Origin of the sequence: Streptomyces sp. NPDC090083 (genome assembly GCF_044747445.1) — a bacterium.
Taxonomy (GTDB): Bacteria; Actinomycetota; Actinomycetes; order Streptomycetales; family Streptomycetaceae; genus Streptomyces.
In genome coordinates this window covers 1,147,873-1,205,543 of the sequence record NZ_JBIVED010000001.1, presented here as the reverse complement: position 1 = coordinate 1,205,543, position 57,671 = coordinate 1,147,873, and the positions used below count along the sequence as shown (strand labels likewise).

Sequence of the window (57,671 nt, the reverse complement as noted above, 5' to 3'; positions counted from 1 at the left end):
TCCGCCGACTCCTGCGGGGTCTGCACCTGCGTCGGCAGGGTGAGCGCCGGGTCCGTGGGCGGCTCGTACGGATCGTCGACGCCGGTCAGGCCGGTGAGGTGACCCGCGGCCTGGCGGGCGTAGAGGCCCTTCACATCGCGTTCGCTGCACACCTCGACCGGCGTCGCGACATGCACCTCGATGTACGGCGTCCCGCTCGCCTCGTGGCGCTTGCGGACCGCCTCGCGGCTGTCGGCGTACGGCGCGATGACCGGGACCACGGAGAGGACGCCGTTGCGGGCGAGGACCTCGGAGACGAGGCCGATGCGCTGGACGTTGGTGTTGCGGTCCTCCCGGGAGAAACCGAGGCCCGCCGAGAGGAACCGGCGTATCTCGTCGCCGTCGAGGACCTCCACCCGATGTCCCTCGGCCTTCAGGCGCTCACCCAGATGCTGGGCGATCGTCGTCTTGCCCGCACTCGGCAGTCCGGTGAGCCAGACGGTGGCTCCCTGAGCCCTTGCCGTGGTGGTCATGCGCAACAGTCCTCTTCCTTACCCGACGAGCGACGTCGTCGAAGGCTAGGTAAGAACTCTGAGAGGAACTGCTAAGGAACCTGAGGTTTGGCTGAGTGACCGCCCTCACACGCCCGCGAAGACCGCTCCCGCGTCCCGCAGCCGCTCGTGCAGCGCCCGGAACACCTCGGCCGAGCGGACGCCCGGCCAGTCCCGGGGGAGCAGGCCGGCGGGCAGCCCGGGGTCGACGTAGGGGAGATGGCGCCAGGAGTCCAGGGCGAGGAGGTAGTCGCGGTACGCGTCCTCGGGCGGGGTGTCCGGGCGCCGCTCCCAGGAGCGCAGCACGTCCGCGTGGCGGTCGAGGAACGCCTGGTGCTGCGCGGCGAGCGCGGGCAGGTCCCACCAGCGGGCCACGGCCTCGGCGGTCGGCGCGAAGCCGAGGTGCTCACCGCGGAAGAAGTCCACGTACGGGTCGAGCCGCAGCCGGTGGAGGAGGTGCCGGGTCTCCTCGTGGAGCCGGGCGGGCGCGATCCACACGCCGGGGGCGGCGGTGCCGAAGCCCAGAGCGGACAGCCGCGAGCGCAGGACGTGCCGCTTCTGGCGCTCCGACTCCGGTACGGAGAACACCGCGAGCACCCAGCCCTCGTCCTCCGGCGGAGCGCTCGCGTAGACGCGCCGGTCGCCGTCGTCGAGCAACTGCCGTGCCTCGGGCGAGAGTTCGTAGCCGGCGGCGCCCTGCGCGGTGCGGGCGGGCAGGAGCAGCCCGCGGCGTTTCAGGCGGGACACGGAGGAGCGCACGGAGGGTGCGTCGACGCCGGCGGCGGCCAGGAGCCGGATCAGTTCCGCGACCGGGACCGGGCCGGGCACGAAGCGTCCGTACGCGCCGTAGAGCGTGACGATGAGAGACCGTGGAGCATGCTGGTCGGACACGTTGATCATCTTAGGCCGACGGCATCGCTGCTGGTCACCTCGGGTGCGCAAGCCGAACCCGGGCGGTGCGCGAGGTGTCGCGGGCTCCGTCCGGCGGTCCCGCCGTGTCGCGTGCGGGCGGACGGGTGGGCGGAACGGTCAGGCGGCGACGGCGAGTTGGTCCGCCGGAACCCGGTGCGGGGCGACGATCCGGCCGTCGGGGAGGAGGGCGCCGGTGTCGTCGAAGACGATCGCGCCGTCGCACAGCAGCGTCCAGCCCTGCTCGGGGTGGGCGGAGACGATGTGCGCGGTCTCGGCGGTGGTGTCGGTCACGGGGCACGAGGACTGGTGGGAACACATGGCGTACCTCCACGTCGGATGCGATCCGTTCCGGCGGCTCCGTCGCCGCCCGCATCGCATGAACAGACCATCCTCCCGGCGCGAACTCATCGGAACAGCCCGCCGTGAAGCGTGACAACACGCGGACAACACTCGGACGGTTCCACGACGGTCGATGCGGAGCCGCCACCTCATCGTCCCCGTCGAGTCCTCGCGCGCCCTGCGGAGTGACGATCGCATCGCCGGTACGGACTCGCCACCGAAGGAGTGAGGGTCACGGGAGTCGGGGTGCCCGCCCGGTACCAGTGGAGGCCCGACTCCCAGGAGGTATCCCCATGTCCCTGCGTTCCGTCCTCGGTACGGCGGCCGGTGCCGCGCTGCTCCTGCTGGCCGGCGCCCCCGCGGCGACCGCGTCCGCCGACTCCTACGAGACGGTGACGGTCGACCCGACGGGCCGTATCGCCCCGGACGGCACCGTCACCCTCTCCGGCACCTACCGCTGTCTGGGCAACTCGGGCCCGGCGTACGTCAGTTCCTCCGTCTCCCAGGGCGACCCCTCGATCCGGCACGGCATCGGCGGCACCCAGGCCGTCTGCGACGGCATGGAGCACGCCTGGGCGAACTCCGGCAAGCCGTCCCACCCGGTCACCCCCGGCGCCGCCCGGGTCGAGGCCACGGTGATGGAACTCTCCGCCGGTTCCGGTCTCCCGCTGCCCCGCTTCCACGCCGTGCGGCAGCAGGACGTCACCCTCACCGACTGACCGATGCCGCCGTACGTCTCCGGCCCGTCCCCGAGCGGGGGCGGGCCGGACGGATTCGAGGGCGGTCAGTGGACGGTGTTGGTGGCCCAGATCGCGGTCGAGCCGGCGTAGATCACCATGTTGCCGTCGCCCTGGAGCCGCAGGGTCGCACCGCCGTGGCCGTCGGTCCTGCTGGCCCAGACGGGACGGTTGTCGGCGGTGTAGACGACGAGGTTGCCGTCCCCCTGGAACACGGCGTGATAGTTCGAGCCGAAGGTCATCGTGGCCCAACGGGCCTTGTTGTTCTCGTCGTAGAGCACGAAGTTGCCGTCGGTCTGCATGCGCAGCCGGGCCTTGTTCGCGTTGAGGGACTGGCCCGCGTGCAGCACCCGGGTGGCCGTGACAAGGATGTCCGACGGGTACGAGGACGTGGATTTGGAAGTCGAGCCCGTCCCGGACTTCGCCGCCGACGTGGACTTCTTCGGCTTCGGCGTCGCGGCCGGCTTCTTGGTCTTCTTGACCGCCGTCGGCTCGCTCACCGGCTGCGCGAGAGAGGTCTTCGGCGGCGCCGCCTTGTGCGGGAGCGCCTTCGGCGAGGCCTTCAGGACGGACGCGGACGGGCTCGACGAGGCGTACGCCCCCGCCCCCTGCGTCGCGTCGCCGCCGCCGAGCACGGTGCCCGCCTGGTCCGCGACCACCCGGTCGTGGCTCTCCGGCGTCCGGTCCCGGCTCATCAGCAGCCCCGGTACGGCGATCAGCAGCGCGCCGAGCACCGCCGCGCCGGCCAGCACCGGCCGTCCGGGACGCCCCACCGACGCGGCATGCGCGTCACCGGGATCGCGCCCGTCGCCCTCGGGCACGCTCGCGGCCAGCACCGCGGCGGGCGCCTCGGCCTCGGCCTCCTGCCGCCCGGCCTGTCCGGAAGGGACTCCCGCCCCCGGTCCCGACGGCTCCTCCGGGGCAGGGCTCCCGGCGAGCGCCGCGGTCTCCGCGGAGGCGCCTGCCGCCGAGCCCGCCGTCGCCTCCGTAGCGGCGGGACGGCTCGGCTCCGCCGCGACCGCCTCCGCCGAGACTTCCGCCGCGACGGTCTTCGCCGACACGGCTCCCCGGGAACCGGTGGGGCCCGAAGGACTTTTCGCGGTGCTTGAAGGGGTCTCCGGGGAAGCGGTCGTCCCCGAGGGTGTCGCCGGTGCGGGTGTCGTCGGGTCCGCCGCCGCTTCGACGGCCGGGGTGCCCGTCACCGAGTTCTCTGCCGCCGTGTTCCGCGCGGCCGGTCCGGTCCGGTCTGTCATCCGTCCTGTCCGCCCTGTTCGCCCAGCAGTTCGTCGTACGTCTGTCCGCGCAATCCTATTCACCTCTCTTCACGCACACGTGCCAACGACAGTTCCTTTCACCGGAGTTAACAATCGCCTCGCGTGCACCCCGCCGCTGGTACGCCTGTTGCGCGACAGCACATAATTCGTCGTACGGCACGCTTGTGCCGCACCGCGCACCCCGGCCGGACGTCCCGCGTACCGGACCGGAGTGGGAACGCGCGTGCGGGGACGGCATGATGGGGTTGCCGCAACCGACAGGTGCCGACACGAGGAGGTCAGCTGAGTGCGCCAGGTACTGACGGTCTGTCCGGAGGGCACCGGGGACGCCCGGACGATCGGAGAGGCCCTGGCCAGGGCGCGCGGAGGCGCGGTGCTGAGTGTGCGCCCGGGAACGTACGAGGAGAACCTCGTCGTCACCACCCGGGTCACCATCGTCGCCGAACAGGCGCGCGGCACCGTCCGGCTGGCACCGCGCAAGGGCATCGTGATCTCGCTGCGCGTGGACGCCGTGATGCTGACCGACCTCGTGGTGCAGGGCCAGGACGAGGAACAGCCCGCCGTCGACGCCTCGCACGGCCAGGTCGCGATGCAGGGCTGCGACCTCTCCGGCGCCTCCTGGACGACCGTCCTCGCACGCAACTCCGGCTCGCTCGCGATGCGTGAGTGCCGGGTGTCCAACCGCACCGGCGCCGGTGTCGTGGTCACCTCGCCCACCGAGAGTTCGCTGGAGTCCTGCACCTTCGAACACTTCGGCACCAGCGGCGTGGTGATCAGCGAGCGCGGCCGGGCCACCCTCCGCGGCTGCACCGTGCGCGACGCGCGCGGCAACGGCGTGCTCGCCAACGGCGACGCCCAGGGCTCCGTCGAGGACTGCGACCTGGCGTCCACGGACAAGCCGTCGCTGGCACTGGAGGAGCGGAGCGCGGTGCGGGTGCTGCGGACCGTGATCCGTGACACCTCGATCGGTGTCCACGTGACCAGCGCCGCCCGCTGCGAGCTGGAGGAGGTGCGGGTCACCAACAGCAGCGGCCCCGGCATCATCGTCTCGCACGGCTCCGACCCGGTGCTGCGCCGCTGCCGCACCGCCCGGAGCACGGGCAACGGCCTGCTGGTGACGGACCGTTCGCGCGGCACGTACGAGGACTGCTGGCTGACCGGCGCCCAGACGGCGGCGCTGCGCGTGGCCGGCGCGTCCTCGCCCACGCTGACCTCGCTGACCGTCCGCGACGGCGAGTCCGACGGCGTCCTCCTCGAAGAGGACTCGGCGGCCGAGCTGGAGCGCGTGGAGATCATCGACGTCAAGGGCACCGGTGTGGTGATCCGCGGCAACGCCAACCCGCTGGTGCGGCGCGCCCGGATCACCGGGGCCGGCGGCTGCGGTGTGTCGGTGCGCGACGGCGGACGCGGCCGGGTCGAGGACTGCACGGTGGAGACACCGGGCGGGTCCGGCGCGGAGATCGCCGCGGGAGGCAACGTCTATCTCGCCGGGTTCCGGGTCAACAACCCCGGCGGTGCCGGACTGGAGATCGGCGGCGAGGGCACGGCCGCGATCCGTGACGGCGAACTGGTCTCGGCCGGCGGCTGCGGTGTACTCGTGGACACCGGCGGCGAGCTGACGGCGAACCGGGTGCGGACCGCGGCCGCCGCCGAGCACGGCTTCCTGGTCCGCGAGGGCGGCCGGGCCTCCCTGAACGGCTGCGAGGCCGCGGGCAACGACCGCGACGGCATCCGCGTCGAGTCCGAGGCACCGGTGTCGGTCGTGGGCTGCACCGTCCGCGACAACAAGGGCGGCGGCCTCGTCCAGGCCAGGGCGGGCGGCCGGCTCGCCGTGGAGAACCTCGTCAGCACCGGCAACGAGTCCCGCGACGCGTGGGGCTTCGGCGAGGCCGAGGGCACCGACCCGGCGGGCACCGTCCCGGCCTCGGAGGGACCCGGACGCCCCGACGGACCGATGGCCGCGCTGGAGGGCCTCATCGGCCTCGACAACGTCAAGGAACAGGTCCGCACCCTCGTCAACCTCACCCAGCTCGCCGCCCGCCGCGCCCAACTCGGCATGTCCGCCCCGCCGATGAGCCGCCACCTGGTCTTCGCGGGCCCGCCCGGCACCGGCAAGACGACCGTGGCCCGGCTCTACGGCACGATCCTCGCCGAGCTGGGCGCCCTGCGCTCCGGCCACCTGGTCGAGGTCTCCCGCGCCGACCTCGTCGCCCAGGTCATCGGCGGTACGGCCATCAAGACCACCGAGGCCTTCGAACGGGCCCTGGGCGGCGTCCTGTTCGTCGACGAGGCGTACACCCTCACCTCCGACTCCCGGGGATCCGGGGCCGACTTCGGCCGCGAGGCCGTGGACACGCTGCTGAAGCTGATGGAGGACCACCGCGAGGACGTGGTCGTCGTCGCCGCGGGCTACTCCGACGAGATGCGCAGCTTCCTCGGCTCCAACCCCGGTCTGGCGTCCCGCTTCTCGCGCACCGTCGAGTTCGAGAACTACTCGGTGCCGGAGCTGGTGGAGATCATGGAGAGCATGTGTGTACGCCACCAGTACACGCTCGCCGACGAGACCCGCCACGCGCTCGCGGTGCACTTCGAGCGGATACCGAAGGACGCCGGTTTCGGCAACGGCCGTGCCGCGCGCCAGGTGTTCGAGGAGATGGTGGACCGGCAGGCGGTACGGCTGTCCGCGCTCACCGACGTCACCGAGCAGGACCTCTCCCTGCTGCTGCCGCAGGACATCAGCGAGGAGGCGGCCCGCACCGCCGCCGACGGACCGAACGCGGTCGACCCCGGCGACGACGCGCTCAGCAGGCTGGACGCGCTGGTCGGACTCCACGCGGTCAAGCGGGACGTCACCGACCTCGTCAACCTGGTGTCCACGGCCAAGCAGCGCGAGGCCGCCGGACTCCCGGTGCCCCGCCTCAGCCACCACCTCGTCTTCACCGGCCCGCCCGGCACCGGCAAGACCACGGTCGCCCGGCTCTACGGCGAACTCCTCGCGTCCCTGGGCGTGTTGCCGCGCGGCCAGCTCGTCGAGGTGTCCCGCGCCGATCTCGTCGGCCGCTACGTGGGCCACACCGCGCAGTTGACCCGCGAGGTCTTCGAACGGGCCCTGGGCGGTGTGCTGTTCATCGACGAGGCGTACACCCTCACCCCGCGCGAGGCGTCCGGCAACGACTTCGGCCGGGAGGCCGTCGACACCCTCCTGAAGCTGATGGAGGACCACCGCGACAAGGTGGTCGTCATCGTCGCCGGATACACCCAGGAGATGGAGACGTTCCTCGCCTCCAACCCCGGCCTGTCCTCCCGCTTCTCGCGCCGCGTGGAGTTCGCCGACTACTCCTCCGACGAACTGGTCACGATCGTCCGCGAGCACGCCGTGCACCTCGGCTACGAGTGCGCGGCCGGGCTCGGCCCGGTCCTGCGGCAGCACTTCGACTCGCTGCCCCGCGACCGGTCGTTCGGCAACGCGCGCACCGCGCGTCAGATCCTGGAGCGGATGATGACCCGACAGGCGGGCCGGCTCAGCAGGCTGGCCGTGCCCAGCCTCGACGACCTGCGGCTGCTGCTTCCCGAGGACCTCGCCGATCCGGCCGGTGCCTCCTCCACCTCCAGCGGGGCGGCCCGCGCATGACGGCGGCACACGGCAGGGCTATCGCCGGCGGACTGGCCCTGCTGCTGACGGCCGCCGCGAGCGCCGTCGGCGCCGGGACCGCCACGGCGGCCGACGGCTCCACGGTCCGGCTCCCCGTCCTCGCCTCGAAGCTGGACGCCGACGCGGCCTGCACCGCGGGCTCGGACCAGCCGGCCACCGACACACCGTGGGAGCAGGTCTCCCTCCAGCTGAGCCGGACCTGGCAGTTCGCCTCCGGCGCCGGGGTGACCGTCGGCGTCGTCGACACCGGGGTCTCGTCCTCGGCGCCCACGCTCAAGGGACGCGTCACGGCGGTCGGCGACGCGGGCACCGACTGCGTGGGCCACGGCACCTTCGTGGCCGGGCTGATCGGCGCGGCCGTGGCCGACGGCGTGCGGTTCGCGGGGGTGGCGCAGCAGGCGCGGATCCTCGCGGTGCGGGGCAGCGACGCGCGGGGCGCGGTGACCGCGGACCGGGTCGCGGACGGCATCCGGGCCGCCGTGGACGGCGGCGCGAAGGTGGTCACCGTGTCGGCGGCGCTCGGCGGCGACTCCGCCGCGCTGCGGTCGGCGGTCGCGTACGCCGCGAAGAAGGACGTCCTGGTGGTCGCCGCCGCCGTACCGGACACCCCGGCCTCGGCGACCTCGGCGACGGACAGTCCGCCCGCCCGCCCCTACTACCCGGCCGCCGACCGAGGCGTGCTCTCCGTCCTCGACGTGGACGTGGACGGCAAGCGTCCGACCGGCGCGTACACGACCGACAGCGCCGCCGTCGCCGCGCCCGGTGACGGGGTCGTCGGCATCGGCCCGGCGAAGAAGGGCCACTACATCGGCTCCGGGGCGTCCCTGGCCGCCGGTTTCGTCGCCGGTACGGCGGCCCTGGTGCGCTCCGTCCACCCCGACCTGACGGCCACCGAGACCGCGGCCCTCCTCCGTACGTCGGCCTACCCGGCGGACGTCCCCCGCATCGACCCGTACGCGGCCGTCACCTCGATCCTGAACGGCACGGCGGCGTCGTCCCGGGGCGACGACTCCGCCACCCCGGTCCACCTCCCCGCCGACAAGGCGGCCGGTCCGCTGCGCCGGGCCCTGTGGCCCGCGTCGGCGGGTCTCGCGGTCATCATCGCGGTGGTCTGGCTGGGCGTGATCCTGCCCCGGGGCCGCCGCCTGGGCTGGCGTCCGTCGCGGACGGATGCGGCGACCGGCCCGGCGGAGCCGGTGGCCACGGCCGGGCCCGAGGGCGCGGAGAGCCCGGTTCCGGTGGGCACGGGCGCGCAGGGGACCCAGGAGAGCTGACGATCGGCCGGGACTCCCGGTCACCACCTCCCGGACACCGCCACACAGCGGGAAACGGAACGGCCCCGGGCGGCGACAGTCGCCCGGGGCCGCTGTGTTCAGTGCCGGTTCCTCACTCCTCCGCCTCCGCCCCCGGCGCCGCCAGCGCCGTCTGGATGAGGGACGGCTTGCGGCGGACGATGTGGAGCGCGCGGCCCGGCGGAAGGACCCGGGGCTTCACGTTGCCGAAGACGTAGCCCTCCGAGGGGGAGCAGGACATCAGGACGCCGGGGGTGTTGACCTCGTCCAGGCGGCGCAGGAGCTGGTCGTTGAGACCTCGCCCGGCGCCCGTCGCGGACCGGGCCACGACCACGTGGAGGCCCAACTCGTGGCCCAGGGCGAGGTGTTCGAAGAGCGGGGCGAAGGGGTGGTCCATGACCGTGCCGCCGCCGACCATGTCGTAGTCGTCGACCAGGACGAACAGGCGGGGGCCCGTCCACCAGTCGGCCTGGCGCATCCGGGCGGGGGTGATCTCCTGGCCGGGGACGCGGGTGCGCAGGGCCTTCGCCGAGCCGCCCACCAGTTGCTTGAGGGCCTCCAGCGCCACCGCGTGGCCCAGGCGGTACTCCTCCGGGACGGCGTCGACCAGGCCGCGGCGGTAGTCGACGACCAGGATGCGGGCCTCGGCGGGGGAGTAGCGGGCGACGACCGAGTCCGCGACCAGCCGCAGCAGGTTGGTCTTGCCGCTCTCCGTGTCGCCCACGGCGACCAGGTGCGGGGTGCGGGAGAAGTCGTGCCAGACCGTGCCGAGGGTCTCCTCGTCCTGGCCGAGCGCGATCCTGAGGCTGGCGCCGTCGCCGAGTTCGGACTCGGGCAGTTCGGTGGCGGGCAGCCGGTGCGGGAGCATCCGGACCTGCGGGGCGCGCGGCCCGTGCCAGGCCGAGGCGATCCGGTCCACCAGGTCGGCCACGCCCTCGCTGAGCGTCTCCGGATCGGTGGAGCCGTCACCGCGCGGCAGCGCCGACAGGAAGTGCAGCTTCGTCTCGACGGTCAGACCCCGGCCCGGGATCTGCGGCACCGCGCTCGCCTTGCGGATGTCCACGACGGAGTCCATCGTGTCGCCGAGCCGGAGTTCGAGCCGGGTCGCGGACTGGTCGCGCACCGGGGCGGTGAGCTCCAGCCAGCGGGCGGTCGCGACGATCAGGTGGATGCCGTAGTTGAGACCGCTGGTGGCGATCTGGTTGAACGTCGGGATGAACTGGTCGAAGTTCTGCCGGACCGCCGACCAGCCGTCGATCACCAGGAAGATGTCGCCGTGCGGTTCGTCGGGGAACTCCCCGGCGGCCCGGCGGCGCCGGTAGGTGGACATCGAGTCGATGCCGTTGTCGAGGAAGAACTGCTCGCGCTGGGTGAGGACGGCGGTGACCTCGGCGACCGTACGGCTGATCCGCTCGGTGTCGAGGCGGGCCGCGACCCCGCCGACGTGCGGCAGGCCGGTCAGCTGGGAGAGCGTGCCGCCGCCGAAGTCGAGGCAGTAGAACTGCACTTCGCGCGGGGTGTGGGTGAGCGCGAGCGCCATGATGAGGCTGCGCAGGACCGTGGACTTGCCGCTCTGCGAACCGCCCGCGACGGCCACATGGCCACCGGCCGCGGCGAGGTCCACCACGAGCGGGTCCCGGCGCTGGTCGAAGGGCTTGTCGACGAGGCCGACCGGCACCCGCAGCTTTCCGGCACCGGCCCAGCGGGACGCCGTGAGGCCGCGGTCGGGGTCCTCGGTGAGACCGCCGAGCAGCACGTCGAGCGGGGACGCGGTGTCCAGCGGCGGCAGCCACACCCGGTGGGCGGGCGGCCCGGAGTCGCGCAGCCGGTCCAGCGCCACCGCGAGCAGGCTCTCGGCGCTCTCCTCCGCCTCGGGCTCCGGCACGATCGCGGCCGGCGCGGGAGCACGCGGCACGATGTACCCGGTCGACCAGGGCACCACCTGGGTGGCGACCCGGGCCTGCGCGACGGCACCGCCGCGCCTGCGGTACGGGCCGGAGACATAGGCGGCGCGGAACCGGGTGAGCGCCTCGATACCGGACTTGAGGTAACCGCTGCCGGGCTGCGAGGGAAGTTCGTACGCGTCGGGGACACCGAGGACACCCCGGGACTCCATCGCGGAGAAGGTGCGCAGACCGATCCGGTACGAGAGATGCGACTCCAGCTGGTGCATCCGGCCCTCGTCCAGGCGCTGCGAGGCGAGCAGCAGATGCACGCCCAGGGACCGGCCGAGGCGGCCGATCATCACGAACAGCTCCATGAACTCACGGTGCGAGGCGAGGAGTTCACTGAACTCGTCGACGACGACGAACAGGCTGGGCAGCGGCGCCAGGGCGGCACCGCCGGCCCGCGCCCGCTCGTACTCCAGCGCCGAGGTGTAGTTGCCCGCGGACCTCAACAGCTCCTGACGGCGGATGAGTTCACCGTGCAGCGCGTCCTGCATGCGCTCCACGAGGGCGGCTTCGTCGGCGAGGTTGGTGATGACGGCGGAGGTGTGCGGGAGTTCGTCGAGACCCAGGAAGGTCGCGCCGCCCTTGAAGTCCACCAGGACGAAGTTGAGTGTTTCGGAGGAGTTCGTGAGCGCGAGGCCGAGGACCAGGGTGCGCAGCAGCTCCGACTTGCCGGAACCGGTGGCGCCGATCAGCATGCCGTGCGGGCCCATGCCGCCCTGCGCGGACTCCTTGATGTCCAGCTCGACCGGCCGCCCGTCGGCGCCGACGGCGACCGGGACGCGCAGCCGGGCCGAGCCGGTGTGCCGCCGCCAGATCGTGTCGGGGTCGAGCCGGTGCAGGTCGGCGATGCCCAGCAGGGTCGTCAACTCGGTGTCGTTCGAGAGTGGTTCGACCGCGTCGGAGGAGAGAGTCATCCGGTACGGCGCGATCAGCCGGGCCAGCGACTCGGCGGCCACGGGACCCACCCGGTCGGGGCGGCCCAGGACGGTCGACTGCTCCTTGCGGCTGCGGTCGGTCCGCACCAGGGAGACCGCGTCCGGGGCGACGTCGAGACGCAGGGTGGAGCGGCCCGGGCGCCAGGTGAGGCTGTCGGAGAGGTCGAGGACGACGGCGTTGCGGTAGCCGGGACCGTCGAAGCGGTGCCCTGCCGGGATGCTCGTGCCGTCCACGACGACGACCACCAGGGGCTCGTCACGGCCGGGCACGGCGTCCGGGTCGAACGCGGGCCGCTCGGAGAACTCGCTGCCGAGCTGGTCCTCCAGGTCGGTGAACGCCGAGGCCACCATACGCAACGGGCCCGCGCCGTCGGTCTCCTGGGGATGCTGGTTGTGCGGCAGCCACTTCACCCACTCCCACTCGGACCGCACCTCGTCACCGGCGCAGACCGCGATCCACAGCTCCTCCGGCGGGTGGAACAGGGCGAGTTGGGCCAGCGCGGCGCGCAGCATCCCGCGCGCGGCATCCTGGTCGCCGTGCACCAACACCCGTGACCAGGACCGCAGATACAGCGCGATCGGCTGGCCGGGCACGGTGCTGTAGGCCCGGATGAAACGCCGCAGGGCGTGCGCGCACAGCGGCTCCAGGTCCTCGACCGGCTTGCTGGAGACGGGCGTCAGCCGCATCGCGAGCTGCTGGTCGCCGACGGCTATCCGGACCTCGCCGAAGTCCTCGTCCTTGACCCGGCGTTCCCACAGCCGCGTGGTGCGCACCATGGCCCGCAGCACCCGGGGCTCGGGATGCCGCCAGGCCAGGGCGAGCTGCTGTTCCACCACGGCCCGCTGCACCGTACGGCGGCTCTGCGCCAAGTAGCGCAGATAGTCGCGGCGTTCACCGCGCAGCCGCTGCTTGCGGTCACCGGCCTTCCGCATGACCTGGCCGACCATCATGGCACCGGCGGCCATCACCATCATGCCGAGCGCGATGTACATGAAGACGCCGCTGGACTGGCCGCCCGACCGCAGGAACAGCATCATCATCGAGACCGACATCATGGCCATCGGCAGATACGTCCACACCGCGGACGTGTCCGGGACGGTCTCCATGAGGGTCGGCGGTTCCTGGAGGACCAACTCGCCGGCCGGCATGTCGGGTCCGCGACGGCGGGCAGGGCGACGGAACAGGACCACGCTCAACGCTTGGGGCTCCTAACGGACTTCGCGTACCGCGGCGGCACGTGGGGGCGTGCACCGGAACCGGCCTCGGCACTGGCGCGGTGGAAGACGCTGTCGACACCGCTCGTGGGGACTCCCGTTGACACGCGTCGCAAGGAGTGTCAGTAGTGTGCACCCCGTCAACTCCGTACGTCCATGTCACCCCCCGCTTCACACGCCCCGCGTTCCCCCCACCCCCGCACGCCGCGCCGCGTGCCCCCGTTTCGATGTCCAGGAGACGTGAGCCCCGGTATGACCGACACTTCCGTGACCGGACTGTGCCACCTGACCGTGCGGGCCCCGGCCCGCACCATCGACCTCGCCGTGCCGTCCGACGTGCCGGTCGCCGACCTGCTGCCCACGGTGCTGCGGTACGCGGGGGAGGAGGCCGAGGAGACCGGTCTCGAACACGACGGCTGGGTGCTCCAACGCCTCGGCGGGCGGCCCCTCGACGAGGAGTCGACCCTCGCGTCCCTCGGGCTGACCGACGGCGAGGCGCTCCATCTCCGGCCGCGCACCGAGGCGTTGCCCGAGGTGCGGCTCGACGACCTGGTCGACGGCATCGCCGCGGTCACCCGGGACCGGCTGCACGGCTGGAGCCCCGAGGCCGCCCGCCGCCTGCTGCGCGGACTGGTCGCCGTGGCGGTCCTCGCCGGACTCGTCCTGCTGGCCCTGCCCGGTGCCCCGGCGTCACTGCGCGCGGCCACCGCCGTGGGCACCGGTCTGCTGCTGCTGGCCGGTTCCGCCTCGGCCAGCCGGGCGGTGGACGATCCGGCGACCGGCGCGATCCTCGGGCTGCTGGCCTCCCCGGCGCTGGCGCTCGCGGGCTGGCTGGTGCCGGGCGGTGAGCTGAGCGGGCCGCAGGCCCACCAGGTGCTCGGGGCACGGTTGCTGGGGGCGGCGGCGGCCTGGGCGGGCGGCGCGGTCCTCGCCCTCGCGGCCTCCGCGGCCCGCACCCCGCTGTTCCTGGCCTCGGCACTCGTCGCGTTGGCCACAGCGGTCGGCGGTGTCCTGATGACGGTCTTCGACGTGCGCGTGTCCGCCGCCGCCGGTGTGATCGCGTCGCTCACCGTGCTGCTCGGCGGTCTGGTGCCGTCGCTGTCGTTCAAGTTCGCCGGGATGCGCATGCCCGCGCTGCCCACCAACGCCGAGCAGCTCCAGGAGGGCATCGAGCCCTACCGGGGCAACGATGTCGCCGTACGCACCGAGCTGGCCGGCGAGTGGATGACCGCCCTGTACGGCGCGACCGGCGTGCTCTCGTCGGCCTGCCTGGTGGCGCTGGCCCGCCGGCCGAGCCTCCCGGCGCTGCTGGTCGCGCTGGTCCTGTCGCTGCTGCTGCTCCTGCACGGCCGGGGCCTGGTGAACACCGCGCAGCGGCTGGTGCTGGTGCTGCCCGGTGCGTGGGGTCTGCTGCTGCTCGGGTTCGGCTGGGGGCTGCGGCTGTCCGGCACCGAGCGGACCCTGCTGGTCGCGGGCCTGCTCGCGGTGGCCGCGGCGCTCACGGTCGCGGTGTGGACCGTACCGGGACGGCGTCTGGTCCCGTACTGGGGGCGCGCGGCGGAGATCCTGCACTCGACGCTGGCGATCTCGCTGCTGCCGCTGACCCTGTGGCTGCTGGGCGTCTTCGGCACCCTCCGCGGCCTCTTCGGCTGACCGCCCGCCAGGGCCGACCCGACCAGAACCTGAACGACCGAGCAGGAGGAAAGCGTGCGGTCGAAGCGCGACCAGGTGCAAGCGCACACGTTCATGATGGGCCGCCTGACCTCGGGCATGCTGCTGGCCGACCCGGACGCCCCGGAGAGCCCGCTGGGCCGTACCAGCCGGGGCGCGCTGGTCGGCGTGATCGTCGGCGTGCTGATCAGCGCGGGCGCGCTGGTGTTCGGGCTGCTCAGGCCCGGCGGCAACGACGCCTGGCGCAGCGGCGACACCCTGATCGTCAACAAGGACACCGGCGCCCGCTACCTGTACGCCGACGGACGGCTGCGCCCGGTGCGCAACTACGCCTCGGCCGTGCTGATCGGCGGCGCCGGCCTGAAGACCACGTCGGTCGGGTCGAAGTCGCTGGCGGGCACCCCGGTCGGCCGCCCGGTCGGCATCACCGGCGCCCCCGACTCCGTACCGGGCACCGGTGACCTGGAGACCTCGCCGTGGGAGGTCTGCTCGACCGGCTCCGGCGCGCAGACCACCCTCGTGCCGGGCGCCCCGGTGGAGACGGACTCCGTCGGCGCGACGTTTGCGCTGGTCGTCAAGGGCCCCGACAAACACACCTACTTGGTGTGGCAGGGCAGCCGCCTGGAGCTGGACGAGGACTCGGGCGCGGCGGAGTCCCTCGGCTACGCGTCGGTGACCCCGCGCCCGGTGTCCGCCGCCTTCCTCGACGCCCTGGTGACCGGCCCCGAACTCGCCACCCCGAAGGTCGACGGCCGCGGCACGACAGGACCCGAACTCGGCGGCCGGGCCACCCGCATCGGCCAGGTGTTCCGTGTGGTGGCGGGCTCCGGCAACCAGGAGTACCTGCTCCAGAAGGACGGGCTGCACCCGGTCACGGACACCCAGTCCGCCCTGCTGCTGGGCGACCCGGACACCCGCAAGAAGGCCTACGACGGCGGGGCGCCCAATGTCGCCACCATCGACGTGTCCGACCTGCGCGCCCACCAGGCACCGGGCTCGGCGGGCACCGACCCGTCGGTCCCCGGACTGCCGGACACCCCGCCGAGCGCGCTGTCCCTGCCGGCCGGCGAGTCGATGTGCGCCCAGGTCGACCCGGCCGGCGGACAGGTGCGGGTGACGTCGGTACGGGTCGCGGAGTCCACGCTGTTCCCGGCGGCACAGGCCGACCCGACGGCGCTGACCGCGGCCTGCGTGAGCGTGGACCGGGTGGTGGCCCGGCCCGGACACGGCGCGCTGGTACGGGCGTTGGGCGCGGCCGGCGGCACGGTCGGCGACACCACGTTCCTGATCGGCGACGACGGCGTGAAGTACCGCATCCCGGACTCGAACGCGCTGGCCGCCCTCGGCTACAACGGGGCCACGCCCGTGAAGGTGCCGTCCACGCTGCTCTCGATGCTGCCGACCGGCCCCGAACTCAGCGCCCAGGCAGCGGCGTCGGACGCGGGCACCGCGGCCGGGGCACTGGGCGGCGCGGCGGCGCAGTGCGGCACCGGGGCCGGATCAAGGACCGGTGCCGGGCCCGGCGGAGCCATCGGCGCCGGGCTTCCGGCGCTCGCCGGAAGCGTCCCGGCGAGCGGCACGGGACGTGCTTCGGCGAGTGGTGCGGGGAGTGCTTCAGGTGCCTCGAACTGACGGCGCGCTGACGACATCACGCCGATGAGGATCGTGTTCACGCCAAACCGGATCCCGGCCAGAACCACGGTGCACGGAACGGCGTGTTCCGGTCACGTTGCCTACCGGTAAAAGGCTTCGGGCGGAAGGGGCGGGCAACCTCAGATCTTCCTCAGTTCGTTGCCAGCGTAACTTCCGTCAACTTAGGCTCACTTGTGCTCGTACTGTAGATCGACTTATGAAAGGTGGGACGATGGCTGGAGATGGACAGCAGTCAAGCGAAGGTTCGACCCGGAACGGAATCCAGGCCCTGGAGAGCGCCTTCAGCGGCATCGTGAAGATCCGTCAGGACGTCGACAGCACCCGTTCCACCCTGGGCAGCGGCTACCAGGGCAGCGACGGCGGCCAGTACGGCCAGCTCCTCGCGCAGTGGGACGGCCAGTGCAACGTCATCCTCAAGAACCTCGAGGACGTCATCGACCGGCTGAACCAGAGCCTCGTGGAACACAACAAGACCCAGGGCTCCTCGAACGACTCCATCAACCAGGCGTACAACGCGGCGCAGTCGGCGTTCGACCAGCTCGCCGGCTGACCTCGCGGTCACGTCCGATCCCCACATCGAGCAAGACCCATCGCGTAAGAGAGGCAAGCTGTGGCAGACAACCTGTCCGACGGTGTCATCTACGTCAGCTACAACCACATGTCGAACGCCGCGGACGACATGGTTGCGCAGACCAAGGCGATCGCGCAGACGCTGTCCAACCTTGAGGCGGAGCTCAGCGAGCTCTCCAAGACGTGGTACGGCAACGACGCCGACACCTACCGCCAGAAGCAGGCGGCCTGGGACGGCGCGGTGCAGAACATGGAGACGCTGCTCACCTCGCACTCCCAGCTCCTCAACGAGATCTCGAACAGCTACAAGTACAGCGAGAACTCACTGAGCCAGATGTGGTCCGAGGTCACCATCGGCCGCTGAGCCGGCCGGCTCCCACCGCACCGGCCAGTCCCCTCGTGGCCGGTGCGGTCCAGGCTCCTTCCCGTTCCGTCGCCGCTCCGTACGCCAGGGCCGGCGCGTTCCGCCCGCGGAGGCACCCATGGCAGACCTGACCCACCTCGACTCGACCGCGCTGAAGAACTTCAAGAACACCGACATCGCCGACTTCATCAGCGATCTGGTGGCCATCCGCAAGGACAACGCGGGTGTCCGGTCCCTGAAGAACCTCGTCGCGGAGACCGGTGAGGGCTCGGCCGCGGGCCTCGCCAAGATCCTCCGGATCGGCCTGATGAACGGCGGCGACAGCAAGGACCCGGTCGGCGGCAGCACGCTCGTGGAAGCCCTCAAGACGCAGGCGACCGCCCTGGACAAGATCCTCACCGGCCAGAAGACGCTCTTCGACGACATCGACTCCGCGCTGGACGAGACGATCACCACCTTGCTGAAGACCCAGGGCGACAGCCTCGCCTCGATCGACGGCGAGAAGCTGCTCGACATCTTCGACACCGTCGACGGCGAGATGAACGGCAGCGACTCCACGACCACCTGAGCCCCGCGCGCGCCCGGCTCACACCGCCCCGGGCCGCGCGCCTGATGCGCTCACCCCGTCCCCGCCCCCACATTCCCAGCAGGGGAGTTCCGCCCCATGGCCGAAAGCACCACCTCCGGGACCGCCAACTACGACCCGGACGACTACTTCGCACAGGCCGTCACCGACTTCACCGGCTACACGCTCCCGGCCCGGTCCACCCTGTTCGACAAGCTGAGCAGTTCGAGCAACGACGACTTCGGCAACCTCAAGCTGTTCCGGATGGACATCCAGGGCATCGACATGAGGTCGGTGACCGCGGCCGACTACTCGGCGATCGGCGGCTGGCAGGTCAACAAGGGCGAGGACTACGACCTGGCCTTCTACGACGCCGGCGGGGACGGCGCGCACAACAGCGTGAAGATGAAGAAGGCCCGCATCGTGATGATCGGCGTCACCGTCGACGAGAACGGCCGGGCCACGCTGTGGAGCGGCGGCGAGATCACCGGCGGCGGCGCGTTCGAGGGCTCGTACTCGCATGTCCAGTGGGACTCGGGGCCGATGGCGCAGTACATCTCCGGCAGCAAGCTGGTCCTCGACCACCTGCTGGCGTCGCCGTACTCGACGCAGGGCTTCTCCTACAGCGGGCTGTCGGTCATCGACGACAACGCCGTCGACATGCTCTCCTTCGAGAACACCGGGCAGTCCTTCGACCGGGTGGTGCAGTTCTTCAAGGACCACTCCGACATCGTCGACAAGTGGATGACCTCGCTCGGCGAGGACCAGGCCGCCTGGAAGGGCAAGGCGGCCAGCCTCTTCTGGCATCTGCTGAAAGAGCTGAAGACCAACTACAACGGCTACGTCACGCAGTTGGGCGGCAGCGACTACACGCCGACCAACACCACCCTCGGCGGCTACGTCCCGAAGTCGAAGCTGAGCGACGCGCTGGCCGCCGCGCAGACCGCCCTGAAGGACGCGATCACCTCGCTGCAGTCCGCGTGGACCGAGTGGGCGTCGGACGGACAGCACGACCCGCACTACCACGTGAAGAAGATCCTCGACGAGATCAGTCAGTGGGTCATCAACAACAACATCAACCACGTGCTGTCGTCGACGCACTCCACGTACAGCCAGTACGGCGGCGGCACCTACACCTCGTACTCGACCGACGCCAACTTCAAGCAGTCGGTGCCCGACTACGGCGACCTCACGCAGCACACCACCTGGCAGAAGGTCGCCGACGCGGCCGTCAAGAGCTGGTCCGACCACGCGGACGCCAAGCTCAAGCAGCCGTCCATCGACGCGCTCAGCGCCGTGAAGAACGCCTGGGCCGACGTCCAGGACGCCTTCGACCAGGAGATCACGAACAAGAACAACGAGACGCTCTCCGAGGTCCTCCAGAAGGAGGAGAACGAGATCGCCGAGCAGGAGGCGAAGGAGAACAGCGAGAACCTCAACAACAGCCTCAACAACCTCGGCGACAACCTGAACAACCTCGGCGACAACTTCAACGACCTCAACGACAACCTGAACGACAACCTCAACAACCTGGGTGACAACCTCAACAACCTCAACGACGGTCTGAACGACAACCTCAACAACATCGGCAACAACTTCAACAACCTCAACGACAACCTGAACGACGACCTCAACAACATCGGTGACGGGCTCAACGACAGCCTCAGCAACCTGAACGACAACCTCGGCGACAGCCTGAACAACGTCGGCAACGGCCTGAACGACCTCAACACGAACGACCTCAACACCAACGACCTGCTGAACAACGACAACACGAACGGCAACGACCCGACGCAGCTCGCCAACTCGCTGCTGAACGGCGGCCTGAACACGAACCCGCTGACGAACAACGACTCCACCAAGAACGGCTCGACCACGCTGAACTCCCCGACCGGGGGCGAGACCCAGCTCAACAGCGACGGCAGCCTCACCACGACGTTCCCGGACGGTTCGACCCAGACCATCGACCCCGCCACCGGCCTGGTCACCACCACCAACCCGGACGGCACCACCTCGGTCTCCCAGCTCAACCCGGGCACCACCATCACCAACCCGGACGGCTCGACCACCACGCTCAACAACGACGGCACGCTGACCACCAAGTTCCCGGACGGCACGACCCAGACCCTCAACCCGGACACCGGCCAGGTCACCACCACCAACCCGGACGGCACCGTCAGCACGTCGACGCTCAACCCGACCGAGGGCTCCTTCACCACCCCCGACGGCTCGACGGCCCAGCTCAACGCCGACGGCTCGGTGACCACGAAGTTCCCGGACGGTTCCACCGAGACCCTCAACCCGGACACCGGCCAGATCACGGTCACCGACCCCTCCGGCCACGTCACCACCTCGCACCTCGACCCCGGTGACACCTTCACCAACCCGGACGGCTCGACCACCACGCTCAACAACGACGGCACGCTGACCACGAAGTTCCCGGACGGCTCCACCCAGACCCTGAACCCGGACACCGGGAAGCTCACCACCACCGACCCGTCGGGCCACACGACCACCACCGACATCGACGGCGACAAGCTCCCCTCGTCCTCGATCGATACCAGCGGCCTCAACGGCAACGGCATCGACACCAGCGGCCTGAACAACAGCGACCTCGACACGAGCGGCCTGAACACCAACGGCAGCAGCCTCGACACCAGCGGCCTGAACACGACCGGCCTCAACGGCGGCGGCCTCGATTCGAGCCTCGACAGCGGCTACGACGACTACGACAGCACGCCCTACACCGGCGGCGCGCTGCGCTCCGACGCCCTCGACGGAAGCGCGCTCACCGCCGGCACCTCGGCACAGGCCTCCAGCGGTACCCCGCTCAACCCGATGGGCATGGGCGGCATGGGCGGCATGGGAGGCGGCGGCATGGGCGGCGCCGGCGGACAGGGCGGCGGCACCAGCGAACGCACCCGCGCCGTCCTCACCGACCCGTCCAACGGCACCACCCGGCGCGGCCGGACCAACCGCGCGGCCGGCGTGGACGAGGACGAGGACATCGTCTACACCCGGCCCACCACGTCCAGCGCCCCCTACCCGGTGAGCGGCCCCGGCGCCAACGGAGCCGGCCAGAACGGCCGCTCCACCGAGAGCGGCGACCGCGCCCGCGAGGCCTGGCTCACCGAGGACGAGGACGTCTGGGGCACGGACGAGGGCGGCGCCCCCGCGGTGATCGGCCGATGACGGGACGCGTACGCACGGTGAACGGCGGCCGGAACCACGGCAGTCGGGGAGGCACGGCGTGAACAGCGGCGAGTCGATCGAACAGCGGCTGGCCAAGGCGGTGGCCGAACTGGAGGCCACCGAGGCCGCCGTGGCCCGCGCGGAGGGCGAACTCGCCCACGCCGAGAGCACGGTGCGCTCCGCCGACCGCGCGGTCGAGGTGACCGTCTCCGCACAGGGCGACCTGCGCGCGCTGACCTTCCTGGACGACAAGTACCGCACCATGCCCGCGGGCCAGCTCGCCGCGAGCGTGCTGGAGGCGGTCCAGGAGGCGCGGGCGCGGATGGCCCGGCACGTCATGGCCACCTTCGAGCCCTTCACCAAGGCCAACCCCGAGGCCCCCGAGATCACCGGCTTCGACATCGACTGGAACAAGATCTTCGGGCCCGGTGTACTGGAGGGCCCCAAGGGCGGCCGACGGCGCGGGGCCGGCCGGCTCCGCGACGAGATCAGCGAAGACCCGGAGGACTGAGAACACGATGGGAAACGCCTACTCCGCCAGCCCGGCGGCGCTCATCGCCGGCACCCGGCAGATCGAGCAGATCAGCCGGCTGGCCAACGAGATGATCAGCGAGTTCATCACCGACGTCTCGGCCACCTCCAAGTGGCCCGGACACGACGACAGCTACGCCCAGCAGATGCTGCCGCAGGAGAAGGAGCAGCGCGAGGGCACCATCACGACCGGCTCCTCCCTGGCCGAGGCGATCGTCGGCGTCGGTGACGGCACCCTCGCCAACCTCAAGAGCGTGGTCGGCACGCAGAACGGCGTCCTCGGCGCGATCCACGACTCCGACATCAACTCGGGCGACACCAACGGTGGTTCGCACGGCGGAAAGCACTGACACAGCGGATCGCCCCTGATGACCATCCACGCGTCGCCCCAGCTGAACAACCTCCTGTTCGTGCTCATCGGCGAGAAGTTCCTCCAGGCCGACGAGGACATGGCCTACGCCAACGGCAAGCCGTACGAACGGCTGGGCCGGCGTGTCCGTGATCTCTCGGACCTGATCGAGCAGACCGCGGGTGGAGTGGGGCGCGCGCTGCCGCCGCAGGTCGGGAACAACTATGTGCGGGCGATGCACATGTTCCTCGACAGCGGCGGCGTCAACTACCTCAAGGAGTTCGCCGACCAGCTCGACGGCATCGGGCAGTCCCGCACCAAGTCCTCCATGGACATCATGGAGTCGAAGTGGCAGATCATCGCCGAACTGGTGCGGCTGCTCATCGAGTTGCTCATCATCGCGGTGCTGTCCGCCTTCACCGGGGGTTCCGCCTCCAGCCAGGCCGCGGTGGCGAAGGCCCGCAGCCGGGTCGCCATTCTCACGCTGATGGAATGGCTGATGAAGAAGACGCATCTGATGCCCAGCGTCACCGAGGCGATCGAAGAGGCGTTCACGACCTTCGCGGTACGGCTGGCCATGATGCTCGGCGCGCCCAAGGGCCGCCGCCCGAACGGGTTCGACTGGTCGCAGATCATCCAGGACGGTGTCTTCGGCGCGTTCACCGGACTGTTCCACGGTCTGCTGCACGACCTCGGCAAGAGCCTGAAGAACAACTTCAAGAACATCTTCAACAACCACAACCCGTTCAAGGACATCAGCGGCAACGGGAAGAAGTTCAACAACCACAAGTTCGACAACCCGGACCTCAACACCAAGCCGAACCCGAAGCCGACGCCCACGCCCAACCCCAAGCCGACGCCGACCCCGAACCCGAAGACCACGCCGACGCCGACCCCGCACATCACCCCGAAGCCGAACCCGACGCCCACCCCGAAGCCGAAGACCTTCGGCGACAAGGTGAAGCACGAGATCGGCGAGGACTTCGAGCACTTCCTCACCGAGGGCGGCGCGGAGACGCTCGGCGAGATCGCGACGGCGTCCATCTTCGGCTTCCCCATCGACCCCCTGAACACCTTCCTCGGCAGCGGCCTCAGCTCGATGAGCGAACGCCATCTCGGCCAGGGCGCGGGCGCGTTGGGCAACAAGTTCAACTTCAGGACCCCGCCCCCGGTGAACACGCTGGGCACGGCGGACATCCCGGACTCCGACCCGGACACGAACACCGGGTCCCACACCGACTCCGGCACCGGCAACGACTCCCCGACGAACGGGCCGTCGTCGAACCCGTCCACCACGACGAACCCCGGCCGCATCAACACCACGTCGAACAGCGGGAGTTCGTCGACGACGACCGGCAACCCCCAGCGCACGACCACGAACACCCCGGACATCGACGACGTCAAGCTCGACGACATCAAGCTCGACAACGTGAAGGTCGGCGGGGGAGACGCCCAGAACGACGTCCCGCACGGGCCGACGACCCCGACGGGCACGAACAGCACGACGGGCGGCGGCAGTTCCCAGTCCCACACCCCGACGACCACGACCCATACGCCCACGGGGACGCAGAACCAGAACCACAACCAGGACCAGAACCACAGCCAGGACCAGGAGCAGGTCCACAGCCAGGAGCAGGACCAGACCCAGGTCCAGAACCGGCCCGACCCGGACACCACCACCGGCAACCAGCCGCAGGGCACCGGACAGCAGAACGGCACCCCGGACACGACCGTCGTGCCGCCGAACGGCAACGTCGTACCGCCGAGCACCACGAGCACGACCGCGTCCGGCACCCCCACCCCGAGCGGCACGACCACGACCTCCGGCTCGGGCAACCCCGCGACCGGCTCCGGCACGCCCTCGACCACCGGGGGCAACCCGCGCACCACGACGACCGGGCGCCCGGAGAACAACACCTCCGACGACACCACCGTCACCAGCGACACCACCAACAGCACGGACACCACGGGCAGTTCGACCGCCACGGTCACCGAGACCCCCACGGTCACGGAGACCACCGACACCTCCCACCCCGAACCCGGTGTCGACGGCGACCCCGTCCCGGACCACACCACCGGCACCGACCTGCCGACCCCGGTCACCACCACCAGCAACAGCGCCCCGCTGACGACGAGTTCGACGCCGGACACCACCCCCGTCCCGGAGACGGCCCCGCTGTCCGACACGGGTGACGTCACCCCCGCGCCAACGACGCCGACACCTGTCCACACCTCCTCGGACCTCTCCTCCACCCCGGCGGCGGACACCACCCCGGCCCCGGAACCCGTCGTACTCACCCCCTCCCCGACACCCAACTCCGTTCCGGAACCGGGGAGTTACGAGGACGTCCGGTCCGGGGTCGAGCCCTCGGAGCGGAGCACCACCTGGGTCGACCCGGTGTCCCGGCCGACCGGGCCGGACGGGAGGCCCACGCAGTACGTCGTGCGGGCCGGGTTCGCCGTGCGCCAGTTCAGCCACGACGGCGGGCCCGTCACCGATGTGACCGTCACCTACCGGCTCACCGGAAGTCCGCAGCTCGGGCCGCACGCCGACGGGGTGCACCAGCGGATGACGGACGGGATCCAGCGGGTCTTCAACGCGCCGGGGCACCGGCTGCGGGACGGCAGCCTGCTGCGGGTCAACGTCGTACCGGCCGCCCCCGGCGAGACCCCGCACCTCGACGTGACCCTCACCGACCCGGCGGACGGAGTCCCGACCACCCACCACTCGTGGCCGGCCGACATCTCCGAGGACAAGCTCGTCCACGAGGTCGGCCACCAGCTCGGGCTGCGCGACGAGAGCGGCCGGGACCCGGCCGCCCCGCACCGCGGCGGCACCGCGAGCCTGATGGGCGACCCCACGGGGCCCGTGCCCGAGACCGGGCCGGACGACGCGCCGTACGTGGTGGGCGGGTTGCGGCCCCATCACCTCGACGTGATCGGCGGGATCGTCGACACCCCGCCCGTGACCGGGCGGGGCAACGCTCCCCGGGGGCCGCTCAGGGGCGCGCCCGGCGCGGACCCGCCCGCCCCCCTCACCACGCCGACGACCACCCCCGTCGTCGATCCGGCGGACACCGTACCGACCCCCGTGGTCACCACGTCCGCGCCCCTGACGGTGTCCCAGGACACGATCACGCCGGCCCCCGACCCGGCGGACACGCACACGGAGCCGGACCCGGAGACCGTCCCCGCGGTCGTGCCGGTGCCCGCGCCCGTCATCACCCTGACCTCGCCGGAGGGCGACGTCACGCCGGTCGAGGCACCGGCCGGCGGCGGCCGTCGTACCACCTACCTCGGTGGTTACGGACGACGGCACGACGGCCAGTGGGGCCTGGTGCACGTCGAACCGTTCTCGCCGGACGTCGTCGACGGGCTGCACCGGCAGGTCCTCAGCGCGCTCGGCAGGCCCGCGGCGGGACCGGACGACCCCGTCCGCGCGCAACTCGGGGACGTGCTGTCGGCGGAGCAGATGGCGATGAACATGCCGTATCTGCGCAGCCTCGGCGGCCACCGGATCACGCTCGACGTCGACGGCGTCGAGCGGCAGGTGGACGTACGGCTGTCGCTCGACGACGCGCGGCCCTCCGCGCGCGGCGGACTCGACACGAGCGATCCCGACAAGCACGTGGAGCGGCGCGGGCACGGCACCCGGGAGATCGTCTCGGCGCAGCCGTCCGGCACGTTCTCGACGTTCCCGGTGCCGTGGACCGGTTCGGTGCCGATCGGTGCGGCGGGCCCGGTCCGGGGGATCGACCTCGCGCTGTCCGGGACCTTCATCCACAACCAGGCGGACGGCTCGGCCACCGTCACCCAGGTCGTGCAGACCACCAGCGCCCAGCGCAGCAACGAGCCGTCCCGCGCCTACGACTTCACCGGCAACTGGCAGGTCCGGGTGGACGCGGACACCGCCCCGGCCCCCGTCACGAACCCGACGGACACCAGCGGCACGGACCCGGCCGACGCGGCGGAGACGGCAGTCGTCACCGCCACCCCCGAGCCCGCGGACGGCTGGCGGCCGGCCGAGCCGCACGGGCCGGTGACCATCTGGTTCCCGCAGCACGTCGTGGACGCCGACGCCGATCCCGATCAGGACCTGCCCGAGCCCGCCGACCTGAACGACCTGCCGATCTACGGCGTGGACTCGGTGCTCCATCCGCGTCGGCTCTACGAGGGCGCCGCCCAGCACTTCGCCGCCGACCTGGACGCCACGTCGTCGTCCCAACTCGCCGACTTCCTGGGCGAACCGGTGCTGCGGGGTACCCTGCCGATGCAGCGCGACGGTGGGCTGTACTCGCCGGTGCTCACCGACGCGCACGGCCGGGCCGTCGGCATCATGCGGCTGGACGCGCACGTCACGCCGACCACCCCGGTGGCCAAGAGCATCGACAAGAAGATCAACCTGGAGAGCCACCTCGTCAACACGGTCAAGAACGACCAGAACACCACGTTCAACAGCGGGTTCAGCCTCACCGGCAGCGTCGGCCCGAACTTCACCGGCGACCTGCGGCCCGGACACCCGGACGGCTCCCACCTCGTCGGCGGCAGCTTCAACGGCAAGGGAACCGCGAGTCTCGCGGCGCAGAACGCGTTCGGCACCAGCTCCCTCGCGGGCACCATGCACGCGGTGCGCACCAACCGCAGCCATCTGCTGACCGAGGCCGACGTCACCTACACCCTCACCCTGATCCGGCCCGACGGCTCCGTCGCCACCTACGCGCCCGGGACCTGGACCCACGGTCTCGACCTGCGGATGCTCAGCGCCGAGGACGCCCGGGGACACACCCCGACCGAGGACGAACTCCGCTCGCTGCCGCACGAGTTGGGGAACCTGGAGACCGTGGGGCAGTCCACCGCGCCGCTCGGGGTGACGGGCGCCGACGAGCTGTTCCAGGAGGCGGAGACCTGGTTGCGGGACCACGGTTTCCTGCCGCCGCCCGCGACCGCCCCGCACCGCGGCCGGCTGCCCGACGAGACGCTGGTGCAGGCCCAGTTGAACAACCTGCGGCGGTTGCACGAACTGCGCTCCCAGCTCGGACTGCGCGCCGCGACCGACTCCATGGTCGACGGCGGCCACTCGCTCTACCTGGAGGTCCCCGGGGCCACCGGGCGGCACCGGGTACGGCTGGAACTCGGCGCCCGGCGCGACCCGGACCGACCGGTCACCCACGCCACGGTGCTGCCCAACATCCAGGTCATGGGCCTGGCCCAGGCGGCGGGCGGCGGCAACGGCAGGCTCGGCAACACCTACGGACTGGGCGCCGGGTTCGGCGGCGGGCTCACCGTACCCACCCCGAACGGCTCGTGGACCTTCAACGGCACCGGCGACTACCAGTACGTCGGGCAGGCCTCCCTCGGCAACACCACCGCCAGCACGCTCGGCCACGACCAGTTCTTCATCGGCACCGGACAGGACACCCAGGTCTTCGACGTGCCGGCCCGCCTCACCCTCGACCTGTACGACGGCCCGGGCGCGGACCCGACGGTCCGCTTCGGCGAGGGAGAGGACTCCGAGTCCCACGCCGAGGGCGACCTGGAGCACGGCCCGCGGCTCATCGGCCCGCGAGGGGTCGGCGGAACGATCCGGCTGGCCGTACCGCACGAGCGGACCCTCGACGCCGAACAGGCCGCGCCGGACGGCGAGCCGTACACCGTGCGGGAGGTCGCGCCGCTGGACACCGAGCGGCTGGCCATGACGGACCCGGCCACCGGCGAACCGCACCCGGACGTGGTCCGCGTCCCGGACGACGCGCTGATCGACGTGATGCGCGGTTCGACGGCCCTTCAGGACGCCTTCCGCCGCATCGTCACCGGCACCGGCGTCGATCCCGCCGTGGACGCGCCACCGGTCCGCTCCTCGACCGACACCACCACCGTCGATCCGGCCACCGTCGATCCGGCCACCGACGGGGACACGGCCTCTGTCACCGCCCCGGCCCCCGTCGTCGACCCGGCCACCACCCCCGCCGCCCCGACCCCCCGCCCCGGGCGGGTCTCCCGGCTGGTGGGCGGGGTCACCGGGTTCCTGAGCAGTTCGCTGATCGGGAGTCCGGCCTCCGACACCACCACGGTGAGCGCCGAGTCCCGTACGACCGCGCTCTCACCCGGGTCGCTGGTCGGCCGGGGCCACCAGATCCTCGGCGGTACCTACGTCGTGGAGGGGCTGACGCTGCCCGGGCTCGGCGTCGACGGACAGCTCGCGATCGAGATCCAGGCCGTCGCCCACACACCCCGGCTGACGCACAGCGTGAACCAGTACCTGGAGACCGGCATCTCCGCCGCCGACTCCGCGCAGCAGCTCAAGGGCCTCGGAAAGACACACCAGTTCGGGGTGGGCGGCTCGGCGGTCCAGAACAACCCGCCGACCCCCGCCGCCCCGAGCCCGCAGCCCGCTGGGAGCCCGCAGCCCACCCCCTCCCCGGCCCCCACGCCGTCCCGCTTCAACCCCTCGGGCCGCTACCAGTACGACCGCAAGAGCGACAAGTCCGACACCCTCACCAGCGGCACCGGCACCAACCGGACACCTACGCAGTCCGGTCTCCAGCACCGGGTCACGGCCGACGTCACCTACCTGATCACCGTCCGGTCCGGACACCGCAACGTGATCGCCAACTCCCTCGGGATCGGCCCCGGACAGGCCGTCACGCTCGCCGTGGACGTGCCGCGCGGACTCCAGTTCCTCATGACGGACAGTCAACTCCGGCGCGACGGACGGTGGATGGGCGCTGTCGAGAACCGCCCGGACGACCCGCCGACCACCGGCCTGGCCAGCCCGGCACTGCCCAGCCGCTACGTCCGCGACGGCACCCTCGGCCTGGCCGCGGTCACCTCGGTCACCGAACTCTCCGGCCCCGGAACGCGGCAGACGGCCGACACCGGCACCGGCACCAGCGACGGCACCAGCACCGTCTCCGTGCCCCCGCCGACCGAGCAGCGCAACCGACTCCACGACGAGGTACGGCAGTTGGTGGAGCGGTACGCCCCCGGCGTCACCACCCCCGGCCACGCCTCCTACCTCCCCGGTGTCGCCGCGCTCATCGCCGACAACACCGGTGTCGCCGGAAAGCGGTCGCTGATCGGACGCGGAGGCGGACAGACCAGGTTCAGCTTCCGGCACCACCGGTTCGGCGGGGCGTCCCTCGTCGAGGTGACCTTCTCGGCCCGCCCCACGAGCACCGCCGCGAGCCGAGGCGCCGTCCGCGGCATCTCGGTCGCGGGCGACAAGTCCGGTATCGAGCAATGGGGTTCGCACACGGCGGAGGGCCGGTCGCTCTCCTCCTCCGTGGGCCGTCAGCACCGGCTCACGGTGAACCCGACGGCGCGCTTCACCCGCCCCGACAGCGACGACCGCACCGACCGGCTCGGCCCCTCCGTCAACGCCGTCTCCGCGTCCAGCAAGGTCGACAAGTCGGGGCGCACCGCCGAGGACCGGTTCTGGCTGCGCACCGACAGCGGCGCCGACTTCGACGGCCTGGACTACGAACTGGTCGCCACCGTCCGCTCCACCTACGTGGTCGACTGGCCGCCCAACGTCCTGGGCGCCCTGGTGCAGCGCGGGGTCATCGCCTGGGACGACGCCGACGCGCCGACCCGCTCCTGGCTCAGCCGCACCCTCTCCGGCGAACTCGGCGGCCAGGTCCGGGTACCGGCGCTCGTGAGCCTGCGCTTCACCGGCAGCGAGACCGACCCGCCGGACACGCAGCCACCCCCGCCGCCCACGCTGTCCCGGACCGACCCCCGCCAACTGCCGGGCCACCTGCCCTCGTTGGACGACGCCGACCTGTTCCACCCGACCGGCTCCACCCCGGTCTACGGCTTCGACGGCTGGAACCAGCTCTACACGGCCCTGGACCAGGTCGCCCCCGCCACCGGGAGCGGCTGGCGCGCCCAGCCGGCCTCGACCTCCGACGAGAACGCGTCCGTACGGCTCGGCGAACTCATCCAGGCCGGCACGATCTCGCTCGACACGCCCCGCCAGGCCGGCGGGATGCTGCCGACGATGCCGGGCGCGTTCCCGCTGCAGCACGCGCCGGACCAACGGCCCACGCTCACCGTGTCGTTGTACCGGCCGAGGCCGGTCACCGACGGCGGCGACGTGGCCATCGACCGGCTGCGGATCACCTCGGAGAACACCAGCACGGTCTCCGGCGGGGACACCACCACCGGGCTCGCACTGCCGTTCGTCGCGAGCACCGACGACCCCGACCGCTTCCTCCTCGGCGCGACCCCGCCCGTGCTCCAACGGCCCGTGGACCCGAGCAACTTCGGCAGCACCGTCTCCGGCGGGCGCCGCGACTGGCTCAAGACCGGCAGCACCAGCCTGCCCGCCGACGGCCGGGGCACCCGCAGCTACGAAGTCCAGGCCGACGTCCACATCGAGGTCTCGGGACCCGAAGGCGTCCGCCACGTCACCGGCACCGCCACGATCCGCGTCGAGGAGCGCGACGCCCTCGGCCACGGCATCACCGAGCCCCGCCCGGTACCCCGCGTCTACGACCTCCCGGCCCTGCTCACCCACGGCACCGGTCTCACCCCGGAGAACTGGGCGACGACCCCGCTCAGCGACGTACCGGCCCTCATGGCCGACGGCGTCCACCCCGACGACGACGGCTACCAGTTCTGGGTCTCCACCGGCCCCGACCCCGACGGCTCCCGCCTCGCCCTCGCCCTCTACGGCGCCTCCCGCACCGCCCGTTCCCAGGGCCGCCCGGTCGAACTCGTCACCCGGGGCCCGGAAGGCCTCCGCGTCTGGACCTTCGACACGGACGGCACCCTGACCACGCCGCCGAAGGACCCCGCACCGACCGACGGGGTGACACCCGACGCCGACTCCACGACGTCCGGCTCCACCACCGGTGTCGTCGCCCTGGACCAGGCATGGGCGGACTTCGAGCGGGTAGCCGCCGACTTCGACCGGGCCGATTTCGACCACACGGCGGCGCTCGTCGACGAAGACCACCAGCGCGGGCTGCGGATCGACGCGCAGGACTCCCTCGACCGGGCCGCCACCGCCCTGACGGACGCGGCGGCCGAGGCACACCGCACCCACACCGCCGCGACCACCGCCGAACAGCGGGCGGACCAGGCCGAACAGCACCTCGACGGCCTCACCGGGCGCGAGCGGACCCTCGTCGGCCAGATCTCCGCGGGCCGCGGCACGATCAGCACCCTCACCGACGCCGTCGCCGACGGCCAGCGCGCCGAACTGAGCCTCAGCTCCCAGGCCAAGACCGCCCGCCGCAACCTCGCCGACCTCACCGCCCGTGCGGCGGCAGCCCCTCCGACGCGAACCCCCGCCGGCACGGAGAACGCGCCGACACCCGGCCCGTCCGCCACGGACACCGGCACGCCGGACACCACCCCCGCCGTGGACCCGGCCCTGACCCGGCAGATAGAGCAAGTCACCTCACAGATCGGCACGTTGGACGCCGATCTCGTCGAGGTACGGGCCGGTCTGGAGCGGAACGGTGCCGACCTCGACGCGGCCAGGAACAGCCTGGCCCGCGACGAGGCGGACCTGCGAGAGGTGCGGTCGCAGCTGCCGGGCGCCACGGCCACCGCCGGCACCGCGCGGTCGGACGCCGACACCGCGCGCGGGCACGCCGAGGACGCGGCCCTCGTCCACGAGGACGCACGCGAGTCCCACGACCGGGCGGCACAGAACCTCGCCGACATCGACACCGAGATCGACAACGCCCTCGGCCGCCGCGACGACGCGGCTGCCCGCCGCGCGACGGCGCAGATCGAACTGCCCGGAGCGGCAGGACCGGTGCTGGCAGCGGGACCCTCCGCGCTGCCCACCTCCCGCACGACCCTGGCCTCCACCAGCCCCCGCTGGCCGGGCTCGGGCCTGCCCCGCACGGCGGGCCCCTCCACCGGCAACACCCCGGGCACGGACACCGACGACGTCTCCACCAGCGACGACGACAGCGAAACCACCACTCCGGACGACGACTCGACGGACGACGGCCACTCGGTCCCGGACACCGAACTGACCACCCCCGACCCGACGGCCCCCGTCCCGCCGAAGGACCCCGCACCGCCCGGCGACGACGACACCAGCGGCGGCGACCAGGACTCCGTCCCGCACGAGGACAGCGTGTTCGACGCCTTGGTCGGCAACCTCGGCACCAACTCGGGCCAGAACAAGGGCAGTACACCCGCAGACCCGCACACCGCCCCGGCGGACACGGACACGGAAGCGGCCCCCGTCACGCAGGACGGGACCAAAACCGAACCCAAGACCGAGCCCAAGACCGAGCCCAAGACCGAACCCAAGGGCAAGGGCAAGGCCCCGGCTCAGGACGACACCGACTCCTCGACGCCGGACCCCACGTCGACCGACCCGACCGCACCCCAGCACACCCCCTTCCAGATACGCGCGCCGCGTGGCCGGACGATCCGGACCCGAGGCGACGGCCGCTGCCTCCTCTACACGTTCCTCGGCACCGACCCGCAGCGCATCCGCGACCAGGTACCCGCCCTGCGCACCGAGGCCCCCGCGACCTACGCCTGGTTGGGCCGACCGGACCAAGTCCGCGCCGGAATGGCCCAGTTCGCCCGGTGGAACGGCGTGAGCGGCCCGATCCCCGCCGCGGGCAACCACCTGCGGATCGCGGCCGACCTGCTCCGTGCCCACGCCGAGGAACGGCTGCTCACCGCCCGCAGCGGACGCCCGCTGCCGCACGAGGTGGTCGGCCAGGTACGGCAGACCCTCGCGCGGTGGTTCGGCGCGCGCACCGCGGCCATGAGCCGGCCCGAACTCCTCACCACCCTCGACGAGTACGGCATGACGGGGGTGACGGAGCCGGACCAGCTGGACGACCTCAACGCACGCTACGACCGGGCGCTGACCGAGGACGACGTGACCGGCCCGGCGGAGCCCGGCGTCCGCGACATGTTCGCCTACCTCCGGGACACGAACCGGCTCCCCACGTTCAACCAGCTCACCGACGACCAGCTCCGCAGGCTCCTCGGCCACGGATACACCGACAGCGCCGCCCAGTTCACCGACGCCGAACTCGCTCACGCGCTCGACGCCGTCCAGAACTGGTCCCAGTCGTGGGAGAGCAACCAGGGCGAGATGTTCCTCCCCCTGCTGGCGGACACCCTCGACGTGGCCGTGGAGGTGCTCAGGCCGAACACCACGACCGGCCTCGGCACCGTCACCCGCGTCGGCTCACCCACCGCCACCCGGGTGCTGGAGGTCCACTACACAGGCCTCAACCACTACAACGCCACCGACGCCGGTCCCCTCGGCGGCAACTCGTCCACCATCACCACGTCGAAGGCGCCCCGGGGCCCGGAGGACGCCGAGAGTGTCGAGCCGGACGGCCGCTACCGCCCCGAGCCCGTGCGTGCCCCGGCCGACGACCTGCCCGCCTCCCACGTCAACACTCCCGCCGCAAAGAGCAGTTGGCATGGTCTGCGTCCGCATGCGCGTCCTGCCGTGCACAGCACTGAGCGGTTCGATCCGTACGCGGACCAGTCGCAGCCGCCTCGTGCGGGTGTGCTGAGCGGTGCGACGACGCTCATCCGGACGCGGGTCCGTCGTATCCAGGCGCCCAACGGCCAGTGGGTGCGCGACTACACGGTCAACCTCCCGGTCACCTCCAACGACCCCGCGCGTATAGGCCAGTTGAACGAGCGGATCACCCGTCTCCTGGACACACACCTCAACTCCGGTCTCGCGCTGCCCGGTTCAGGCGACCAGCTCCACATCAACCTGAACCTGATCGAGGACCCCTCCCACCCCGAGACGGTCACGCTCACCGACACTTCCGAGCCGGGCCGGGCCGACCAACTCCACCTGGACGTCCACCACTCCGACGCCGACCTCCTCCATGAGGTCCTGCACTACCTGGGTCTCCCGGACGAGCAGCGGGACAACGACTTCCTCCTCCGCAACCACGCCAACAGCACCGCGGTCCGCACGACCGGGCTCATGGCGACCACGCAGGGCGCGGTCCACATCCCGCAGCGCTACCTCCGCATCATCGAGAACGTCACCGCCTCCGGTCCTCAACTCCACGACCACGCGGGCCAGGACGAGACCACCCCGACCGAGCACCCCGACACGACCCCCATCCCCACCGACTCCGATCTCATCTGGCCCGCCTCCCACGCCCCGACCGCCCCGCCCTCCGCCCCGAGCCGCCTCCCGTCGTCCTACGTGAACACCTACGGCTCGCTCCCCGACGGCACGGTGGGGCTCGTGTACGCGGAACCGTTCTCGGACGAGGTGATCGAGGGGCTGCACGGGCAGGTCTACGAGGCGCTCGGGCTGGACGCCGACGATCCGCCGGAGTCGGTGCGCGAGCAGGTGCAGGGAGCGCTGAGCCGGGAGAACCTCGCGCTTCAACTCCCGTATCTGCGCTCGAACGGCGGTCACCGGATCACCGTCACGGTCGACGGACGCGACCACACCGTGGACGTACAACTGACGCTCTCCGACGCGCGAGCCTCCCTGCGGCAGGGGCGGTTCGACCAGCGGGACCCGGACAAGCACGTCGAGCGGCGCGGGTTCGGTACGCGGGAGAACTTCTCCGGGCAGCCGTCGGGAACGTATCGCACGGTCCAGGTGCCGTGGACCGGTTCGTGGCCGATCACCGCCGCCACGCCGGTGCGGGCGGTCGACGGTTCCGTGACGGTGTCCCTCACGCACAACCAGGCCAGTGACGCGACGACCGTCACGCAGGCCGTGCAGACGACGTCCGCGCAGCGCTCCAACGAGCCTTCCGATCCGGTGGAGTTCACCACCAACTGGCGCGTGCGCGTCGACGCTCCCGCAGTCACCGCGCCGCCCGCCGCGCCCGCCACCGCGGCCGTCGCGGACACGTGGAGCCGGCCGGTGTCGCACGGGCCGACCACGATCTGGTTCCCCCGCCACCTCACCACCGCCGACCCGGCGCCGGGTTCGCTGCCCGCGCCCGCCGCTCCGGCCGACCTCCCGCTCTACGGCGTCGACACGGTGATCGACCCCCGGGCGCTGTACGAGCACGTCCACCAGACCTTCCACGCCGACCTCGACACCGTCGCCGCCGGGCAGGTCTCGGACTTCCTCTCCGAGCAGGTGCTGCGCGGCACGCTCCCGATGCAGATCGACGGCGGCATCTACTCCCCGGTGATCACCGACGCCGACGGCAACGCGGTCGGCATGCTGCGCCTGGTCACCGTCCCGGGGACCAGCACCCCGCTCCGGCAGAGCACCGCGGGGCAGATCAACCTGGAGAGCCATCTCGTCAACACCGCGAAGGTCGACCTCTCCTCGCGCTACACGAGCGGGATCGGCATCAGCGGCAGCGCTGCCGCCGGCCTCACCGGCGACCACACGCAAGGGCATCCGGACGCATCCAGCGTGATTGGCGGCAGCCTCGGTCTGCGCGGCCAGGTGCAGGCGACCGTCACCAACACGTACAGCGCGAGCAGTTCGGCCGGCACGATGCACGCGATCCGCACCAACCAGAGTCATCTGCTCGCTCCCACCGCCGTCACCTACCAGGTCACCCTGATCCGCCCGGACGGCACCGAGACGGCGGCGCCCGCGCTCGCCCAGGGCCACGGCATGGACCTCCGCGTGCTCAGCAAGGCGGCCGCGACCGGTCGCCCGCCGGCCGCCACCGAAGTGCGTGAACTCCCGGACTCCCTGGAGCGGTTGGACGGCATCGGGCTGAGCACGGCACCGCTCGACGTCACGGGTACGGACGGTCTGTTCAACGAGGCCGAGGCCTGGCTGCGGCGGGAGGGCTTCCTGCCGCCCACCGCCCCCACGGGAGTCGGCGGACGGCTGAAGCAGACGGCGCGGAACCTCGAACCCGAGCACCAGATCCGGCTGCACGCCCAGCTCAACAACCTGCGGCGACTGAACGAGGCCCGTTCGCGTACCGGCCTGCGCGCCGCGACCGACTCGATGGTCGACGGCGGTCACGCCCTGCACTTCGAGGTGCCCAACAGCACCGACACCGGCGTCCGCCGGGTGCGCCTGCTGCTCACCGCCGACCGGGACACCGGGCAGGCCAGCACGCACCGCCTGGTCCTCCCGGGCATCCAGGTCATGGGCCTCGCCCAGATGGCGGGCAGCGACGCAGAGCAGCGCGGCGAGTCGTACAGCGGTGCCCTCGGGGCGCTGGGCAGTGTCAGCGGTCCGTTGCGCAGATGGGGGTCCATCGGGTTCGGCGGCGACTACCAGTACGGGCACCAGGTCACCCACGGCGACACCGTCGGCGGCGCCACCGGGCACGACCAGTTCTTCATCGCCACCGGTCAGGACAGCCACGCGTTCGACGTGCCGGTGCGGTTCGCCCTGGACCTGTACGCGGACGACGGCGACGAGCCCAGCGAGCGGTTCGGGCGGAACGTCAACCAGGCCCTCGCTCCGGCTCCGGCCCCAACCGCCCCTGGCGCGCAGCCTGTTGCCCCGCCGCCCGTCGCACCGACAGTCACCGGTTCGCTGCGGCTCGCGGTGCCGCACGGCCGGACCCATGCACCCACGACGGCCCCCGCGCCGCCCCCGCGTGCCGACGGGGCGCCACGCCCGACGAACGCAGTGGACCACGCCCGGCTGGACGGAACCGACGCGACCGGCACGCCGCGCCCCGAGTTGGTGCGGATACCGGACGATGCGCTGATCGACACCGTGCGCGGCTCCGCCGCCATCGAGTCGGTGTTCCGGCGGGCCGCGCGGGAGATCCGCAACCAGGCACAGCAGGCCGCGCCTCCCACCCCGGCCACCGGCCCGATCCTTCCGGTCACAGCGCCCGCCCCCGCCGCCGCACCGGCCGCGCCGCAGCGCGCGAGCGTCTTCCCGCTCGCCGGGCACGGGCTGATGGACAACAGGACCCGCGCCGCCGAGACCCGGCACGCGGCCATCACCCCGGGCAGTCTGGTCGCCCACGGCCACGAGCTGTTCAAGAACTCCTATGTGGTCGAGGGCCTGAGCCTGCCGGGTACGTTCGCGGACGGTCAGTACACGCTGGAGATCCAGGCCGTCGCACACCGGCCCCGGCTGCTGGACACGACCCGGCAGTACCTGGAGACGGGCGTCTCCGCCACCGACAGCGCCCAGCAGGCCAAGTCCCTCGGAAAGTCGCACCAGTTCGGCGGCACCGGGACGGTCACCCAGAGCGCGACCACTCCGGTGGAACCGAACAGCACCGATACGGGCACGGACGGTTCGGACTCCGCGGGGAAGACCACGTCGAAGGCGAACAAGAACCAGCTCAACCCGGCCGTACGGCTCAACAAGGTGTCCCGCACCGACACCTCCGACACGCTCTCCGCCGGCACCGGCGTCAACCGCACCCCCACCGAGAGCGGGAACCTGCACCGGGTCGTCGCCGACGTCACCTACGTGGTCACGGTCCGCGCGGGTTCCCGCACCCTGCTCAACGGGCTCGGGAACCCCGGCACCATCGACCCCGTCACCTTCTCGGTGGACGTCCCGGACGGCCTCCAGTTCCTCATGACCCAGGGCCAACTCGCCCGCGACGCACGGTGGATGGGCTCCGTCCAGGGCCTCGCCCCGGCCCCCGCCCCGGCCCTGACCGCCCCCCTCCCGACGCCGTACGTCCGCAACCGCCAGCTCGGCCTTGGCGGCGTCCTCTCGGTCATCGAGTACGACCGTCCCGTGGCCGCTCCCGTCCCGGCGACCGGGCCCGCCGCCGGACAGATCCAGCTGGGGCCGGTCAACCCGCGGGAGCGGCGCGGCCAGGTGCGGCGCCGGCTGATGGGGCTGGTCGAGACCGAGGCACCCGGAGTGTTCACCCCGGGGCACGCCGGTTACCAGCCCGGTGTGCACAGCAGGATCGCCCAGCTCACCTCCACCGCCGGACTGCGCTCACTGCCCGGACGCGGCTCGGACGGCACCCCGCGCCCGGCCACCACCCGCTTCCACTTCCGCCACCACGGCTACGGCGGCGAGCGGCTGGTCGAGGTCACGCTCACGGCGGTGCCCCGCCGCACCCAGAACCTGGCCGCCGTCCGGGGCTCGTCCACCCCCGGCTCCGGTCTCGAACAGTGGCAGTCGCACACCGCGGCGGGCCGCACCACCACCCGCGCCTCGGTCCGGCAGACACAGCTCCCGATCACGCCGGCGGTCCGCTACCTGCGTCCGAACCAAGGGCCCGACCCCCTGACGACGGACCGCTCGGCGCCGGGGTTCACCCCGCAGTCCGCGAGCAGCGTCTCGGTGCGCCGGGCGACCACCGCCGACAACCGTTTCTGGCTGCGCACCGACAACGGCGCCGACTTCGACGGCCTTCAGTACGACTACGAGCTGTCCGTCCGTTCCGCGCTGGTCGCCGACTGGCCGCCCAACGTCGTCGGCGGTCTCATCCAGAACGGTGTCATCGCCTGGGCCGACGCGGACGGCGACATGCGCCAGTGGATCGACCGGATGCTGGAGGGCGGCAACTCGCGCACCGGCACCGTTCCGGTCAGCCTTGCGCTCCGGTTCACCGGTACCGAGACCAACGCGCTCACGCGGCCCGCGACGGTCACCGCCGCGTCGGTGGTCTCCGGCACCGACCCGCGCAACACCGTGCTGCCCGGACCGGCCCGTACGCCGTATCTCGCCGACGCGCAGATGTTCCATCCGGTCGGGCCGACCCCGGCGTTCTTCTTCGACGGCTGGGCGCATCTGGAGTCAGCGCTGAACGAGGTGGCGCCGCCCGGCCGGCACGGCTGGAACGCGCAGATCACCTCCGTCTCCATGGAGGGACAGGCCGTCCGGCTCGGCCAGTTGATCCAGGCCGGGCGGGTCAGCCTCGACCGTCCCCGGCTGGTCGCCGACCTCACCCGGAAGCTGCCCGGCACCACTCCCTTCGAAGGCGCGCCGGACCAGGCTCCATCGATCGCCGTGTCGCTGTACAACCCGCGCCGCTCCACCCACGCCGACGACGTCACCGTCGACCAGCTCCACAACACGACCGACACGGTGAGCACCGCCGCGGGCGCGGACCACTCCTTCGCGACCTCGTTCACGGAACTCCTCAGCGGCGACGACGACAACCGTCAGCTCGGCGGGATCAGCGTCCCGCTCGCCCAGCGGCAGACCCAGCCCTCGTCCTTCGGCGGCACCACGACCGGCAGCCGCCGCGACTGGCTCAAGCACGGCAGCACCGCGGCGCCCGCCAACGGCGCCCGTGGCACGCGGAGTTACGTCGTCGACGTCGACGCCCACCTCCTCGTGGACGGACCGCAGGGCACCCGGCACGTCACCGGCACGGTCACGCTCCGGGTGGAGGAACGCGACCTGCTCGGCCACGGTCTCATCACCCCGGCCGAGGCCCCGCCGAACGTCCACGACCTGCCCGCCCTCATCCCCGACTGGGCCACGGCAGAACCGCACACGCTGCCCGAACGCCTCAACTCCGCGATCCCGCCCGGCGATCACGGCGTCCAGGTCTGGGTGGCCCTCGGCGCCGACCCGCAGGGCATCCGGCTCGGCCAGGCGCTCTACGCGGCCTCGCGCACGGCCGTGCTCGGCAACCGCCCGCTGGAACTGATGACCCGCGACCCCCAGGGCATCCGCCGCTGGGAATTCGCCCCCGACGGCGCCCTCGTCACGGCCGACCCCGGCCTCACGACCGCCTGGACGGCCTTCGACGCCGAGGCCGTACGGCTGCACGACGCGGCCGACGTCCTCGCGGACACCCCGCGCCTGCTGAAGCTCCGCACCGCCGCCCGCCGCGAGGCCAACCAGGGCTACACGGTCGCCGTGAAGAACCACCGGAAGGCACGGCTCGCGCTCACGAACGCGACCACCGCCCACCGCGACGCCGTGGACGACGCCGCCGCCTCCGCCAAGGCGGCGGTCGACGCGGCGGCCCTGGTCGAGCGGATGAAGCAGGACTTCGCGGACGCCCGCGAGACCGTCACCACGCTTCCGCGGCAGATCGCGCGGCACGAGCGGGACGAGACGCGGGCCCGGAGCGAGCGCCGGACGGCTCTGGCCCGCCTCACCCAGACCGAGAACACCGTGCGCGCCGAACGCGCGGCAGCCCAACAGGCGACACAGGGTGGCCGGTCGAGGCCCGCACCGGCCCCCGTCGCACCCGGCGCCGCACGTACCAAGGACCCCGCGGCCGACGTCGCCGACGACCCACGCGTGCAGGCCGTGGTCACGGAGATCGACGCCCTCGACGACACGATCCAGCAGTCCGTCGATCAACTCACCGCAGAACGCCCGAGGTTGGAGCGCGCGCAGCGCATCGTCAGCATCGCACCCGAGCGCATCGGCCGGGCGGAACGGGACCACGCGGAAGCCGTCGACGAGGCGGAGCAGGACGCGCGCGACGAGGAGACCGCAGCCGAAAATCTCCGGACCGCCACCGAGCAGGAGGCCGACGCACAGGACCGGGTGGACCAGGCCCAGGCCGAAGTCGACCGCCGTGACGCGGAGATCGTCGCCGCCGTCACCGCGCAGGTGCGGGCCGCCGGCGAGCAGACGGCGGCCACCGAGGCGCTGGAGGACCTGTCCGCCGACGTCCAGGACAACGCCCCCACCCCCGAACAGTCCCTGCGCACCACCTTCGCCACCACCCCGCCCCGCTGGCCCGCACCCGACGGCCCGGCCACCCCCCTCCCGGCCGGCGGCCAGACCCACACCCCGCCCCCGGCCACCACCACCGCCACCACCGGCACGGTCCCCAAGACCGCCCCGCCGAAGCCGAAGAAGACCGCGCCGCCCAAGTCCGGTACCAGCGGCGGCAAGACGGCCCACAACAAGAAGTCGCCCGGCGCCAAGACCACGGGCCCTGACAAGACCAAGGGCCTCGACAAGGGCAAGGGCGTCGACAAGGGCAAGGCCCCGCTGGGCACGTCACCCTCCGGCACTACCCCGGCCGCCCCGCTGTCCCCGTACGTCGCCCCCGCAGGCAACGCGGTCCCGACCCCGGGCGACGGCAACTGCCTCCTCTACGCCGTCATCGGCAGCGCCCCCGGCCTGATCCGCAACCGGCTGCAGGCGGCCGACCCGGCCCTCGACCCAGGTCTCGCCCAGTGGCTCGGCCGGCCCGACGCCGTACGGCAGACCCTCACGACGATGGCGCAGCACCCGCAGACCATGACCCAGGGATCCGGTCATCTGCGGGCCGCCCAGCAGGAGTTGCAGAACCTGGTCGAGGACCGGCTGACGGCGGCTCGCGACGGCAGCCGCCCGCTGCCCCCGCAGGTGCTCGGCCAGCTCCGGGGCGTCCTCGCCGACCGGTTCGCGAGAGCGGTCCGGACCATGTCCGACGCGGACGTCACCAACCAGCTGACCGTGTACGGCATCCAGGGCCTGACCCAGGCCGAGGACCTCGCCCCGGTCGACCTCCAGACCCGCTACCTGCAAGCCGTCTCGCTCGGCACCGCGCCCGCACCGACCGGCGCCGTGCCGAGCAACCGGCGCATGTTCGCCTACCTGCGTGCGGTGAACGCCCTGCCCACGCTCGCCACCATGACACCGGACGAACGCCGGGCGCTGCTCACCGCCGGCTACCACCGCAGCACCGCCCCCCTCACCCCACCCGAGGCGGACATCCTCGACGACGCGGTGCAGAACTGGTCGAGCGTCTGGGCCAACCCGGTCGGCGACACCTTCCTGCCGCTGCTCGCCGACACCCTCGGCGTCCCGATCCACGTCTTCGAGCCGGTGACCGCCACACCCACCGGTCCCCGGGGCATCGTGCTGCGCTACGGCCCGAGCACCAACACCCGCGCGCTGGAGGTCCATTACACGGGCCTGAACCACTACAGCGCGAGCGAAGCGACCCAGGGCACGGGCGGACCGACCATCACCACGTCGAAGGCGCCCCGGGGCCCGGAGGACGCCGGGAGTGTCCAGCCGGACGGCCGCTATCGTCCCGAGCCCGTGCGTGTTCCGGCCGACGACTTGCCCGCCGCACGGGTGAACAGCCCCGCTCCGAAGGCCAGTTGGCATGGTCTGCGCCCGCATGCCCGGCCTGCGGTGCATTCGACGGAGCGGTTCGATCCGCACGTGGACCAGTCCCAGCCGCCTCGTGCGGGTGTGCTGAGTGGTGCGACGACACTGATCCGTACGCGGGTCCGTCGTATTCAGGCTCCCAACGGCCAGTGGGTGCGTGACTACACGGTCAACCTGCCGGTCACCTCCAACGACCCGGCGCGTGTGGGCCAGTTGAACGAGCGGATCTCCCGTCTCCTGGACACGCACCTCAACTCCGGTCTGGCGCTGCCCGGTTCGGGCGACCAGCTGCACATCAACCTGAACCTGATCGAGGACCCGTCCCACCCCGAGACGGTCACGCTCACCGACACGGCGGAGCCGGGCCGGGCCGATCAACTCCATCTGGACGTCCACCACTCCGACGCCGACCTCCTCCATGAGGTCCTGCACTATCTGGGTCTGCCGGACGAGCAGCGGGACAACGACTTCCTCCTCCGTAACCACGCCAACAGCACCGCGGTCCGCACGACCGGTCTGATGGCGAGCACGCAGGGCGCGGTCCACATCCCGCAGCGCTACCTCCAGATCATCGAGAACGTCACCGCCTCCGGCCCTCAACTCCACGACCACGCGGGCCAGGACGAGACCACCCCCACACTCGATCCCGACGCCGCTCCCATCCCGACCGACGCCCCCCTCACCTGGCCCGCCTCCCACGCGCCGACCGTCCCGACCCCCGCACCGGCTCAACTCCCCTCGTCCTACGTCACCTCGTACGGCGCGCTCCCGGACGGGGCCGTCGGTCTGGTGTACGCGGAGCCGTTCTCGGACGAGGTGATCGAGGGGCTGCACGGGCAGGTCTACGAGGCGCTCGGACTGGACGCCGACGATCCGCCGGAGTCCGTGCGCGAGCAGGTGCGGGCTGCGCTGAACCGGGACAACCTCGGGCTCCAGATGCCGTATCTGCGGGCGAACGGCGGTCACCGGATCACCGTCACGGTCGACGGACGCGACCACACCGTGGACGTACAGCTGACGTTGTCCGATGCGCGGGCCTCCCTGCGGCAGGGGCGGTTCGATCCGCGCGATCCGGACAAGCACGTCGAGCGGCGCGGGTTCGGCACGCGGGAGAACTTCTCCAGCCAGCCGTCGGGGACGTACCGGACGTTCCAGGTGCCGTGGACCGGGTCGTGGCCGATCGAGGCGGCGACCGCGGTGCGGGCGGTGGACGGCTCGGTGACGGCGGCCGTCACGCACAACCAGGCCGGCGATGCCACCACGGTCACGCAGGCCGTGCAGACGACGTCCGCTCAGCGCTCCAACGAGCCCTCCGATCCGGTGGAGTTCACCACTCAGTGGCGGGTGCGCGTCGACGCGCCCTCGGTCACCGCGCCGACCACCGGTACCGCGCCCGCCGCCGACGGCTGGGGCACCGCGGAGTCGCACGGGCCGACCACGATCTGGTTCCCCCGGCACCTCACCACCGCCGACCCGGCGCCGGGCTCGCTGCCCGCTCCCGCCGCTCCGGCCGACCTCCCGCTCTATGGCGTCGACTCCGTGCTCGACCCCCGGGCGCTGTACGAGCATGTCCACCAGACCTTCCACGCCGACCTCGACGAGACCGCGGCCGGGCAGGTCTCGGACTTCCTCTCCGAGCAGGTGCTGCGCGGCACACTGCCGATGCAGATCGACGGCGGCATCTACTCCCCGGTCCTCACCGACTCCTCCGGCAACGCGGTCGGCATGCTGCACCTGGTCACCGTGCCGAACGTCGGTACCCCGCTGCGGCAGAGCACCGCGGGGCAGATCAACCTGGAGAGCCATCTCGTCAACACCGCCAAGGTGGACCTCTCCTCCCGTTACACCAGCGGGATCGGGGTCAGCGGCAGCGGCGCCGCCGCGCTCACCGGCGACCACACGCAGGGGCATCCGGACGCGTCCAGCGTGATCGGCGGCAGTCTCGGTCTGCGCGGCCAGACCCAGGCGACCGTCACCAACACGTACAGCGCGAGCAGTTCGGCGGGCACGATGCACGCCATCCGTACCAACTGGGGCCACCTCCTCACCCCGTCCGGCACCACCTACCAGGTGACCCTGATCCGCCCCGACGGCACCGAGACGGCGGCGCCCCCGCTCACCCAGACCCGGGGCATGGACCTGCGCGTGCTCAGCCGGGCGGACGCCAACGGGCACCCGCCCACACCCGCCGAAGTACGTGAACTCCCGGACTCCCTGGAGCGCTTGGACGGCATCGGGCTGAGCGCCGCGCCCTTGGACGTCACGGGCGCGGACGGTCTCTTCGACGAGGCCGAGGCCCATCTGCGGCGCGAGGGCTTCCTGCCGCCCGCCCCAACAGCCGTCGCCCCCACGGGAATCGGCGGACGGCTGAAGCAGACGGCGCGCAACCTCGAACCCGAACACCAGATCCGGCTGCACGCCCAGCTCAACAACCTCCGCCGGCTGCGCGAGGCCCGCTCCCGCACCGGCCTGCGCGCCGCCACCGACGCCATGGTCGACGGCGGTCACGCCCTGCACTTCGAGGTGCCCAACAGCACCGACACCGGCGTCCGCCGCGTCCGGCTGCTCCTCACCGCCGTCCGCGACCACACCCAGGCCAGCACCCACCGCCTGGTCCTCCCGGGCATCCAGGTCATGGGCCTCGCCCAGATGGCGGGCAGCGACGCCGAGCAGCGCGGCGAGTCCTACGGTGGCGCGCTCGGGCCGATGGGCAGCGTCAGCGGTCCGCTCGGCGGCTGGGGGTCCATCGGCTTCGGGGCCGATTACCAGTACGGGCACCAGGTCACGCACGGCGACACCGTCGGCGGCGCCACCGGGCACGACCAGTTCTTCATCGCGTCCGGCCAGGACAGCCACGCCTTCACGGTGCCGGTGCGACTGGCGCTCGACTTGTACGCGGACGACGGCGATCAGCCCAGCGAGCGGTTCGGGCGGAACGTCAACCAGGCCCTCGCTCCGGCCCCGGCCCCAACCGCCCCTGGCACGCAGCCTGTTGCCCCGCCGCCCGTCGCACCGACCGTCTCCGGCACACTGCGGCTCGCGGTGCCGGACGGCCGTACCCACGTACCTCCCGCGGTCGCCGCGCCGCCCGTCGCGCGCGTCGACGGGGCGCCGCGCCCGGTGAACGCGGTGGACCGGGCCCGGCTGGACGGGACCGACGCGACCGGCACCCCGCGCCCCGAGCTGGTACGGATACCGGACGACGCGCTGATCGACACCGTGCGCGGCTCCGCCGCCATCGAGTCGGCGTTCCGGCGCGCCGCCGCCGACATCCGCAACCAGGCCCAGCCGACGCCCGCCCCACCGGCCACCGGCCCGATCCTCCCCGTCACCGCGCCCGCCCCGGCGCCCGCCGCGCCGCAGCGCGACGGCATCTCACCGCTCGCCGGGCACGGGCTGATGGACAGCAGGACCCGTGCCGCCGAGACCCGGCACGCGGCGATCACTCCCGGCAGTCTCGTCGCTCATGGCCACGAGCTGTTCAAGAACTCCTATGTGGTCGAGGGCCTGAACCTGCCGGGGACCCTGGCCGACGGGCAGTACTCCCTGGAGATCCAGGCCGTCGCGCACCGGCCCCGGCTGCTGGACACGACCCGGCAGTACCTGGAGACGGGCGTCTCCGCCACCGACAGCGCCCAGCAGGCCAAGTCCCTCGGAAAGTCACACCAGTTCGGCGGCACCGGGGTCCTCACCCAGAACCCGCCCACACAGCCGAGCGGACCGGAGAACGCGGCCGGGCAGGGCAACACCGGCCCCGAGTCGGACGGTTCGGTCTCCACCACCCAGAGCAGCGGCAAGCCGTTCAAGGGACTCTTCAACCCCTCGGCGCGGCTCGGCTACGTCTCCCGCACGGACACCGCCGACACCCTCTCCGCCAGCACGGGCGTCAACCGCACCCCCACCGAGAGCGGCACCCTGCACCGGGTCGTCGCCGACGTCACCTACCTGGTCACGGTCCGCGCCGGATCCCGCACGCTGCTCAACGGCGTCGGCGAGCCCGGCACCGTCGCCCCCGTCACCTTCGCGGTGGACGTACCTGACGGCCTCCAGTTCCTCATGACACAGGGCCAACTCGCACGCGACGCACGGTGGATGGGCTCCGTCCAGGGCCTCGCCCCGGCCCCCGCACCGGCCCTGACCGCCCCCCTCCCGACGCCGTACGTCCGCGACCGCGAACTCGGCCTCGGCGGCGTCCTCTCGGTCATCGAGTACGACCGTCCCGTGGCCGCTCCCGTCCCGGCGACCGGGCCCGCCGCCGGACAGGTCCCGCTCGGGCCGGTCAACCCGCGGGAGCGGCGTGGTCAAGTCCGGCGCGAACTGCTGGAGTTGGTCGAGGCGGAGGCGCCCGGCGCGGTCACCCCGGGGCACCCCGGTTACCAGCCCGGTGTGCACAGCAGGATCGCCCAGCTCACCTCGACGCCGGGACTGCGCGCACTGCCCGGGCGCGGCCCGGACGGCACCCCCCGCCGTGCCACCACCCGCTTCCACTTCCGCCACCACGGCCACGGCGGCGAGCGGCTGATCGAGGTCACGCTCACGGCGGTGCCCCGCCGCACCCAGAACCTGGCCGCCGTCCGGGGCTCGTCCACCCCCGGCTCCGGTCTCGAACAGTGGCAGTCGCACACGGCGGCGGGACGTACGACCACCCGCGCCTCGGTCCGGCAGAAGCAGCTCCCGGTCACCCTGACCACCCGCTACCGCCGCCCCAACCAGGGCCCCGATCCGAAGCGGACCGACCGCGCGGCCCCGGTGTTCACCCCGCAGTCGGCCACCAGCAGGTCCGCCCGCCGCGCGACCACCGCCGACAACCGGTTCTGGCTGCGCACCGACAACGGCGCCGACTTCGACGGCCTCCAGTACGACTACGTCCTGTCCGTGCGCTCCGCGCTGGTCGCCGACTGGCCGCCCAACGTCATCGGCGGCCTCATCCAGAACGGCGTCATCGCCTGGGCCGACGCGAACCACGACGTACGCCGCTGGGTGGACGAACTCCTGGCGCGCGGCAACCCGCGCACCCGCACCGTCCCGGTCCGGCTGAGTCTGCGGTTCACCGGTACCGAGACCAACGCACCCACGCGGCCCGCGACGGTCACCGCCCCGTCGGTCGTCTCCGGCACCGACCCCCGCAACACCGTGCTGCCCGGCCCTGCCGCCACCCCGTATCTCGCCGACGCCCAGATGTTCCACCCCGTCGGGCCCACCCCGGCGTTCCACTTCGACGGCTGGGCACACCTGGAGACCGCCCTCGACCAGGTGGCACCGCGCGGCGGACGCGGCTGGCACGCCCAGATCACCTCCGTCTCCGTGGAGGGACAGGCCGTCCGGCTCGGCCAGTTGATCCAGGCCGGCCGCGTCTCCCTCGACCGCCCCCGGCTCGCCGCCGACCTCACCCGCAAGCTGCCCGGCACCGCCCCCTTCGAGGGAGCACCGGCCCAGCCCCCGACCATCGCGGTCACGCTCTACAACCCGCGCCGCTCCACCCACGCCGACGACGTCACCCTCGACCAGCTCCACAACTCCACCGACACGGTGAGCACCGCCGCCGGTGCCGACCACTCCTTCTCCACCGCGTTCACCGAACTCCTCAGCGGCGACGACGACAACCGCCAGCTCGCCGGACTCAACGTCCCGCTCGCCCAGCGGCAGACCCAGCCCTCCACCTTCGGCGGCACCACCACCGGCAGCCGCCGCGACTGGCTCAAGTCCGGCAGCACCTCCGCACCCGCCGGCGGCGCGCGCGGGACCAGGAGCTACGCAGTCGACGCGGACGTCCACCTGCTCGTGGAAGGACCGGAGGGCACCCGCCATGTCACCGGCACGGTCACCCTTCGAGTGGAGGAGCGCGATCTGCTCGGCCACGGTCTCATCACCCCGGCCGAGGCCCCGCCGAACGTCCACGACCTGCCCGCACTGGTCCCCGACTGGGCCACCGTGGAACCGCACACGCTGCCCGAACGCCTCAACTCGGCTGTTCCGGCGGGCAGTCACGGAGTCCAGGTCTGGGTGGCCCTCGGCGCCGACCCGCAGGGCGAACAGCTGGGCCGGGCCCTCTACGCCGCGTCCCGCGCGGCCGTGCTCGGCAACCGCCCGCTGGAGCTGATGACCCGCGACCCCCAGGGCATCCGCCGCTGGGAGTTCGCCCCGGATGGCGCCCTCGTCACCTCGGACCCCGACCTCACCACCGCGTGGACCGCCTTCCACACCGAGGCCGTACGGCTCCACGACGCCACCGACACCCTCGCCGACACCCCGCAGCGGCTGAACCGCCTCACCGCCTCGCTCCAGCACCGCAACCGGGCGCACACGGACGCCGTCGACGCCCACGCGCGGGCCCGGCACGCGGTCGCGGTCGCGGTCACCGCCCACGGCGACGCCGTGGTGGAGGCCGCCGCGTCCGCCAAGGCCGCGGTCGACGCGGCGGCCCTGGTCGAGCGGTTGAAGCGGGACTTCGCGGACGCGCGGCGGACGGTCACCACGCTGCCGCCGCAGATCGCGCGGCACGAGCGGGAAGAGACCCGGGCACGCAGCGAACGCCAGTCGGCCCTGGCCCGTCTGACCCAGACCGAGAACACCGTGCGCACCGAACGCGCCGCGGCACGCGCGGCGGCCCAACGGGCAGCGCAGGGTGGGCAGTCGACGACCGCGCCGACCCCCGCACCGGCCCCCGTGGCCCCCAACGCTGCGCGCACGAAGGTCCCCGCGGCCGATGTCGCCGACGACCCGCGCGTGCGGGCCGTGGTGACGGAGATCGACGCCCTCGACGACACGATCCAGCAGGCGACCGATCAACTGATCGCAGACCGCCCGAAGTTGGCGCGCGCGCAGCACATCGTGAGCGTCGCCCCCGAGCGCATCGGTGAGGCCGAGGAGGCCCACCAGGAGGCCGTCGAGGAAGCGGGGCAGGACGCGCGCGCCGTCGTCCGCCGGGCCGAGAACGTACGGATCGCCAGGTTCCGTGAGGCCCGCGCCCAGCGCCGCATACCCCGCGCCCAGGCCCGGATCGCCCGCCGCAACGGCCAGCTCGCCACCGCCGTCACCGCCCAACTCCAGGCTGCGGCGGACCAGGTGGCCGCCACCGGCGCGCTGCCGGGCGTGTCCGCCGACGTCCAGGACAACGCCCCCACTCCCGAGCAGTCCCCGCGCACCACCTTCGCGACCACCCCGCCCCGCTGGCCCGACCCCGACGGCCGCCCCACCCCCCTCCCGGCCGCGGGCCAGACCCACACCCCGCCCCCGGCCACCACGACGACGCTGCCGACCACCACGACCACCACCACGACTACGACCACGCAGACCCCGCCGAAGCAGCCGCCGAAGAAGACCACGCCGCCCAAGCCCGACAAGAACAAGGACAAGGGCAAGCACAAGGACAAGTCCAAGGACACGGCCAAGGAGAAGGGCAAGCAGCCGGCCAACGGCAAGACCGCGAGCACGAGCACGTCCAAGAACGCGGGCCCCGACAAGACGAAGAGCACGGGAACCGACACGACCAAGGGCAAGACCGGACCCGCGCCCACACCCGGCACGACCGCGACCCCGCCCGCCCCGCTGACGCCCTACGTCGCGCCCACCGGCAACGCCGTCCCGACCCCCGGCGACGGCAACTGCCTCCTGTACGCCGTCATCGGCAGCGCGCCCGGCCACGTCGCCACCCGGCTGCGCCAGGCCGACCCGGCCTTCGACGCGGGCACCGACGCCTGGCTCGGGCAGCCCCACCTCGTCCGGCAGACCCTCACCACCCTCGCGCAGCACCCGGCGACCGCCGACCAGGGAACCGCCCATCTCCGGGCCACCCGGCGGGCGTTGCAGAACCTGGTGCTGGCCCGCCTGACCGCCGCACGCAACAACACCCACCCGCTCCCGCCGCAGGTACTCGGCCAGCTCCGGGGCGTCCTCGTCGGCCGGTTCGCGACGGCCGTCCAGGGCATGAACAACGCCACCGTCGACACCCAACTCGCCCTCTACGGCATCCAGGGCCCGACCCGCGCCGAGCAGATGGACCCGGCCGACCTCCAGGCCCGCTACGTGCTCGCCGCCTCGGCCCCGGGCGCACCGCCCGCACCGCCCGGCACCCCGCCGAGCAACGCGCGGATGTTCGCCTACCTCCGCGCGCTGAACGCGCTGCCGACCGTCGCCACCATGACACCGGACGAGCGCCGGGCCCTGCTGGTCGCCGGCTACCACGAGAGCACCGCCCCGATCACCGCGCCCGAGGCTGCCGTACTCGACCGCGCGGTGCGCAACTGGTCGACCGAATGGGCGAATCGCGTCGGCGACGCCTTCCTGCCGCTGCTCGCCGACACCCTCGGCGCCCCGATCCACGTCTTCCAGCCGATGCCCGCCGCCCTCGCCGGCACCACCGCGACCGGCGGCCCGCGAGGCATCGTCCTGCCGTACGGGCCGACGACCAACACCCCTCCGCTGGAGGTCCATTACACGGGCCTCAACCACTACAGCGCGAGCAACGTGAACGCCGCGGCCGCCCCGCCGAACGTCACCACGTCGAAGGCGCCCCGAGGTCCGGAGGACGCCGAGAGCGTCCAGCCGGACGGCCGCTACCGTCCGAAGCCGGTGCGTGCCCCGGCCGACGACCTGCCTGCCGCACGGGTGAACAGCCCCGCTCCGAAGGCCAGTTGGCATGGTCTGCGTCCGCATGCGCGTCCCGCCGTGCATGCGACGGAGCGGTTCGATCCGCACGCGGACCAGTCCAGGCCGCTCCGTCCGGGCACTCTCAGCGGCGCGACGACGCTCATCCGGACGCGGGTCCGTCGTATCCAGGCTCCCAACGGCCAATGGATACGCGACTACACGGTCAACCTGCCGGTCACCTCCAACGACCCGGCACGTGTGGGCCAGTTGAACGAGCGGATCACCCGTCTCCTGGACACGCACCTCAACTCGGGTCTCGCGCTGCCCGGTTCGGGCGACCAGCTCCACATCAACCTGAACCTGATCGAGGACCCGTCCCACCCCGAGACGGTCACGCTCACCGACACGGCTGAACCGGGTCGGGCCGATCAACTCCACCTGGACGTCCACCACTCCGACGCCGACCTCCTGCACGAGGTCCTGCACTATCTGGGTCTGCCGGACGAGCAGCGGGACAACGACTTCCTCCTCCGTAACCACGCCAACAGCACCGCGGTCCGCACGACCGGTCTGATGGCGACCACGCAGGGTGCGGTCCACATCCCGCAGCGCTACCTCCGCATCATCGAGAACGTCACCGCCTCCGGTCCTCAACTCCACGACCACGCGGGCCAGGACGAGACCACCCCGACCGAGCACCCCGACACGACCCCCATCCCCACCGACACACCCCTCATCTGGCCCGCCTCGAACGCGCCGGTGGCACCGCCCTCTTCGGCCTTCGTGCTCGGGTACGGCGCCAGGCGGGACGGCAACGTGGGCCTGGTGCTGCTCGAACCGCTGTCGGAGGCCGTGGTGAACGGCGTCCACCAGCAGGTGATGACGGCGCTCGGGCTGGGGACCGCGCCGGACACGCATCCCGTGCGGGAGCAGCTGCGGACGGTGGCGAGCGGTGAGGAACTGGTGCTCAACCTGCCGTATCTGCGCGGGAGTCTGGGCTTCCGGATCACCGTGCGGGTGGACGGCCGGGACCGGACCGTGGACCTGCGGATGCGGCCCGTGAACCCGGTGGCGGCGGCCCGGTACGGACAGGCCGAGGGCGGGGTGCGGGACGTACGGGTGGAGCGGCGCGGGATCGGTTCGCAGGAGTCCGTGTCGTCGGAGGTGTCCGGCAACATCCGTACCCTGATGCTGCCTTGGACCGGGCTGTTCCCGATCAGCAGGGCGATCCCGGTGCGCGGTGTCGACGCGGCGCTGACCCTCGCGCTGACCCTGAACCAGCTGTCGTCGAGCGCGTCGGTGACGACGGTGGTGACATCGACGACCGCGCAGCGCAGCAACGAGCCCTCGGAACCGTACGACTTCGACGCCCTGTGGGACGTACGCGTCGACACCCCGGCACTGGCCGCGCCCGTCACCTGGTCGGCGGAGCAGTCGCACGGGCCGGTGACCATCTGGTTCCCGCAGCATCTGGCGCGGGACGAGGACGGGGAGTTGCCGGCGGCGGCGGACCTGGACGTGCTGCCGATCTGGGGCGTGGACACGGTGGCGGAGCCGGGGCGGCTGCTCGCCGAGACGCTCCAGCACTTCCGCGGCCGACTGCGGTCGCTGGACACGGATTCGGCGTCGGAGCTGGAGACGTTCCTGTCGGAACCGCTGCTGCGCGGCACCCTGCCGATGCAGCGGGAGGGCGGGGTCTTCTCACCGGTGCTGCTCGACACGTCGGGTCGCGCGATCGGCATGTTCCAGCTGCGGACCGAGGTCACGGTGGGCGAGCCGCTGCGGCAGAGCGTCGCCGGGAAGATCAACCTGGAGAGTCACCTCACCCAACTCGTCAAGATCGACGCCCAGTCGAAGTTCAGCAGCGGCGCGTCGCTGTCCGGGAGCGTCGGCCCCGCCCTCACCGGCGACCACAGCGAGGGCCACCCGGAGGCGACGCGCCGGGTCGGCGGCGGTGTCCTGGGACGGGTCTCGGCCCAGGCCGGGACGAGCGGCGCGCTGAACCAGAGCGCCAGTGCGTCCCTGATGCACGAGGTCCGCACCAAGCGCAGTCACCTGCTGGCGCCGGCCTCGGTCCAGCACACGCTGGTGTTCCACCGGGCGGGCGGCGGCCAGGAGACCTTCGAGCCGGACGCGTGGCCGGCCGGCATGCATCTGCGGGTGATGACCGCCGCGGACGCCGCCGGCCATGTCCCGACGGCGGAGGAACTGCGGCGGCTTCCGGCGGAGTTGGAGCATCTGCGGTCGATCGGCGCCAGTGCGACACCGCTGGCCGTGACGGGCGCCGAACCCCTCTTCGTGCACGCAGAGAACTGGCTGCGCCGCGAGGGATTCCTGCCCCCGGACCTCCACGCGCGCACCCTCGTCCTGCCCGACGAGGCGCTGGTGCAGGCCCAGTTGAACAACCTGCGCCGGTTCGCGCAGGCCCGGTCGCAGATCGGACAGCGGGCCGCGGCCGACGCCATGCTGGACGGCGGGCACTCGCTGTTCCTGGAGATCCCGACCGTGGCCGGCAGCCGCAGGGTGCGGCTGGTGCTCAGTGCGGAGCGCGGCACCGGCGACTCCACGCACACCACGGTGCTGCCGCACGTGGAGGGCGTCGGCCTGGTCTCGCTGTCGACGGTCGCCGCCGACCAGAACGGCTCGCAGTACGGGGTGTCGTACGGCGCGGGCGGCTCCTTCGGCATCCCGGTGCGCGACGGTGCCTGGACCCTCGGCGGCACCGCCGACCACGTGCGTTCCCACCAGGTGCAGCAGGACAACAGCGTGCAGGTGTCCGTCGGGCACGACCAGCAGTTCCAGGGCACCGGCGCGGGACAGCGCAGCGAGGTGTTCGAGGTGCCCGCCGACTTCGCGCTCGACCTGTACGAGGGCCCGGGGGAGGAGCCCCTGGTGCGGTTCGCGCACCAGACGGCCATGGAGCCGTACGTGCCGCACGGCGCGCCGCCGCGCGGGCCGGACGACCCGCCGCCGCCTCCGCCCCCGGACCGGGTGGCGGGCTCGCTGCGGCTGTCGGTGCCGACGCTCCGCACGCTGCCCGCCGTCGACGGGGAGCCCGCCCCGGCGGCGCCTCCCGCGCACACCGTGCGGGCCGCGAACGACGCCGACCGCACCGCGCTCGAACTCAGCGACGAGCACGGCGGCCCGCTGCCCGACTCGATACCGCTGCCGGACGACTCGATGGTGGAGGTGTTCCGGGCGTCGGCCGCGCTGGACGAGGCGTTCCGCGCGGTGCTCGGCAACACCTACGAAGGGCACCCGGCACGCGGTCTGCTGGACGGCGTGCTCGACGCGGTCGCGGACCGGACTCCGGCCCCGGTGGCGCGAGTCGGCCGTGCCGTCGGCGAGTCGCTGGCCGGAGCCGCCGCCACCGACCCGACCACGGTGACGGCGGAGATGCTGACCGCCGCCCGCAACCCCGTCGCCCTGCTGGCCCGCGGCCACCAGGTGTTCAAGGGCGCCTACGTGATCGAGGGCCTCACCCTGCCCGGGCTCGCCGCCGACGAGGTGCTGTCGGTGGAGATCCGCGGCGCCCTGCGCCGGGCGCGGGCCTCGGACGCGTTCACGCAGTACTTCGAGTCCGGGCTCAACGCCTCCGACGGCGCCGGGCAGCAGCGCGGGGTCGCGCATGCCGCGCAGTGGGCGGCCGGCTTCACCTCCGTCCAGAACAACTCCTCGTCCCAGACGCCGGGTTCGGACCAGGCGGCCGGCAACGACGGCGACGTCGGCGGCCTCGGCGACGGCGGCATGCGACGCCGCGCCGACACCCCGGCCGAGACACCGGGCGGCGGTACGTCCACCACCGCCCCCCGCGCCACCACCTTCAACCCCTCGGCCCGCTACACCCGCACCACCCGCCACGAGAAGGGCCGCGGGCTCGCCTCCTCGACGCTCGTGCACCGCACCGCCACCGAGGGCGGCACCCAGCACCGCGTCTCGGCCGACGCCCTCCTGCTGGTCACCTTCCGCCGGGGCCGCCGCAACCTGGTGGGCAACGCGCTCGGCCAGGGCGAGGGCCGCGCCGTCACGGTCGCGGTCGAACTCCCGGACGCCGTAAGGTTCTTGATCTCCCCGGCACAGATACGGCGGCACGCCCGCTGGTACGCGACCGTGCCCGGACTCACCGTGCCCGCGCCGGTACCGGGCGACGTGCCGCTGCCGCGCCGCTTCGTCGCCTCCGGCGAGGTCGGCCTCGGCAGCGTCCAGGCCATGGACCAGTTCACCGACGCCACCCGCAGCGTGCGGCGCCCCGACCTGTTCCGGCGCCAACTCCTCGCCCTCATCGAGGAGGAGGCCCCCGGCACGACCCGCCCCGGCCACGCGTCCTACCTCGCGGGCGTCGGCACCCGCATCGCCGACCTCACCTCCACGGCGGGCCTGCGCACCCTCGCGGGCCGGGGCCCCGGCCGCGTCCAGCGCTTCCGCTTCCGCCACGTCGGCTACGGCGGCGCCCGCCTCGTCGAGGTCACCCTCACGGCCCGCCCGGACGCCGACGCCCACGCGCTCCGCCTGCTGCGCGGCCACCGGGGCGCCCAGGGCACCGGCATCGAGCAGGTCCACGGGCACACCCCGTCCGCGGTGACCGACCGGACCTCCCACACCGTCCGCCACTCCGGGTTCGTCCAGCTCCAGACCCGGCTCCCGAGGCCCACCGGCGGCCCCCGCACCGACCGCGCGGGCGCCCTGCTCAGCGCCGACACCCTGCGCGGCAACTCGGCCCGCGTCACCCGCGCCGCCGAGGACCGCCACTGGCTGCGCACCGACAACGTCGCCGACTTCGACGGCGTCCCGTACCGGCTGGTCGCCACCGTGCGCTCCTCCCTGACCGCCGACTGGCTCATCGACCTGCCCGCCGCCGTGTTCCAGCACGGCGTGCTCAGCCTCACCGACGCGAACACCACCCTCGCCGACCGCATCGCCCACCTCTTCCTCGGCCGCCCGACCCGCACCACCGCCGTCCACACGATGGCCGCACTGCGCTTCACCGGCAGCGAGACCGGCGAACCCGCCCCGGCCGCACCGCAGTTGACGGTCGGCCAGTCCCCGCGGCGGCCGACGCCGACCGGCCGCCGGTTCACACCGGGCGGCCCCGCACCCGTCTTCTCCTTCGACGCAGGCCCCCAGCTCGCCGCCGCTCTCGGCGAGGTCGCCCCGGCTCTCACCCGCAACTGGCGCCGGATCGCCGCCTCCGACTCGGCGGACAACACCGCCGTACGGATCGGCGAACTCGTCCAGGCGGGCACCCTCTCCCTCGACCGCCCGCGCGGCCCCGCCGGACTCACCCCCTCGATGCCCGGCGCCTACCCGTTCCAGGGCGCGCCCGGCACCCCGCCCCGGCTCACCGTGGAGCTGTACCGGCCGCGCCCCGTCACCGACGCGGGCGACGTGACGATCGACCGGGTACGGCTCAACACGGTCAGCGCGGGCTCCGCCTCGCACGCCGGTGTCACCGGAAGCCTCTCGGCCCAGGGCGGCTTCAGCGCCACGGACAGCAACCGCCAGCTCGTCGGCTTCACCGTGCCGGTGCTCGCCCGCCCGGCGCAGGACCCGGGCTCGGGCGCCGGCATCGCCGGAACCCGCCGCGAGTGGCTCAAGCGCGGCGACACCAAACTCCCCGAGGGCACCCGTGGCACCCGCAGCCACGAGATCGTCGCCGACGCGATCGTCACCGTCCACGGCCCGAACGGCACCCGGTACGTCGCCGGCACGGTCCGGCTGCGCCCCCTGGAGCGGGACCTCCTGGGCCACGGCGTCACCACCGGCCTCACCGACCCGGGCGTCTACGACGGCGCCTCCCTCACCCGCGAGGCGGCCGACGACCGCGCACCGGGCGAGCGCGCCGACGCGATCCTGCGCGACTGGCGCACGGTGCCGCTCCGCGACCTCCCGACCCTCATGGCCCACGGCATCGGCGCGACCGGTGACGGCGACGGCGGCATGATCCAGCTCTGGCTCGCCACCGACGGCACCGCCGACCAGACCGCCCGCGCCCTGTACGCCGCCTCGGGCACGGCCGCACTCCTTGGCCGGCCGGTCGAACTCGCCCTGCGGGACGGGGACGGCGTGCGGTTCCGGCAGTTCGGTGCGGACGGTGATCCCCTGGTGCCGGCGAGGGCCGAGGAAACCGGCGAAGGGCAGGACGAAGACGGCCTGGAACAGGGACAGTTGGCGGGCGACCAGGGCGATGCCGCCCTCGACGCGGGCTGGGCGGCGGCCCGGGACCAGATCCGCACGCTGGAGAACGCCGGGCACGCGGAAGACGCGGCGCGCACCGAGGAGATCCGGCTCCAGGACCAAGTGCCGGACACCCAAGAGGCGTTGGCGGAGGCCGAGCCCCGGTTGACGGAGGCGGACCGGGAACTGCTCACGGCCGGAGCCGCGGCGGCCACCGCCGCCGACGGACTCGCCGCCGCCGAGCGGGCCGTGTCGGCCGCCGAACGCACCGACCAGGAACGCGCCGCCCGCGTCACGGAGTTGACGACGGAACTCCGGGAACGGAACGAGCGGGCGGAGGACGCGGCCCGGACCGCGGGGGAGTCCCGCGACGCGGTCCGCACGGCGGAGGACGAACTCGCGGCGGCGGAACGGGCCGTACGCGAGGCGGAGGAGGCGGCGGAGCAGGATGCCGCCGACCCGGCCGGACAGGGCGGACGTGCGCGGCGTGGCGCGGGCGATACCGCGGCCGACGGCGACGGTTCACCGGTCCGGCGTCGGTCGCGGATCAACCGGGCCCGCACCGCATTGGACCGGGCCCGGACCGACGCCGCCGCGGCCGACCGCGCGGCCGGCACCGCCCGGCATGCCGCCGACGACACCGCACTCCGGCTCGGGCTGGCCCGGGACGCGGCCCGTACCGCCGCCGCCGGGCTGACCCGCGCCCGGGACCTCGCCGCCACGGCGGCCGGGACGGACCGTACGGCCCAGGCGGAGCTGACGGCGGCGACGGCGCACCGCGACCAGATGCTCGCCGCGCGGGACGAGGCCCAGCGGGCCCTGGACACCCTCACCGGCGGGATCGACGAGGCCCTCGCCGAGCAGGCCAGGCAGGCGGCCCGGCAGCGCAACGCGGAACACGATCTCGGCGATGCCGTAGCCCTGTTGGAGACGCGGCGGGCGGCGGCGGGCGACGGAACTGCTCCGCTGACCACGGGTTCCCTGTCCACGACCCCGGCCGCCTGGCCCCGCCGCACACCGCGCCCGCCGCTGGCCCGCAACGGCGCGGGACGGGCGACCGAGCTGAGGGACGACCCGCGGGAGGAGCCGGAGAACGAGCCCCGGGAACCGCAGCTCCCTCCCGTCGTCGCGCCGGAGCAGGGACCCGGGACGTTCGCCCACGCACTGGCCGGTCTACTCTCGACTCCCGGTACCGCCGATCCCGCTCCCCCCACCCCCGTCTGGACCCGTGCCCAAGACCCCCACACCGCC

At 72.7% G+C, this 57,671-nt stretch carries 17 protein-coding genes (2 of these 17 only partly in view); 12 read left to right on the top strand and 5 right to left on the bottom strand.

Going from position 1 to position 57,671, the window contains the following annotated elements:
- The 3 genes from cysC to ACIPTO_RS04885 form a co-directional block, all read right to left on the bottom strand.
- Positions 1–512, bottom strand: the 5' portion of a protein-coding gene (gene cysC / locus ACIPTO_RS04895; RefSeq protein ID WP_401189483.1) for an adenylyl-sulfate kinase. It extends 40 nt beyond the left edge of the window; only the first 512 of its 552 coding nucleotides appear in the window; its start codon is at positions 510–512; its stop codon lies off the left edge, out of view.
- A 105-nt stretch (positions 513–617) separates the two neighbouring features.
- The gene (locus ACIPTO_RS04890; protein WP_401189481.1) at positions 618–1,430 is read right to left on the bottom strand and encodes a PaaX family transcriptional regulator C-terminal domain-containing protein; all 813 of its coding nucleotides are present in this window, start codon (positions 1,428–1,430) and stop codon (positions 618–620) included.
- A gap of 129 nt (positions 1,431–1,559) precedes the next feature.
- Entirely contained in the window at positions 1,560–1,760 is a 201-nt protein-coding gene (locus tag ACIPTO_RS04885; RefSeq protein ID WP_401189479.1) for a DUF5999 family protein, read from the bottom strand.
- 314 nt (positions 1,761–2,074) lie between these two features.
- Here ACIPTO_RS04885 and ACIPTO_RS04880 point away from each other — a divergent pair, with 314 nt between their 5' ends.
- Positions 2,075–2,500, top strand: a complete 426-nt coding sequence (locus ACIPTO_RS04880) for a DUF6299 family protein (RefSeq protein WP_366312423.1) — start codon at positions 2,075–2,077, stop codon at positions 2,498–2,500.
- A gap of 65 nt (positions 2,501–2,565) precedes the next feature.
- Here ACIPTO_RS04880 and ACIPTO_RS04875 read toward each other — a convergent pair whose 3' ends face one another.
- Positions 2,566–3,579, bottom strand: coding sequence for a hypothetical protein (locus ACIPTO_RS04875; protein WP_401189477.1), 1,014 nt, complete (start codon positions 3,577–3,579; stop codon positions 2,566–2,568).
- A 499-nt stretch (positions 3,580–4,078) separates the two neighbouring features.
- Between ACIPTO_RS04875 and ACIPTO_RS04870 the strand changes: the two genes are divergently transcribed.
- A complete protein-coding gene (locus tag ACIPTO_RS04870; protein WP_401189476.1) occupies positions 4,079–7,423 on the top strand; it encodes a right-handed parallel beta-helix repeat-containing protein in 3,345 nt (1,114 codons plus the stop codon).
- Positions 7,420–8,718, top strand: a complete 1,299-nt coding sequence (locus ACIPTO_RS04865) for a S8 family serine peptidase (protein WP_401189474.1) — start codon at positions 7,420–7,422, stop codon at positions 8,716–8,718. The genes ACIPTO_RS04870 and ACIPTO_RS04865 overlap by 4 nt, the downstream gene beginning before the upstream one ends.
- A gap of 112 nt (positions 8,719–8,830) precedes the next feature.
- Here the strand turns inward: ACIPTO_RS04865 and eccCa are convergent, their stop codons facing one another.
- Positions 8,831–12,772: a type VII secretion protein EccCa gene (gene eccCa / locus ACIPTO_RS04860; protein ID WP_401189713.1), complete on the bottom strand. Its 3,942-nt coding sequence runs from the start codon at positions 12,770–12,772 to the stop codon at positions 8,831–8,833.
- Positions 12,773–13,090: 318 nt separating this feature from the next.
- Here eccCa and eccD point away from each other — a divergent pair, with 318 nt between their 5' ends.
- The 9 genes from eccD to ACIPTO_RS04815 all read left to right on the top strand — a co-directional run.
- Positions 13,091–14,491, top strand: coding sequence for a type VII secretion integral membrane protein EccD (gene eccD, locus ACIPTO_RS04855; protein WP_366312413.1), 1,401 nt, complete (start codon positions 13,091–13,093; stop codon positions 14,489–14,491).
- Positions 14,492–14,545: 54 nt separating this feature from the next.
- Positions 14,546–16,141: a type VII secretion protein EccB gene (gene eccB, locus ACIPTO_RS04850; RefSeq protein WP_401189472.1), complete on the top strand. Its 1,596-nt coding sequence runs from the start codon at positions 14,546–14,548 to the stop codon at positions 16,139–16,141.
- A 232-nt stretch (positions 16,142–16,373) separates the two neighbouring features.
- A complete protein-coding gene (locus tag ACIPTO_RS04845) occupies positions 16,374–16,712 on the top strand; it encodes a hypothetical protein (RefSeq protein ID WP_033285066.1) in 339 nt (112 codons plus the stop codon).
- 60 nt (positions 16,713–16,772) lie between these two features.
- A complete protein-coding gene (locus ACIPTO_RS04840) occupies positions 16,773–17,096 on the top strand; it encodes a WXG100 family type VII secretion target (protein ID WP_133027746.1) in 324 nt (107 codons plus the stop codon).
- A gap of 118 nt (positions 17,097–17,214) precedes the next feature.
- Positions 17,215–17,664, top strand: coding sequence for a type VII secretion system-associated protein (locus ACIPTO_RS04835; RefSeq protein ID WP_366312408.1), 450 nt, complete (start codon positions 17,215–17,217; stop codon positions 17,662–17,664).
- A gap of 96 nt (positions 17,665–17,760) precedes the next feature.
- A complete protein-coding gene (locus ACIPTO_RS04830; protein WP_401189469.1) occupies positions 17,761–20,853 on the top strand; it encodes an AAWKG family protein in 3,093 nt (1,030 codons plus the stop codon).
- A 58-nt stretch (positions 20,854–20,911) separates the two neighbouring features.
- The gene (locus ACIPTO_RS04825) at positions 20,912–21,364 is read left to right on the top strand and encodes a YbaB/EbfC family nucleoid-associated protein (protein ID WP_366312404.1); all 453 of its coding nucleotides are present in this window, start codon (positions 20,912–20,914) and stop codon (positions 21,362–21,364) included.
- A gap of 7 nt (positions 21,365–21,371) precedes the next feature.
- Complete coding sequence (locus tag ACIPTO_RS04820; protein ID WP_401189467.1) at positions 21,372–21,734, top strand: hypothetical protein; 363 nt, start codon at positions 21,372–21,374, stop codon at positions 21,732–21,734.
- Positions 21,735–21,752: 18 nt separating this feature from the next.
- Positions 21,753–57,671, top strand: the 5' portion of a protein-coding gene (locus tag ACIPTO_RS04815) for a hypothetical protein (protein ID WP_401189466.1). 402 nt of this gene lie beyond the right edge of the window; only the first 35,919 of its 36,321 coding nucleotides appear in the window; it begins with the start codon at positions 21,753–21,755; its stop codon lies beyond the right edge, outside the window.

Excerpts from the sequence above, each read along its gene's own strand:
- ACIPTO_RS04890 (WP_401189481.1), bottom strand. The coding sequence starts at position 1,430 with ATGATCAACGTGTCCGACCAGCATGCTCCACGGTCTCTCATCGTCACG.
- ACIPTO_RS04885 (WP_401189479.1), bottom strand. The coding sequence starts at position 1,760 with ATGTGTTCCCACCAGTCCTCGTGCCCCGTGACCGACACCACCGCCGAG.
- ACIPTO_RS04880 (WP_366312423.1), top strand. The coding sequence starts at position 2,075 with ATGTCCCTGCGTTCCGTCCTCGGTACGGCGGCCGGTGCCGCGCTGCTC.
- ACIPTO_RS04865 (WP_401189474.1), top strand. The coding sequence starts at position 7,420 with ATGACGGCGGCACACGGCAGGGCTATCGCCGGCGGACTGGCCCTGCTG.
- eccCa (WP_401189713.1), bottom strand. The coding sequence starts at position 12,772 with ATGCCGGCCGGCGAGTTGGTCCTCCAGGAACCGCCGACCCTCATGGAG.
- eccD (WP_366312413.1), top strand. The coding sequence starts at position 13,091 with ATGACCGACACTTCCGTGACCGGACTGTGCCACCTGACCGTGCGGGCC.
- ACIPTO_RS04845 (WP_033285066.1), top strand. The coding sequence starts at position 16,374 with ATGGCTGGAGATGGACAGCAGTCAAGCGAAGGTTCGACCCGGAACGGA.
- ACIPTO_RS04835 (WP_366312408.1), top strand. The coding sequence starts at position 17,215 with ATGGCAGACCTGACCCACCTCGACTCGACCGCGCTGAAGAACTTCAAG.
- ACIPTO_RS04830 (WP_401189469.1), top strand. The coding sequence starts at position 17,761 with ATGGCCGAAAGCACCACCTCCGGGACCGCCAACTACGACCCGGACGAC.
- ACIPTO_RS04820 (WP_401189467.1), top strand. The coding sequence starts at position 21,372 with ATGGGAAACGCCTACTCCGCCAGCCCGGCGGCGCTCATCGCCGGCACC.